Consider the following 56,927-nt stretch of genomic DNA (forward strand, 5'->3'; position numbering starts at 1 on the left):
AGGATGCGATTACGGTCAAGGTTATTTATTTTCAAGACCTTTAAATAAAAGCAGTTTTATGGCACTTCTAGCTGATAAAAAAGTAGCTTTGTTAAAATAAATAGACAAAAAATCACTGTTACGCAATAAATAATGCGTCTGCGCGGTCAAGTTAAGCAATCAGATATAAAGTAGTAACAGGATTTAAAAATGGCAAAAGCAACATTAGAGCAATGGCGAATGTTTAAAGCGGTTGTGGATCATGGCGGGTTTGCAGGCGCAAGCGCAGCTGTACATAAAAGTCAGTCAACCGTACACCATGCTGTGCAAAAACTTGAAGCCGCCTTGCAAATTAAGTTGCTTGAAGTAAAAGGCCGTAAAGCATTTTTAACCGATAGCGGTAAGCTGATTTTACGCAGAGCCGAGTTTTTAATTGAAGAAGCGACTAAAATAGAATCGGTAGCAAGTACGCTAAGCGAAGGCGTAGAAAGCACGTTAAAAATAGCTGTTGATGAGGTTTTTCCACACGCTATTTTATACCAAGCACTTGCTAAAACGAGTGAGCTTTACCCTCTTTTAAAAATTGATTTAGTAGAAAGCGTGCTAACAGGTGCAAACGAATTATTACATAACTCAGTGGTTGATTTAGCTATTTCGTCAATTCCTATCTATGGAATTAGCTGCAGTACGTTATGCGATATAGAGTTTATAGCGGTTGCGCATAAAGACCATGTATTACACCAACATACTGAACAACTCAACTTTCGTGATTTAAAGCTACACCGGCAAATAGTAGTTCGCGATTCAGCAACCCACACCAGTCACAACGAAGGCTGGCTAGGTGCTGATATGCGCTGGACAGTAAGCCACTTACGTAACTCTATTGATATGGTTAGTCAGAATTTAGGTTACGCTTGGCTGCCAAAAACACAAATTGCACACTTAATTGAAGATCAAACCCTCATTGCACTTAATTTAGACCAAGGTACAACCCGCACTCTTAATTTATATTTAATGTGCAACGACAACGACAGGCTTGGTCCTGCAGCACAAGAATTTAAAGAGCAAATTACTGCACTTACTAATTTAGCTAATTAATACCTATTCGTTTTTTACATCGAGGTGATCTGCTACATAGGCGCCTCGTTGCCCACGCTCTTTAGCCGGCCCTACAGTGCTATCTTTACCTGTTTGCTGCTCAGTAGCTGCATTAATTACAGCACCTAATGTGATTATATAAGCGCTAATATACAACCACATCAGCATAATCACTACACCACCTAGTGAGCCATACGTTTCGTTATAACTAGAAAAACGCGACACATAAAAAGAAAAACCTATAGATGCCAAAATCCACAGCACGGTAGCAATAGACGATCCCATCGTGATCCAACGCCATTTAGCAGGTTTACGATGTGGGGCATAACGATATAAAAGCACCAATGCAAAATTAAAGGTAAAAGCCAATAATGGCCAAGAAATGAGTTTAATTAATAAATCTATACTTTCTTTTAGCCCCACTAAATTAAGTACAATAGGTAGGATACCAATAATTAATAGCGCAAAAATTGCGACTACAATCGCTCCTACCGAAAATAGAAAACGGACTAGTTGAGCCTGAAAAAATGAGCGTTTTTCATACTCACGATAACTAATATTACATGCAGTAATAAGTGCTTGGCTGCCCTTTGAGCTACTCCAAATAGTAAGTATGAGCGTACCAATTGCACTTAAGCTCAAGCTTGCACTTGATGTTTTAGCTAGGCTAGAAACCTGAGATAAAATCAGTTCACTAGTGCTTGGTGGAAGCAAAGTAACTATTTTACTTAAGTGCTCACTAATATCTGTTGGGGATGAAAAGTACGCATACACTGATACCATCGCCGCAATGGCTGGAAAAATAGCAAGTAACGCATAAAATGCCACACCGGCTGCCACTATAGATAAGTTATCTTCACTCATTTGCTTAAAAATACGTTTCACAATATCCCACCAACCTATAAAAGGGATATGTGCAGGCTGCTCTGCTTGCTGTCCTCGTTTAGCTTCTTTCATTCTAAACCTCAATATTTGTATTACGTTACTACAGCAAAATATTTGCCAAGTTATAAGTGTTTGGTACCAAACTTGCTAATATTTATCTATAAATGACTCTAACACGGAAGATAAGCCATGCTCGGTACCCTAAAAAGCAGTGTAGCGCTAAATAATACAACACCAATAACTGAAGTGATCAAAGTTGATACACTTTCGTGGAATTTCTTTTATGAGCAAGGCGTGCAATTACTTCACGTAACAGCGCAAATATTACCCACTATTTTACTCGGCATAATGCTTTTAGTACTCAGTTACTTAATTTCAGGACCACTTTCTAGATTACTAATCAAACCCATTGACTATATGACTGACAGCAAGCTTGTTCACCTAGTTATAAGGCGCAGCATAAGCACCCTAATAATTTTATTTGGGGTATATTTATTTTTACGTTTAGCAGGGCTTACTCAGTTTGCTGTTGCTATTATGAGTGGGACTGGGTTGATAGGTTTAATACTCGGCTTTGCTTTTAGAGACATAGCAGAGAACTTTATTGCTAGTTTATTACTGAGCGTACAAAGACCTTTTAAAATTGACGATGTAATTGAAGTGGATGGCCGATTAGGTATTGTTAAAAAAGTAACAGCAAGAGCAACCACACTTGTTGATTACGATGGCAATCATATTCAAATACCTAATGCGACTGTATATAAAAATACCATTAAAAACCTGACTGCCAATCCAAAAATGCGCGGCAAAGTAGAAATTGGTATTGGCTATGATAACGATATACGCAGCGCACAAACCCTCGCCCTAGATATTGCCAATCAACAAAATGCGGTACTTAGCGACCCACCCGCGCAAGTTTTAATAAAAAACTTAGGCTCATCTACTATCAACTTCGTTTTGTATTTTTGGGTTAATAGCGAGCAGCACAGTCCATTAAAAGTAGCCTCCCAGCTTATGCGCGAATTAGTCAATGAGTTCACAAAACAAAACATCAGCATGCCTGATGACGCACGAGAGAGAATTATACTCACCGACCCTAATGAAAGTGCTTCTAGCTTAGAGGAAAAACAACCATCGCAAATACAAAGCGAAAAAAGTGAAACTGTTGAGCAAACTAAAACGCTTGATGATGTAAGTAGTGATACCGACGAAATACGTGAACAAGCAGAGCAATCTCGCGATCCAGAACAAGGGAAAAATATTATTTAATAATACTTAAATTGTATTAACTAAAACTTAGACACAAAAAAGCCCGCAGCGTTAACTGCGGGCTTTTTATTGAATGAGTGAGTCAGCCGTATAAGCCGGGTTTTGTCCTTTCCGAAGAAAGTGATAATCATTCGTCTAGGCCATAAATCGCTCTATGGCTCAAGCAACCTACCCGGTTCCAACGTGGGCCACGCCATAAGGAACCCTATTTGGTCTTGCTCCGAGTGGAGTTTACCTTGCAACCGACTATTACTAGCGGCCCGGTGCGCTCTTACCGCACCCTTTCACCCTTACCAATCCGAAAATTGGCGGTCTCCTCTCTGCTGCACTTGTCGTGGGCTCACGCCCCCCAGCCGTTAGCTGGCACTCTGCCCTATGGAGCCCGGACTTTCCTCCCCCTGATCATTTTCGTCACAGGCAGCGATCATCTTGGCTGACTCGGCGCGCAGTATACATGAGGCTAATACCAAGCGCAGTAAAATTTACTCTTTTTCTTCAATAATTGTTTTGTATAGAGCGTTTTTCTTCATACCAAAGTATTCTGCAACCACACCACAGGCCTTTTTCATTGGCATTTCACTTTCAAGCAGTGCCAGCATTTTGCGCGCTTCAGGCGGAACATCGTCTATTTGCTTTGGTTTGCCCGGAAGCATAAGCACTATTTCGCCGCGCTGCTTGGTAGGATCATCAGTTAAAAACTGTTTAAGCTCACTTACACTACCATTAAAAAATGTTTCAAAGGTTTTGGTTAGCTCTTTAGCAAACACAACTTGCTGCTCATCACCAAGGGCTAGTGCTAAATCATCAAGGCTTGCCATAATACGGTGCGTACTTTCGTACATTATGCTGGTAATGCCTGAGTTAACAGCTTCGGTAAAAAAGTCTTGGCGAGCTTTGCTTTTAGCTGGCGTAAAACCAATAAACTGAAAGCGGTCAGTTGGTAAGCCTGAACAACATACGGCTGTAATTGCAGCACATGCACCTGGAACAGGTGTAACATGAGCACCTTGTTCACGACACAGATTTACAACAGCGTAGCCTGGATCACTAATTAGTGGTGTACCAGCGTCAGATACTAAAGCAATATTTAAACCTTGATTAAGTTGATCAATAATTTGTTGTGCTTTTTGCTTTTCGTTGTGGTCGTGTAATGCAAACGTTTTTGCCTTAATTCCAAAGTGGCTAAGTAGCTTGCCGGTATGGCGAGTGTCTTCAGCAGCTATTAAGTCAACTTGCGATAATGTCGCAATGGCACGGTGACTTAAGTCGTCATAATTGCCAATTGGGGTGGCAACAATGTAAAGAGTGCCAATTTTCTGTGAATTCTCCTCATTTAACATTGAGGTCTCCTGCGTCAGTCAGTAATATAAGCAAATCGCGTTAACGTATTGGGAAATCATTGTGCGACTTAAACTAGTTAGTCTATTAATTATATTGTCAGGGTTATCGGCGTGTAGCACAACCGAAAAACCAACTAAAAACAGCGATAACGTAAGTAACCGCACTAATGCACTGCAAAATCAGGCAACCAGTGCGCAATCTATCTACCAATTGGCGCAAAACCGCCAAGGTGCCGATAAAATACAGTTATTGTATAGCGCCCGTGATGCCGCAATTAGTGAGCAAAACTGGCCTTTATTAGAGATAATTGGGAATGAGCTTGAATTAACCGCAAGTGTTGATCAAATCCAAAACCGTCTTTATATTGCATTTGCACAAAAACAACAGAATAAAAATGATCAAGCTTTGGTTATTTTACAGTCGCTAGACGGACAACTGACTCAACCTGAGCATTTTGCTTGGCATCAGTTTTTAACGGCCAGCATTTACGCATCGCAAAATTTTCCTAAAAAAGCTGCACCCTACTTTTTTAGAGCCTCTGAAACAGCAACAAAAAATAATATAGAAATCCCTCAACTTAATCAAAATTTGTGGGATAACTTAAAGCAACTCTCTTCTTACGCGCTTGAACGTTTTAACCGTGGTTCGGTTATTCAGCAAGGGTGGGCTAACCTAGCGTTATATCATCAAGTATATGCAAGTAGTGGCGTAGAGTTAGATCAAGCGATCAACAATTGGCGCAGACGCTATATTGGGCATCCGGCTTTTACTGTATTACCTGAACAAGATGAAATGCTTACTGAACTTGCTCCTATCAATATAGAGCGCTTAGTTGTGCTGTTTCCACAATCGGGCCCTAACGAACGTTTAGGTGATGCCCTTAAAGCTGGCGTATTAGCTGCACTTGATACGCAAAATATCAACGACACTATTTTTATTGATGAAAACCTAAGTACAGAAGAAATTGCAGCGCAACTTGAAGAAATAAAGCCTGACTTTGTAATTGGTCCTCTACTTAAAGCAAATATTGATAAACTTGCCAATGCACAAACTCTTATTGATACTCCGGTACTACATTTAAACACCTTTGATGGTGAGCGAATTTCGCTTCAGCATTATTACTTTGCACTAAACCCTGAGCACGAAGTACAACAAGCCTTAGAACACTTTTTAACTAAGGGTTATCAAAAACCTATGTTGCTTGCACCAAATAACGCAAATGGCCAACGCTTGGTTGATTACTTTAACTTACAGTGGCAACGCTATAGCGAAACCAAGCCGCAAATAGGTTTTTATAACGATAAAAAAGATATGCCTAATACAATTACCAGCTTGTTAGAAGTTGATAAATCAAAAGAGCGCATAAAAACGATTAAAGCACTATTTAAACAGGAAGTAGAAAACGAAACCCGTTCGCGTAGTGATATAGACGTTATTTATATTTTGGGTGATGCAATAGAAACACGCTTAATTAAACCCTACCTCGATGTAAACGTAAGTACATTTGCAGATCGTATTCCACTTTATGCCAGCTCTAAAAGTCATAGTAAACAAATTGACAGTACTGACAAAGGCGACTTAGACGGCCTATACTTCACTGAATTGCCGTGGATGCTCGATTCGCAAATTAAACAACATAACTTACGCCAGCAGTATGATTCGTTATGGCCAGAGCAAGTAGATATTAGCCAGCGCTTATTTGCAATGGCGTACGATGCTGTATCAATATTACATGACATCAGGCAGTTAAGCGTAATGCCAGGCAATCAATATAGTGGTTTAAGCGGTAAGTTATCTGTTAATACTAGCGGCCATATAGAACGCATGCTCGACTGGGCTCAATATACAAACCGTCGCATTAAGCCTGTGCAATTAGAAACACAACGCCCTGTACCTTTGTTTATGCAATCAGCGGGTGACATACAAACTATCAATTAAACTTAATTAAGGGGGCGGCATGTCGTGGTTTAAAGAGCTGTGGCACAATAGTCGCGAAAAAGGCCAGTATTATGAGCTTGAAGCGCAAAAATACTTAGTTACTCAAGGCCTAACACCCATTGAGCGTAATTATTACTGCCCCTTTGGTGAGCTTGATGTCATTATGAAAGAAGGCGGTACCCTTGTATTCGTTGAGGTTAAGTTTCGCAAAAATAATGCTCGTGGCGGTGCCAACTATGCGCTTAGTCCACAAAAACAAGCTCGATTAAAACGTAGTATTTATCATTACTTAGCAGCTAAAAATTTAACTAACCAAGCTCTAAGAATTGATTATGTAGCCATTACAGGAGAAGCATCTCCTAATATTAATTGGCTTAAAAATGTATTTTAAACGCAAATACAAAGATAAATTATTGGTAGGCTATGCAAGACACAATTAAAGAAATTTTTACAGAAAGCATTCAAGTTCAAATCGCTGCTGGTGAAGTGCTACCTAGTGCGCTTGAGTCAGCTGCATTTACTATTGCACAAAGTCTGATCAACGGAAATAAACTCATTTGCTGCGGTACTGCAAATTGCCACATGCTCGCTCAGCATATGGCGGGTGTGTTGGTTAATCATTATGAAACCGAACGTCCCTGCTTACCTGCAATTGCTCTATCGCAAGAAAACGTTAATCTGGGGCAAAGTACTCAAGTGGACGATCACGATACATTTGCTCGCCAAGTCCGCGCTTTTGCCCAACAAGGTGATTTATTGCTTGTACTGGCTATAAACGGTAACGAAAAACATGTTATTTCTGCCGTTGAAGCTGCACTAACTAAAGATATGAAGGTCATAGTTATGGTTGGTGATGATGGTGGCGAGTTGGTAGGCCTACTTGGCCCTAACGATGTTGAAATTAGATCGCCATCTAAACGCCCTAGCCGCATTATCGAATCCCATTTAGTTAACTTACATTGTTTAAGCGAACTTGTTGATTTAACGCTTTTCCCTCAGGATGAAAATTATGTTTAAACGCTCTCTTATTGTTTTAGGTACTGTTGTATTACTGCAAGGCTGCGCAGCCGCTGTTGTTGCAGGTACAGCCAGTGCAGTAACTGCAGCGAACGACCGCCGTACTATTGGCTCTCAAATTGACGATAACAACATTGAAATAAAAGCCAGTATTGCACTTAGCGAAGTAGAACGTCTTGAAAAGTTTGCCAATATAAGCGCTGTAAGCGTTAACGGTATTGTTTTACTTGTTGGCCAAGTATCTAACGAAGAAATGAGAAACGAAGCGCAGCGCACCATTGAGGGCGTTTCAGGTATTCGTAAAATACATAACCAAATTCGTATTGGCTCAAATACTGGCATTACTACACAAACTCACGACTCTTGGCTAACTTCTAAAGTAAAAGCCCAGCTACTAACAGCAAAAGACATTAGCAGTAATAACATTAAAGTAGTGACAGAAAATGCTGAAGTTTTTTTAATGGGCTTAGTATCTGACTCTGAGTCAACTCAAGCTGTAAATATTGCCCGCAATGTTTCTGGCGTAGAGCGTGTAATTAAAGTATTTGAATACTTGTAAACACAAAATACAGACATAAAAAAACCGCTTATTCAGCGGTTTTTTTTGGCATTTACTTATTATTTAATAACGCGTAAATGAGAGCCTTTTTTCTTCTCAGGCTTTTCTGGTGGTGTTTCATCAATAAACTCAGCTGATGAATCAACACTTTCAAGCTCTGGCACAAAATCGTCTTCGTCCTCTAAAAACTCATCTGCGGTAAAGACTGTTCCTTCGCCATTTTCACGCGCGTATATTGCAAGCACAGCACCTAGAGGTACATACACTTGCATTGGCTGACCACCAAAGCGCGCACTGAAGCTAAGTTGGGTTAAGTCTAACGAAAACTGTGTGACCGCTGATGGACTTATGTTTAAAACAATTTGTCCGTCTTGAACAAATTGTGTTGGCACTTGTACATTTTCAAATCCAGCGTCTACCACTAAATGCGGTGTACACTCGTTATCGACTATCCAATCAAAAAAAGCACGTAATAAATAAGGACGATTAGGCGTCATTATAAACGGATCTCACGCTCAGCTTCAGTTAAAGAGGCTTGGAATGACTCACGTTCAAATAAACGGATCATGTACTCTTTAAGCTCTTTAGAACCTGCACCATTAAGCTCAATACCAAACTCTGGTAAACGCCATAATAGTGGAGCTAAATAACAGTCTACTAAGCTAAACTCTTCACTCATAAAGTAAGGTGCTTCGCTAAAAATAGGTGCTACAGCAAGCAATGCTTCTGTTAGCTCTTTACGAGCTTGAGCAGCGTCTGACGTGTTGTTACTGATTTTGTCAGCTAGGCTGTACCAATCAGTATCAATACGATGCATCATTAAGCGGCTACGACCACGCATTACCGGGTAAACAGGCATTAGTGGAGGATGAGGAAAACGTTCATCAAGGTATTCCATGATGATGTTTGCCTGGTATAAACCAAGCTCACGGTCAATCAGTGTTGGCACTGTACCGTAAGGGTTAATTTCGTGAAGTGCTTCTGGCAAGTTATCTTTTTCAGCCAAATGAATATCTACACTTACACCTTTTTCCGCAAGTACAATACGTACTTGGTGGCTATACATACAGTTAGCACCAGAAAAAAGGGTCATTACAGGGCGCTTATTGGCAGCTACGGCCATGCCTATACCTCCATTAAATAACTAAAACAGCAAAAGGGGCTTAAGCCCCTATTGCAAAATTACCTTTAAAAATGTTCAACCTAATGAACATCTCTCCAGTATTCTTTCTTAAGCATAAATGCCAAGATAAACAGGATAATTAAAAATCCTATTACCTTAATACCTAGCGCTTCCGATTCAAGACGTGAAGGTTCACCCACGTACTCAAGGAAGTTTGTTAAATCACGAGCCGCTTGGTCGTATTCATCTATGCTTAATTCGCCCGTACCATCTGTTTCAGTAGCAATAACTTTAGTCACAGTGTGACCATGCTCTTGTACTTCTTTAGTGATAGGTGTTGGTAAACCTTGTAGTTCCTGAAGAACGTGAGGCATACCTACCGATGGGAAAACAATGTTGTTAACCCCAAACGGGCGAGATTCATCTTTATAAAACGATTTTAAGTACGTGTAAATATAATCTGGTGATTTTACACGAGCAATTAGAGTTAAATCCGGCGGAGCCGCACCAAACCATTTTGCTGCATCGTCTTTTGTAATCGCGTTAGTAATATGACTACCAACTTTAGAACCGTCAAAAATCAACTGCTCTAAACCAACCTCTGTTGGGATACCGATATCACGAAAAGTACGTTCATAACGTTGATACTGCATTTGGTGACAACCAAGACAGTAGTTCATGAACAACTTTGCACCGCGTTGTAAAGATGGTTGATCAGTAAGGTCGTTGTTCGCTTCCATTAAAGGAACCGATGGACCCGCTGCCATAACCATGTTCGGCAACAAGTTTACTGATAAAGCAAATAAACCAATAATAAGCTTCTTCATCATTTCGTTAACCTCTCTGGCAATGGCTTAGTTTTTTCGTTCTTACTGTATACAAACAACAGTACGAAGAACATAAAGTAAGTCACAGTACAGATTTGAGAAATAATCGTTTTCATATCAGTTTGTGGAGTTGCGCCCACCCAACCTAGAAGAACGAAAGTTACAACAAAACCTGCAATGTTCCATTTATGGAAACCACAACGGTAACGAACCGATTTAACTCTACCACGGTCTACCCAAGGTAGTAACGCAAGTACCACAATCGATGCACCCATCGCCGCAACACCGATTAACTTATCAGGGATTGCACGTAAGATTGCATAGAATGGCGTAAAGTACCAAACCGGGAAAATATGCTCAGGTGTTTTAAGTGGGTTAGCTGCCTCGAAGTTTGGACCTTCTAAAAAGAAGCCATTCATCGCTGGCATAAAGAACACAACCCAACAGAACAATATTAAGAAACCAACCACACCCACAATATCTTTAACTGTGTAGTAAGGGTGGAATGGTATCGCATCAACAATATCTTTCTTGTCAGTGTAATACTCATGAAATTTAAATTTAGGCTTATCTTCTTCAGCTACTGAGCCTTTCTTACGTTTAATCTCAATACCTTCAGGGTTATTTGAACCCACTTCATGTAGAGCAACAATGTGTAAGAAAACTAAGATTACGATAACCAATGGTAGTGCAATTACATGTAATGCAAAGAAGCGGTTAAGCGTTGCACCTGATATTACATAGTCACCACGGATCCAAAGTGTTAAGTCATCACCAATAACCGGAATAGCCCCGAATAAGGAGATGATTACCTGTGCACCCCAGAACGACATTTGCCCCCATGGTAATAAATACCCCATGAATGCTTCAGCCATTAGCGCTAAGAAAATAAACATACCAAATAACCACAGTAACTCACGTGGTTTTTGATAAGAACCGTAGATCATGCCACGGAACATATGCATGTATACAACGATGAAAAACGCTGATGCACCAGTTGAGTGCAAGTAACGTAATAACCAGCCATATTCTACATCACGCATGATGTATTCTACTGAAGCGAATGCGCCTTCAGAAGACGGAACAAAGTTCATCGTTAACCAAATACCTGTTAGGATTTGGTTTACTAGTACCAACATGGCTAATGAGCCAAAAAAGTACCAGAAGTTAAAGTTTTTAGGTGCTGGATACTGTGCAATATGCATGTTCCAAACACGTGTCATTGGGATACGGTCGTCTATCCAACCAATAATCTTACCAAACATTAGGCTGCCCCTTTTTCTTCGCCCACTAAAATAGTGGTCTCATCAAGAAAAGTATAAGGTGGTATCTCTAAGTTTAATGGAGCAGGTACCGATTGAAATACACGGCCAGCCATATCAAATTTAGAACCATGACATGGGCAATAGAAGCCATCATCGGTTCCTTCAACTTTCTCACTAAAGTTACCTTGGAAAAAGCCAGGTGAACACCCTAAATGCGTACAAATACCTACAGCCAGAAAGATTTCTGGACGTAATGAACGGTAATCATTTGTTGATGATTCTAATTGTTGTGGCTCTTGCGAATGCGGATCACGAAGTTGACCTTCGTGTTCTTTCATTTGCTCAAGCATTTTTGGGGTCCGTGATACAACCCATACAGGTTTACCACGCCACTCGACACGTATTAATTGTCCCGGTTCAAGTTTGCTGATATCTACTTCTACAGGCGCACCCGCAGATTTAGCTCGCTCACTTGGATTCCAAGACGCAATAAAAGGAACAGCAGCCCCAGCCGCACCAACACCACCTACAACAGAGGTAGCTATGGTTAAAAAGCGACGTCGGCCATTGTCTACAGGCGCATTGCTCATCCACTTATCTCCACTATGATTCTCAACACTTGCTATATTGAGAACATCAGTTACAGCAGGTTAATTATTCGAATTTTTAAAATAGAAGCGATCATAATTAAAACCCTTGATTAAAACAAGGTTATTCAAAGCCCTATGCTCGAATAAAACTAACTTGATCAAAATTTGATTAAGTAAGCTCGAGAATAAAGCCGAACGACTATAATAACGCTTCTGTAAAAACAATATACTGACCAAGATCAACACCACTAAGAGGAAACAGTAAAAACTGTACATAGTGCGGTTAAACTCACTCATTTTACTTCAATGCCAATTGTAGCAAAAAATTCCACCAATTAACTGATGGATTTAAACTAATTACGATAATTATTTAACTTTTTTGCAGCTATCTGAGTGTTTTTTAACTTTCGTTTGATTTATACGCAGTTATTAATCAATTTGATCATCATTAATTGCTGCAATCACCCAGTATCACCGTCGATATAAATAACTTTATATTAAGTTGCAAATGTAAACATTTTGATTTGAAAACAAAAAACCCAGCATAAGCTGGGTTTTTGAATTCTTGATAACGTATAGATTAACGTTTTGAGAACTGTGGACGCTTACGCGCTTTCTTAAGACCCACTTTCTTACGTTCAACTTTACGTGCATCACGTGTAACAAAACCTGCTTTACGAAGTTGTGAACGTAATGATTCGTCAAACTCCATAAGTGCACGAGTGATACCATGACGGATAGCACCAGCTTGACCAGTTGTACCACCACCAGAAACGGTGATGTAAAGGTCAAATTTTTCAGTCATATCAACTAGCTCAAGAGCTTGATGAACAACCATGCGTGCTGTTTCGCGACCAAAATACTCTTCTAGAGAGCGTTTGTTGATTACGATGTTACCAGTGCCTGGGCGTAAGAATACGCGAGCACTTGAACTTTTACGACGACCTGTACCGTAGTATTGATTTGCCATGATGGTGCTCCTTAAATGTCTAGAACCTGAGGCTGTTGTGCAGCATGGTTGTGCTCAGTACCTGTGTAAACTTTAAGTTTACGGTACATAGCGCGGCCTAAAGGACCACGTGGCAACATGCCCTTAACAGCCTTCTCGATGATCATTTCAGGCTTTGCAGCTTGAAGTTTATCAAAAGTAGTAGACTTAAGACCACCTGGAAAACCAGAGTGTGAATAGTACACTTTGTTTTTGAATTTGTTACCAGTTACAGTAACTTTTTCAGCGTTGATAACGATGATATAATCACCAGTATCTACGTGCGGTGTATATTCAACTTTATGCTTACCGCGTAGGCGATGAGCGATTTCAGTAGCGATGCGACCTAAAGTTTTACCTTCAGCGTCAACTACGTACCAGTCACGTTTTACTGTTTCTGGTTTAGCAACAAACGTTTTCATTTATAAAAATCCAATGTTTTTCAATTAAAACCACAAGTAGTTAATATTAACTACTGCTCTAAGTTTGCTATAACCCCTTCGAGTTTTAGACTTTTGCGCCGCTCACAAGTGGCTAGACTATATGAGGGCATAGAACGCAACGTGGCAGACGCGGGAGTATACCAGCACTTAAAACACATTGCTACTCGCCGGTTGTTTTTTCCACAAGAAATTTTAGAAATAAGAAGTACTATATATGCACCTCTTACTTTTAATGGCTAACCTATTACACTTTTACCTACTAATTTAAACCAAATGCTCTCTAGCTAAATACTCTAGAGACTGCATTTCTTGCAAACGGCTTATACAGCGCTTAAATTCAAAGTTTAAATTACCTTGGGTATAAAGTTCGGTAATAGGTTTTTCAGCCGATATAATTAAAGTTACATGGCGCTCGTAAAATTCATCCACTAAAGCAATAAAGCGTCTAGCGGCATCATCATTAGTTTGCCCAAGCTGTTTTACGTTAGAAATAATCACCGTATTATATAAGCGGCTAATCTCCATGTAATCAACCTGACTACGCGCTGTTTCGCATAATTCACTAAACTCAAACATCACCACGCATTTAGCTACTTTTCGCGTTTTGATTAAACGACCTTCTATCTCTATCGGCTCATCTAATTGTCCAGGCTCTGACGATAGCTTATCGAAGTATTCAAATAAGTTTTTATCCGCTTCTTTATCTAACGGACTATGAAAAATTTCGGCTTGCTCTAAGGTACGCAACCGATAATCAATACCTGAGTCTACATTAACTATTTCTGTATTGAGCTTAACCAGTTCTATAGCAGGGACAAAGCGGGCACGCTGCAAGCCATTTCTGTAAAGCTCATCAGGCACTATATTAGATGTAGCAACAAGTACTATACCCCGTGCAAATAGCGCTTCCATTAAGCCACCTAGCAACATAGCATCGGTAATGTCTTGAACAAAAAACTCATCAAAACAAATTATGTCTGTTTCTGCTTTGAAAGTGTCGGCTATTTTTTCTAATGGATTAGCCGTATTGTTTAGTTTTTTAAGCTCATTATGCACTCGGTGCATAAATCGATGAAAGTGCACGCGCATTTTACGTGTGCCCGGTAGTGATTCGTAAAAAGTGTCAACTAAATAAGTTTTACCACGCCCTACTCCACCCCAAAAGTACAAACCTTTTATAGGCGCAGGTTCATCTTTACTAAATAACTTAGCAAAAAAACCTTTTTGTTTTGGCTTTGCCTGAGTCAGGTCATCGTATAGACGTTGTAAATGGCGCACAGCATTTTCTTGTGCTGCGTCGTGTACAAAGTCATCTCGCTTTAAGTCTTGTTGGTATGTTTGCCAAGGAGTCATATCTATTTACAGTTAAAACACAGTTTAATTTGCAAAGCATATTAACACGCATCATAACTCGGGGTATATTACACTTAGTATGATTTATAATTGAATCGGCATTCGTTAGTTATTTTCCCAAAGGGGTAGTTTTTATGGGCACAGTTATGTGGGTAGGTTTAATTGTTATTGCTGCTGTTGTAGCATTTTTTATTGGCGCATTTGTTACTAAAAAACAATTCAAACAAGATGAATTAAAAGAGCAGGCAGAGCAAGCTGAAAATGCGTTAGAGCAGTATCGTCAAGATGTAGCTGATCATTTAGCGAATACTGGCAAGCTCGTAAATAAAATGAAAGAAAACTATGATCAACTGCTTAGTCATGTTGAGGAAACAAACCAACTTCTTCTAGAAGATAGAAATAAAGCACCAGCTGAACCTTATTTTTCTAAAGAAACAACAGAACAACTACAAGCGTCTTTAAAAGAGCGTCGTTCAGATCGTTCTTCAGCCGCAGCACAACCAGCTGATTATGTATCGGGTGAATCTGGTTTATTTGCTGGTCAAAATAAAGTTTCAGAACATTCTAAAGTATCTTGATGAACTTTTTTTAGACCCCATAGTCTTTAGATATAACAGCTTTGTTGTTTTATCTTAATAAACCAAAAAGGGCTGCTTTTAAAGTAGCCCTTTTTGTTTTTGCTTTATCTTAAGTGGAGTTACCCCTGACTATGAAAATGAAATTATCACTTATCAGCGCAGCTATTCTATCTACAAGCTTATTAATGAGCCCTGTAGCGTCTTATGCAAAAATGCCAATCGCAGTAAATGGTCAACAACTACCCACTCTTGCGCCCATGCTAGAGAAAATATCTCCTGGTGTTGTAAGTATCCAAGTTTCAGGCTCTAAAGAAGTACGCCGCCGTGCAGATCCTCTCGAATATTTTTTTGGACAGCAACAGCCTCGCAGTCAAAAACGCCAATTTAGTGGATTAGGCTCTGGGGTCATTATTGATGCTGATGAGGGCTATGTAGTGACTAATAACCACGTAATCCAAGACGCCGAAAAAATGGTAGTTACTCTCGAAGATGGCCGTGAATTTGAAGCAACTAAAATTGGTACTGACACAGAATCAGACATCGCTCTTTTACAAATAGACGCTGATGACTTAACCGAAATCAAACTCGCTAACTCAGATAATTTACGAGTGGGTGACTTTGCTGTCGCTATTGGTAACCCATTTGGTCTTAGCCACACAGTTACATCAGGTATTGTTAGTGCCCTTGGTCGAAGTGGTTTAAACATTGAGGGCTACGAAGATTTCATTCAAACCGACGCAGCTATTAACCAAGGTAATTCTGGCGGTGCCTTAGTTAACCTCAATGGTGAGTTGATTGGCATTAATACCGCTATTTTAGGTGCTTCTGGCGGCAACGTGGGCATTGGTTTTGCGATTCCATCTAATATGATGAAAAATCTAGTCGATCAAATTATTGAACATGGTGAAGTGCGTCGAGGCTCGTTAGGCATTTCTGGTCGTCCACTTGATGCTGGACTTGCAAAAGCACAGCAACTTGATGTCAAACAAGGTGCTTATGTAATGCAAGTAATGGACGACACTGCCGCAAGTAAGGCTGGAATTGAAGCTGGTGACGTTATTGTTAGCATAAACGGTGGCGACATTAGTGGCTTTCATGAACTACGCAGCAAAATTGCTACTCTAGGTGAAGGCCGTGAGATAAAACTAGGCATTTACCGCGATGGTAAAATTAAAACAGTGAAAGTAACTCTTGATGGTGCATCAGGTGTTACAGCGACCGGTGAAGAGCTGCATCCTGCATTCCAAGGCGCGACACTTGAAAATGTACAAAAGAATAGTAATAAAGGTGTTGAGGTTACTTCTGTAGATCCTCGCTCACCGTCTGCCCGTGTTGGCCTTGAAGAAGGTGATATTATTATGCAAGTGAATCGTCAACGAGTTGAAACGATTCGCGACATGAATAAAATCATCGACAGTACAAAAGGTAATATAGTACTTGGCGTGCAACGTGGTCGTGAGTCTATATTTATTTTAATTCAGTAATAAATAGCACTATTAATGTAATAAAAATAACAGTGGCACTTGCCGCTGTTATTTTTTTTATGTCATCATAAAGAGATTGCTCACTTACATAATAAGAAAATCGTGCTGAAACTAATAAAATTTATTCTTCCCCCTTTATTTGCAGGCCTAAGTATTGCTTTTTTAGTGGTTTTTTTCAGCCCTAATATGCGAGCTGCTTTACTCCCAAATGTTCCCCTACCAAGCGCAATGAGTTCGAGTCACCTGAGTTTTTCTGATGCAGTTAAACGAGCAGCTCCTTCTGTGGTTACTATTTTTTCAGAAAGTATTTCCAAAGAACCTCGTTATAAAAGAAAAAACACGGTACAAGAGCTAGGCTCTGGCGTCATCATGTCGCAAGACGGTTACATTCTTACCAACTACCATGTTGTTAATAATGCAGATCAAATTATGGTTATTCTAACCGATGGCAGACGCTTTTTTGATGTACAGCTAATTGGTTTTGATACTATTACTGATCTAGCCTTACTTAAAATCAATGCAGATCACCTTCCGGTAATACCTGTAAATGATAGCTATGTATCCAATGTAGGCGATGTTGTACTTGCCATAGGTAACCCGCTTAATTTAGGCCAAACAATCACGCAAGGCATTATTAGCGCAACGGGTAAGCAAAAAATTACAGACAGTCCGTACAATAACTTATTGCAAATGGATGCGGCTATTAATGTGGGCAACTCTGGCGGCGCATTAGTTAACTCCAATGGTGATTTAGTTGGCATTACTTCTGCGCAGTTTAAAACGCGTGAGAACTTGAATATTCAAGGAATATTCTTTGCGGTTCCTTACTCACTTGCTAAAAAAGTAATGGGTAAGCTCATCCGTCATGGTCGCGTTGTGCGCGGCTATTTGGGCTTTGAAGGTACAGCAGTAGATAGTACCGGCAAAGAAGTGAACGACAGCCTAACCCCAGTTACTGGCATGCGTATTACTAACTTAGACCCCTTGGGACCAGCATGGCAAGCGGGTATTGAAGAGCAAGATATTGTTATTAAAATTGCAGGGCTTTCGGTAGCAAATCCACAAAAAGTGCTGGAAGAAATAGGTAATACAGAACCAGGTAAAGAAATAGAATTTGAGCTTTACCGGAATGGTAAAATAGAAAAAATCATGGTGGTGGTAGCTGAGCTTGAAACAAAGCTTTAATAAAAAATAATACTAACCTGCATAAATCGTCAATAAAAAGGTCGGATAGCAATTTGCGTATCCGACCTTTTTAAAATAGCTTAGCTAGTTAAATATCTACTTAACTACTTCGACGTTTAATATTTGCACCCAACGCACTTAGCTTATCTTCAATGCGCTGATAGCCTCTATCAACGTGATAAATACGGTCAACAACCGTTTCACCCTGTGCCACTATACCCGTTAAGATTAAGCTAGCTGAAGCGCGTAGGTCGGTTGCCATCACCTGCGCGCCCGTTAAGCTCTCAGTCTCACCACAAATTGCGGTATGCCCTTCTAAACGAATATTAGCACCCATACGCTGTAACTCTGGTACATGCATAAAACGGTTTTCAAAAATCGTTTCTGTAATCGTTGCACTACCATTTGCTACTACATTCAATGCTGTAAACTGAGCTTGCATATCCGTAGGGAAACCTGGGTGTGGAGCTGTTTTAATATTCACGGCTCTCAGTTCTCGGCCACGCATATCAAGATAAATACTGTCGTTATGTACTTCTAAGTGTGCATTTGTTGCACGTAGCTTTTCAATCACAGGCTCAAGAGAATGAAAGTCAGTGTTTTTACAAAGTACTTCACCGCCTGCCATTGCTGCAGCGACTAAAAACGTACCTGTTTCTATTCTATCTGGTAAAATGCTGTGCTCGCATCCTGCTAAACGCTCAACGCCTTCAACTTCAATGCGGCTAGTGCCTGCACCCGTAATTTTAGCGCCCATAGCAATTAAGCAGTTAGCTAAATCAATTATTTCGGGCTCGCGTGCAGCGTTATCAAGTATGGTTTTACCATCAGCGAGGGCTGCTGCCATCAATAGATTTTCGGTAGCGCCTACGCTTACCATTTCCATAAAGATTTCAGCGCCTTTTAAGCGACCGTTTACCTTGGCATTAATATAACCATTTTCAACGTTTATTTGTGCGCCCATGCGCTCCAAACCTTGAATATGTATATCAACAGGGCGAGCACCAATAGCACACCCACCAGGTAAAGACACTTGAGCTTCACCAAAACGAGCAACTAAAGGGCCTAATGCAAGTACAGAGGCACGCATTTGCTTAACTAAGTCGTATGGCGCTAATGTTTTATTAACCGTTGCGCCGTCAATCACTAGCGTATCGCCGTGCCAATTAACATCAGCGCCTAGAGTTTTTAATAAGGCTTCAGTGGTCACTATATCGCGAAGGCGCGGTACATTAGTAAATGTACTTTTTCCATCAGCTAATAATGAAGCAAACAAAATAGGAAGTGCGGCATTTTTAGCGCCAGAAATAGTCACTTCACCAGCAAGTGAAGTACCACCTTGAATTACAAATTGATCCATTAAGAGGCCCTATTTATTGCGGTAAAATAAATTTTTGTTCACGCTTCCACTCTACAGGAGTAAATGCACGAATAGATACTGCGTGAATTGTGCCATCTGAAATTGTATTCATTAATGGGCCATAAACTAGCTGCTGCTTTTTAACTCGGCTTAAACCGTCAAAGCATTCACCTACTGCAACAACTTCATAATGACTACCATTGGCTTTTACATGTACTTCAGCTAATTGAAGTTCTTCGCGTAATAATGTTTCGACTTGGCTAGTTTCCATAACTCTCACTCAAATAGGGTTGTAACCTGACCCAGTTGCATTAAATTTTGCAATTGCTCAGGTAGGTTTTGCAATTCAAGGCGAATGCCTTGCTGCTTTAATTCTGCAAAAGAGTGAATTAACCAAGCTAAGCCCGCTGTGTCAACCCTAGATACACCACTTAGGTCGAAATAGATGATTTTATGCTTGGTTAATAGCTTGTTGTTCAGAAGCTGTTCATCGCCAATTGAATTTCGAGTAAGCTCACCGTTTACTCGAAAATGTTGTCCATCAACTTGGCTTATTGCCAATTTAGTCATTCGAGTTACTGCCTCTGAACTGAACTGGTAGCTGACTCTTTTGCTCTAAAAGGTTACTTACATTATCAATACCTTGCTGACGCAAAATACCTTGTAGCTCACTTTGTTTTGCATCTAGTAAACTAATACCTTCAGCAATCATATCGTACGCGCGCCATTCACCGTCACGGTCTTCGCGTACTTTAAAATCGATTCTGATATCAGGTTTACCATCTTCAATAATTTTAGTTTTAACGACAACGACATCTTTGCCTTTAAATGCTTGTTCTGCACCAAACTCAACTTTCTGGTTTGTATATTGAGTGAATACACCTGCATAAGTAGCAACTAAATACTCTCTAAACACACCAATAAAGCGTTGAATTTCTTTAATTGCTTTGGCTTTTTCAGCTTCGTCGGTAATTGCACGTACTTTAGATACTTCACTACCTAGTACGCGAAGTGCTGCATATTTGTAGTCGATATAAGGCATTAATTCTTCTTCAACGATTACGCGAAGATGCTCTTGATTCTTAACAATTAATGGCTGATCTTTTTTAATACGTGCAAATGTATTATCGGCAACTTGGCGTACCATTTTATTTGGATCGATTAATTTCACATCTGCTGCACTTACGCTTTGAGTTAGCGTCATTGTGCTAATTGCTACAATAGCTAAAAACTTTTTCAACATAATAATTACTCACTACCTTGGTTGAATAAAAACTGCCCGATTAATTCTTCAAGTACAATGGCAGACTTAGTATCAGTAATTGAATCGCCATCACCTAGTGCTTTACTTTCCACACCAAACAAATCGTCAATTGCTTCATCTTGCTTGTTTTCAGTCACTGTTTCGCCTAAACAACGTTGTTTAGCCGAATCTGGAGAAATGACAGGGTGAATACCTAAGTACTGCTCGCCTAAAATACCCGACGTTAAAATAGAGATTGAACTCGTGTCTGAAAAACGACATAAGTACTGTGCATCAATAGTCATATTAACGACTGGTAAAAATTCTTGTGGGTGAACATAAATTGATTCAACACGACCAATTACAACACCACCTACTTTTACCGGTGCACGCGCTTTTAACGAGCCAATGTTTTCAAACTTGGCATTAAGCGTATATGTTTCGCCAGAGCCACTAATACCTGAATTGGCAACTTTAAGTGCAAGCATCGCAAAAGCTAAAATGCCAAGTGCTACAAAAAAACCAACTAAAATTTCTAATTTCCGTGAATTCATTATCTATACCCTATTAGCTGGTAAACATTACCGCTGTCAAAATAAAGTCAAAACCTAAAACTGCTAATGACGAATGAACAACCGTTTCGGTGGTTGCTTTGCTGATCCCTTCTGAGGTCGGCACACAGTCATATCCTTTATAAAGCGCAATCCAGGTCACCACTATGGCAAATACAAAACTCTTAATAATACCGTTTAGTATGTCTTGCTGAAACGACACTTGTGATTGCATGATTGACCAAAAACTACCTGTATCAACCCCCAGCCAATCTACACCCACTAAATGAGCGCCTATGATTGCTACGGCTGAAAATATCAATGCAAGCAATGGCATGCTTATAAAACCCGCCCAAAAGCGCGGTGCAATAATTCGTTTTAGCGGATCGATTGCCATCATCTCAAGTGATGAAAGTTGCTCTGTTGCTTTCATTAAGCCAATTTCAGCAGTCAATGCGCTACCTGCGCGTCCTGCAAATAGTAATGCAGTAACAACTGGGCCCAGTTCTCGCAATAAACTCAGTGCCACTAACGGCCCTAAACTATCCTCAGCGCCATAACCAACTAATACGGTGTAACCTTGTAGAGCCAACACCATGCCGATAAACAAACCCGACACCATAATAATCAGCAACGATTGCGAACCGACCATATAAAGTTGGCGAACAAGTAACGGTGTGCCTTTTTTAAAATTAGGAACATGCGCAAGCGCACTAAACAGCATATAAGCCGAACGGCCAAGAGCCGCAAAACGTCCTAGCGTTTTATGCCCTAGCTTTTGAAATAAATCCAACATTATGCTTTTTCTCCAAGCAGTTCATCTGCATAAGCTTGAGCCGGAAAATGAAATGGTACTGGACCATCCGACAAGCCTTTTAAAAACTGTTGAACTAAAGGAGATTCATGATTGCGCATTTCATCAGGAGTACCACAACCAATTACACCTTGATCGGCGATAATTATAACGTGATCGGCAATACTCATTACCTCTGTCACATCGTGTGTCACAATTAAAGACGATAAACTCAATACTTCGTTAAGCGACTTAATTAGCTTAACCAATACGCCCATCGAAATAGGATCTTGTCCTGCAAATGGTTCATCGTACATGATTAGCTCTGGATCAAGTGCTATAGCGCGCGCAAGTGCAGCACGTCTTGCCATACCGCCCGATAACTCAGAGGGCATTAAATCTTTAGCGCCACGTAGCCCAACCGCTTGCAATTTCATTAATACAACTAATCGGATAAGGTCTTCACTTAGCTTTGTGTGCTCTCTTATAGGAAACGCAATATTGTCAAATACTGACATATCAGTAAACAGCGCACCACTTTGAAAAAGCATGCTCATTTTAGTACGTGCTTCGTATAACTCTTTACGAGACATTTTAGGAATGCTGCCACCTTCAAATAAAATATCACCTGAATCTGGTTTAAGCTGACCACCAATTAAACGCAACATAGTGGTTTTGCCAATTCCGCTTGGCCCCATGATCGCAGTAATTTTACCTTTAGGAACGCTAAAACTCATATTTTTATATATGATTCTATTGCCTCTCGAAAAGCTAACATCCTTGACTTCTACTATTGATTGCGACAAGTCGCTCTCCATAAAAATGTTCACTAGTGCACCTATTTTAAAGCTTTTTTGTCAAAGATGGAAAAAACAATTCGTAAGATTTTGTAATACACCCATGAAAAGGATTATAAGACTCGCTCAAAACAGCTTAACCCCGGCTTAAATTTTTAAATTAGCTGTTTAAAAGCAGCATTGTTACGTAGTTGACCTTACTCTTTTATTTATACTTTCATCTTGGCTTTTGTTACTATTCGCGCCATCCGTATTTTGTATAACTGGCTTAACACAATGGTTACCTCGTTTGTTATTTTAATTCTTGGTTTTGCAGCTCTTGTTTGGAGTGCAGACAGGTTTGTTTATGGCGCTGCGGCTCTTGCTAAAAACTTTGGTGTACCTACACTTATTGTTGGTTTAACCGTGGTAGCTATGGGCTCTTCAGCACCCGAAATGATGGTTTCAGCCTCTGCCGCTCTGGCTAATAAAACCGACACAGCGGTTGGTAATGCTGTTGGCTCTAATATTACAAACATTTTACTTGTGTTAGGTATCACAGCTCTATTTCGCCCTCTTTCAGTTTCATCAAGTACATTAAAACGCGAAATGCCATTGGTAATGCTCGTATCTTTAGTTACTTGGTGTGTGTTCTCTGATAACTACTTTTCATTTAATGAAGGTGTTGCGCTTTTGGTTGGCTTTATCGTATTCATCGGTGGGTTAATTATTGTATCTATGCGTGCGAAAAACCAAGATGATCCATTTGTGTCAGAAGCCTGCGACGACGTCCCTAACGATGTACCTACGAAAAAAGCGGTATTTTGGTTAGTTGTCGGCATGATACTCCTACCTGTTAGTTCTCATTTTTTAATAGGTTCGGCTGTCGATATTGCTAAATACTTCGGCTTAAGCGACTTAGTCATTGGCTTAACAATTATTGCCATCGGTACTAGTTTGCCTGAACTTGCCGCTTCGGTTGCAGGTGTACTTAAAAATGAAGATGATTTAGCACTAGGTAATATTGTTGGCTCAAACATATTTAATATTCTAGCGGTATTACCACTTGCCGGTATTATTAACCCTTCTGCCATTGACCCATCATTAGTAAGCCGAGACGTATTAATTATGATTGGTGCAACACTTGCTCTCATTATTATGTCATTGAACTTTAGAGGCACCCAACGTATCAATAGAGTAGAAGGCGGCTTATTGCTAATAGCGTTTTTGGGTTACCAAGGGTATATTTTTAGTCAAGTAGGGTAAATGATGGCAACGCTAAATTTTATTGAACAAGGCCTTCGCGTTTTAGATGTTGAGCGCCAAGCACTTAGTGATATTGCACAATATGTAGATGAAAATTTTCATAACGCGTGCCAATTAATGTACGACTGCGAAGGCCGTATTATTGTCATTGGTATGGGTAAATCAGGTCATATTGGCAATAAAATAGCGGCAACCCTTGCAAGTACTGGCAGTCCAGCATTTTTTGTTCACCCTGGTGAAGCAAGTCATGGTGATTTAGGTATGATCACTAAAAATGACGTAGTTATGCTTATTTCCAATTCAGGGGAGACCAGCGAAGTTTTAAATATCATTCCTGTTTTAAAACGACTTGGTGCCAAAATGATATCGATGACTGGCAATACGCAATCAACCATGGCGACCCTTGCTAATGTACATGTGTGTATTAAAGTAGAAAAAGAAGCCTGTTCATTGGGTCTAGCTCCTACATCAAGTACCACTGCAACGCTTGCGATGGGCGATGCCATGGCAGTTGCATTATTAGAAGCTCGCGGCTTTACAGCTGATGACTTCGCGCTATCTCACCCAGGTGGTAGTTTAGGCAAGCGCTTATTACTTACTTTAAAAGATGTTATGCACAGCGGCGCAAATACACCTATTATTAGCGTTTCACAAACAGTTAAAGACGCCCTTATTGAAATGTCTGCTAAAGGTTTAGGCATGACAGCCATTGTTGATGAAAATCAGCAACTCGTGGGATTATTTACCGATGGCGATTTGCGTCGTATTTTAGAACAAAGAATTGATATTCATACAACACAAATAGATGTTGTTATGACTAAGTCATGCACTACGGCTACACAAGATATTTTAGCCGCTGAAGCGCTTAATATTATGGAACACAAACGTATAAATGGCTTAATCGTCGTCAATGAGAAAAACCAACCTATTGGCGCATTAAACATGCAAGACCTATTAAAAGCAGGAGTGTTATAAATGCAATTTGAAGAACTCTATCAACCGCTGAGCGATGATGCAAAAGCACGCGCTAAAAAAGTAAAACTACTTATATGCGATATTGATGGTGTATTTTCTGATGGCCGTATTTACCTTGGTAATCAAGGTGAAGAGCTAAAAGCATTTAATACAAAAGATGGTTTTGGCATTAAAGCGCTTATAAACAGTGGCTTTGAAGTGGCTGTAATTACTGGTCGTCATTCACAAATAGTGCAACAACGTATGAGCAGCTTAACCGTACAGCATATTTATCAAGGCCAAGAAAATAAGCTCATTGCCTATCAAGAATTAAAAGACAAACTCAACCTTAGCGATGAACAAATTGCTTATATCGGTGATGATGGTCCTGACATGCCCGTTATGGAATTAGTCGGCTTTGCTGTTGCAGTAAATGATGCCCATCCACTTATTAAACGTTTATCACACTATGTAACGCAAATGCCTGGCGGCTTTGGTGCAGTAAGAGAGCTCACCGACTTACTTATGCTTGAAAATGGTAAAGCATTGACTACACAAGGCACTAGTTCATGAATGCAGCGCGCATAATATTAAGCGTTTTATTCATTAGCTGTATGGTTTGGCTTTGGTACCCTTATTTTACACAAACAAATATTGTGCCTCAGACTGAGCCTGAAGTTATTGCCAAGCCTGATTACATAGCCATTGAACTCAAACAAACAGCCTATGACGAACAAGGTAAAATTAGCCACAAAGTCACTGCGGCTAAAATGGAGCTATATCAACAATTAGGTTTTACGTTTTTTGAAAAACCTATTTTTACTTTATATAACGAAAAGCAAACGTGGCAAATAAATGCAGACGAAGCAACATTATACGAAGACAAACAATTAATTTTAGAAGGCAATGTGGTTGCCAAAAACTTAACCGATAACGCCATGATAGACAAAATCAATGCTGATAATATTCAGGTAGATATAAAGCTATTAACAATGCGTTCGGAGCAACCCGTTATCATCACTGGACCCAATTTAAAAATCACTGGTAAAGGCCTAGAAGCCGACTTAAAAACCGAAGTGATAAAACTAATTAACCATACGCGAACCATATATTATGACCAATAAAATATTAAAATCACTTATTATTCCTACACTTATACTAGCGTTTAATAGTAATGCTGCAGAGCAAAACACGCAACCGACTGCAAATCAAATTTCAATAAGCGCCGATAAGCAAGAAGGTCAATTAAAAGCTAATGTCGGGATTTTTGAGAAAAATGTTGAAATTATTCACGGTAATCGCCGTATCACAGCCGACCGCTTAGAAGTACATAAACGCGATGAACTTGGTGATAATAAACAATTATTAATTGCTACAGGTAGCCCTGCGCACTTTGAAGAAAAGCAATCAGATGGCACGACTATGAGCGCCAGTGCTGACGAAGTACGTTATGATGTATCTAAGCGTTTTTTAACGCTTGTTGGTAATGCACAAGTATCGCAAGCGGGACAAAAAATAAATGCTAAAAGCATTACCTACGATATAGAGCAGCAGCTAATCAGTGCCGAAAAAGATGAAAACTCAACTGACCGCGTTCACACAATTTTAGTGCCAATCGAGACTAAAAAAAGTAAAAAAAGCGACAAAGGTCAACCATGAGCACATTAAAAGCAGAGCTATTAGCAAAGAGCTATAAAGGCCGTGAAGTTGTAAAAAACGTCGGCCTTGAAGTCAAAGCTGGCAGTATTGTTGGCTTACTTGGCCCTAACGGCGCAGGTAAAACTACCACGTTTTATATGATAGTAGGACTTGTACCTAGCGACAAAGGTAAAATATCGATAGACGATAACGATATTACTCTTTTACCTATGCATAGTCGTGCTAGATTAGGCATTGGCTACTTACCGCAAGAGTCTTCAATATTCAGAAAGCTGACTGTTTATCAAAACTTAATGGCCATTTTAGAAACGCGCAAAGAGTTAAATAAACAAGCTAGAGAAGACACTCTCGATAAATTATTAGATGAATTTAGCATACAACACATTCGTGATAGCCAAGGTATGGCATTGTCAGGAGGCGAACGTCGTCGTGTTGAAATAGCACGTGCGCTGGCAGCAGATCCTAAATTTATATTACTGGATGAACCATTTGCAGGTGTTGACCCTATTTCGGTATTAGATATAAAGAAAATAATAGAACATCTTAAAAATCGTGGGATTGGTGTATTAATTACCGATCATAACGTAAGAGAAACCCTTGATGTTTGTGAAAAAGCCTACATTGTTTCTCATGGGGAGCTGATTGCATCAGGTACTCCAGAACACGTATTAAATGATAAAACAGTACGCGATGTTTACTTAGGCGAGCAATTTAGGCTGTAACATTTACGCCATGTCTTTAAGCATCTGCTAGTATTAATTATAACAACATAAAAGGATTGTTAGAGATACATGAGGCAATCACTACAGCTGCGCATGGGCCAGCAACTTACAATGACTCCACAGCTGCAACAAGCTATTCGTTTGTTGCAACTCAGTACATTGGATCTCCAGCAAGAAATACAAGAAGCTCTCGACAGCAACCCGCTATTAGAGGTTGAAGAAGCAGACTATTCAGAAGACGCTGCAGGTAAAAACGAGCAAAAAGCAGATACAGATGACATAACTGTTAGCGCATCTGCCGATGATGCTCCAAGCGAATACGAACAAGATAGTGGTGAAGCACTTGCAAAAGACACGCTAAGTGACGACATGGCTATGGATGTTAGTTGGGATGAGTACATGAGTGCCGCCCCAGCAGCATCATCGGGTCCGATGCCTGAAGACGAATCAATATACCAAGGCGCCTCTACTGAAACGCTCCATGAGTATTTAATGTGGCAGTTACAACTAACGCCATTTAGCCCTACAGACGAAGCTATTGCTATTGCGATTGTAGAAGCCGTCGATGATTCAGGTATTTTAACACTAAGCTGCGAAGAGATTTTAGAAAGCTTTAATCAAGAAAACGAAGATGATAACGAAGTCGAACTTGATGAAATTGAAGCTGTATTAAAACGCATCCAACTGTTTGATCCTGTTGGTATTGCTGCACGTAGTTTACAAGAGTGTTTGTGTATTCAGCTTAACCAGTTTGATAAAGAAACACCTTACATTAATGAAACAAAAATGATTTTAACCGAGCATATTGATTTATTAGCTGCTCGTGACTATCGTACATTAATGAAGAAAACTAAGCTCAAAGAAGAAGAGCTTAAAGAAGTAATGACATTAATACATACTCTTAGCCCTAAACCTGCAGATACTATTGTAAGAGAAGAATCTGAGTATGTTATTCCTGATGTGTCAGTTAAAAAAATTAAAGGCCGCTGGGTTGTTGAGTTAAACCCAGATAGCATGCCTAAAATTCGTGTTAATAGCCAATACGCGGCAATGTCTCGCACTGTAAAATCCAGTGGTGACAGCCAGTTTATTCGCTCGCATTTACAAGAAGCTAAATGGTTTATTAAAAGCTTAGAAAGTAGAAACGACACGCTATTAAAAGTAACAAATTGTATTGTTAAGCAACAACAAGGCTTTTTTGAACACGGTCCTGAAGCCATGAAACCAATGGTTTTAAATGATGTTGCTGAAATGGTAGAAATGCACGAATCAACAATTTCGCGCGTAACAACCCAAAAGTATATGCACACACCCCGTGGTATATTTGAGCTTAAATATTTTTTCTCAAGCCATGTAAGCACCGAAAACGGGGGGGAATGTTCATCTACAGCAATCCGTGCGCTTATCCGAAAATTAATCGCAGCAGAAAACTCAGCAAAACCATTGAGTGATAGCAAAATAGCGGATATATTGGCTGAGCAAGGAATTAAAGTAGCGAGACGTACAATCGCAAAATACCGCGAATCTCTGGCTATTCCACCGTCAAATCAGCGTAAAAGTTTGATTTAAGACGCAAAAAAAAGAGGGTAATGCTTATGCAACTAAACTTAACTGGTCGTCACGTAGAATTAACCGATTCACTAAGAGACTATATTAATACCAAATTTGCGAAGCTAGAAAGACACTCTGATCATATTAATAATGTTCATGTCATTCTCGATGTAGAAAAATTAAATCAAAAAGCAGAAGCCACCATACACGTAAGCGGTGCTGAGCTATTTGCCTCTACAGAACATCAAGATATGTATGCCGCCATTGACTCGTTGATCGACAAGCTCGATCGACAAGTAATTAAACACAAAGAGAAGCTTGCTCGACACTAATATGATGAAATTAAGCTCACTTATATGCCAGGACTGCAGCAAAGCTGCGGTCCTTTTTAATAGCAAAAAAAGAATTTTAGAGTTCATTAGCGAACTTGCTCACGACAAACTTCCGTATTTACCGCAACAAGATATTCTTAATGCTTTAATGAGCAGAGAAAAATTGGGTAGTACAGGTATAGGGCGTGGCATTGCCATTCCTCATGGAAGAATGAGCGGTGCAGAAGAGCCTTTGGCTTTAGTACTCGTTAGCGAAACTCCAATAAATTTTGATGCAATCGATAATCGCCCTGTTGATATTTTCGTCGCACTCATCGTACCAGATGGCGATAACCAGCAGCACTTAAAGACTCTAGCAACCATTGCTGATAAACTAAACAACAAAGATTTTTGTAAACAGTTACGCAGTGCAAAATCAGATACTGAGCTTTACCAAGTTATTGTCAATCAATCATAGTTTTATAAAGGGTGTTAAATGGAGTTAATTATCATAAGCGGCCGTTCTGGTTCTGGAAAGTCGGTTGCTTTACGCGTTGTAGAAGATTTAGGTTATTATTGCGTAGATAATATTCCAGTTAACTTGCTTCCTTCATTAGTTCGCAGTGTGTCTGATAGCTACGATAAAATTGCTGTTAGCATTGATGTGCGTAACATCCCTAAACAACAGGATGAATTTAACGATATTCTTGAATACTTGCCTGGCTTTGCAAAACCTACGTTATTTTATTTAGATAGCGACGATCAAACATTGATCAAACGTTTTTCTGAAACTCGTAGATTACACCCACTATCAATTGACTCGTTGCCTCTTGATTTAGCCATCAAAAAAGAAAAAGAATTACTTGATGTATTAATCACCCGCGCCGACTTTATGATAGACACGACTGATTTGAGTGTTCATCAACTCGCTGAATCTATTCGTGAAAAGATTTTAGGTAAAAAAGATAAACAACTGATTGTCACGTTTGAATCGTTTGGTTTTAAACACGGCATACCAAAAGAAGCAGATTATGTATTTGATGCACGCTTTTTACCAAATCCACATTGGGAACCTGAATTAAAACCTTTAAATGGGTTAGATCAACCTGTTAAAGATTATTTGGCCAATCACAGCATAGTGCAAAAATTCACATGGCAAATTCAAACATTTGTACAAACGTGGTTACCGCACTTAGAGCGAAATAACCGCAGTTATTTAACCATTGCCATTGGGTGTACAGGCGGACAACACCGCTCTGTATATTTAGCGCAAACTATCGGTGAAAGTTTTGCAATGACACATCCCAATGTAAAAATTCGCCATCGCGAACAAGAAAAATAATATAGCTGAATAATCACCTGTTCAGCTTAAGTAGAGTAAGTTATGCATTGTGAAGACACTTTTTTAATAAAAAACAAATTAGGATTGCACGCCAGAGCAGCCACCGTGCTTGCCCAATTAGCAGTGCAGTTTGATGCGACAATTACATTATTTCAAGATGACAAAGAAGCCGCAGGCGATAGCGTACTTGCACTAATGCTACTTGAAAGTAGCCAAGGCAAAGAAGTAAAAGTTGTATGTAAAGGCCCCGATTCTGAGCAAGCTTTACATGCTGTTGGAGAATTAATAGCACAACGTTTTAATGAACAAGAATAAACAGTTATAAAAATAATGCTCGCATTACTAATGCCCCAACTAAAACAGATATATAAAATAAATACGGTTAGTGACGCCAGTTAACTCACCTCTCCCCATAAAGTAATATAAAAATTTATAAAGGACGCCAATGCCTGAAGCTTTTGAACAAGATTACCCACTACAGCAACTAAAACAGGTGACTAAGTCACTCAATAGTGGTCAATTTGTTCAAGTTAGGCGCATGCTCGCAAAAACAGCTCCTTGTGATACCGCATTATTATTAGAATCATCACCACATAAAATTCGCCGACTCCTTTGGCAGTTGGTTGATCCTGATGTGCAAGGTGATGTTCTTGAAGAACTATCAGAAGATGTTCGTTTAGGCATTATTGCCCAAATGGAACCTAAGCACATTGCAGCCGCAACCGAAGATATGGGCCACGATGACTTAGGTGAAGTATTACGTAGTCTGCCGGACACCGTTTATAAAGACGTTGTTAGTGCGATGGACATTCAAGACCGTGAACGTGCAACACAAGCACTTTCGTATCAAGAGCGTTCTGCTGGCGCGCTAATGAACACCGATACAGTGACCATTCGCCCTGACGTTACGCTTGATGTTGTACTTAGGTATATTAGGCTACGTGGCGAGTTACCAGAAGGTACCGATGACTTGTACGTTGTTGATAAGCATAACTGCTTTATAGGCGCTTTATCGCTGAGTACATTATTAACTAACCCGCCAGAAAAGATTGTTCGCGATTTAATGGATGAAGATTGTGAATCCATTCCAATCTCAATGGATGAAAGTGAAGTCGCGCAATTATTTGAACGTCATAATTGGATATCGGCCCCCGTAGTTGATGATAACGATCAGCTCCTTGGTCGTGTCACTATCGATGACATCGTTGACGTAATCCGAGAAGATGCTGAGCATAGTTTATTGGGCTTAGCCGGCCTTGATGATGAAGAAGATACCTTTGCGCCAGTACTAAAAAGCTCTAAAAAACGCTCAGTTTGGTTAGGTGTCAACTTACTAACTGCACTTGCAGCTGCTTTTGTAGCTAGCTTTTTTGAAGGCACTTTAGATGTTTTACCTATTTTAGCTGTACTTAACGGTATTGTCCCTTCTATGGGCGGTGTTGCAGGTAGCCAATCATTAACGCTTGTTATTCGTGGTATTGCGGTAGGTCATATAAATCAAACAAACCAACGTTTCTTGATGATGAAAGAGCTTGCTATTGGCGCGTTAAACGGTGTTTTGTGGTCGTTGTTAATAGCAGGTGTTATTGCCCTATGGCAGTGGGACTTTATGCTTGGTGGCGTACTCGCCTTCGCTATGTTTATGAACTTAGTGGTGGCAGGTGTTGCTGGTGCGAGTATCCCTATTATTCTTAAAAGAATGAATATAGACCCAGCTCTTGCAGGGAGTGTGGTGCTAACCACGGTGACAGATATTGTGGGTATATTCGCCTTTTTAGGTACTGCTAGTTGGTTGCTGGTTTAAATTAGAAACCTTTGCAAATAACTAAAGTAAAAAACACTTAGGGTAAAGCTGCAACTATGACAACGGATACCAAAAATAAAAAAGACACACCTAAAAAAACGCCAAAACAAAAAGGCCTATCAATATTAAAAAGTGTGTTGATATATGGTTTCATATTTTTCGTAATTTATAACGCTGTCAATTGGTGGCGACAACCTGTTATGCCAGCAAATCCTCAATTACAATTAATAGATTATAAAGGGCAAAACATTGATTTGTCAGCAATGAGCCAAGATAAACCAACACTTGTCTATTTTTGGGGAACTTGGTGCCCTATTTGTAGTATTACCTCCCCTGCCATAAACGAACTCGCAAACGAGAATAACTACCCTGTGGTTAGCATCGCAATAAAATCAGGTTCGGATCAAAAACTACATGAGTATCTAAATGAGCAAGGCTACAGTTTTACCACTGTCAACGATCAACACGGTGAGATATTTGCCGATTGGCAGGGGCAAGTCACGCCTTCCTATATAATTTTAAAAGATAATAAAATGACGCAAGGGCTAACAGGCATTCAGCCGTTATGGTCACTTAAATTACGTTTGTGGTTATCATCAACGTTTTAAGAAAAAACTAACTGCAAGTATATAGGCACTAAATACGTGCTATCTCAAAAGAGGGTTCTAAAAGCTCGCTCTTTATTACCTACAATAATATAGCCAATAAAGAGCAAGGTTTACTTAATTTACGCATTAAAAGGGTTTAAAAACCCTTAGCGTAATTAAACTAATCTACTAGGGCGTGTTGATCTTTGTGGATTGAAATTTGTTCAATCTAGGGGCGATTAAATCGCGGCGCGAGGTTTGTAACCTAGTGGGCTAAGTAAAAACCGAGCAACAAAGAGTTAATCGTCCCTAGAAAGAACCCAAAGGGCAGCGCATGTTTGGTATTTATGCTGCGTTATCGCCTATTCATGGGGAATAACCACACTACATAGGCTCCGCCTTGCCTAAAAACCAAACATACTGCTGCAAATTCACCCACCAAAGATCAACACGCCCTAGTTATTAATAGATTGAATCACTAACGTGTACTTTGACGATTACCGCCTACTTTTGGTTTAGTGTTTGCCTTTTTAAATTGGCTAAAGCCGGTATGTCGCGTTAGTGCAGGACGTCCGCCTTTACTGCCACCTTTACCTGCTTTTTCATCACGCCCTTCTTCAGGCACTAAACAGTTAGGCCCTTTACCAATTAAATTAGCTTTACCCATTTTACGCAGTGCTTCACGTATCATCGGCCAACCTGCTGCATCATGGTAGCGTAAAATAGCTTTATGTAATCTACGTTGACGAGCACCTTTAGGTACTGGAACAACTTCTGTATTATTTTTTATATTACGTAAAGAGTTCATTTCTGTGTGGTAAATAGTCGTCGCATTAGCCATCGGTGATGGGTAAAAATTTTGTACCTGATCAAGCTTAAAGTCGTTTGATTTAAGCCATAAAGCCATGTTTACCATGTCTTCATCTTTTGTCCCTGGGTGAGCAGATATAAAGTAAGGAATTAAATACTGCTTTTTACCGGCTTCTTTAGAGTACTTATCAAATAATTCTTTAAATTGATCGTACGCCCCCATACCTGGTTTCATCATTTTTGATAATGGACCATCCTCTGTATGCTCTGGGGCTATTTTTAAGTAGCCACCTACATGATGCGTTACTAATTCTTTAACGTAACGGGGGTCGCGTACAGCTAAGTCGTAACGAACACCAGAAGCAATCAATACCTTTTTGATACCCTTAACTTCACGTGCTTTTTTGTATAAGTCTATTGTTGGCGTATGATCTGTATCCATATGCTTACAAATTTCAGGATACACACATGATAAACGTCTACAGGTACTTTCTGCCTTTTTGCTCGTACAACGCAGTTTATACATATTTGCCGTTGGGCCACCTAAATCAGAAATAACACCAGTAAAGCCGGGCACTTTATCTCTAATCTGTTCAATTTCTTCAATAATTGATTCTTGCGAACGACTTTGAATAATACGCCCTTCATGCTCCGTAATTGAGCAAAACGAACAACCACCAAAACAACCGCGCATAATATTAACTGACGTTTTGATCATGTCGTAAGCAGGAATTTTAGAGTCGCCGTAACTTGGGTGAGGAATACGCTGATACGGTAAACCAAACACAGCATCCATCTCATGTGTTTCTAATGGGTATGCTGGCGGGTTTACCCAAATAGAACGATCGCCGTGTCGCTGAAACAGTGCTCTTGCACAACCAGGATTTGTTTCTTGATGTAAAATACGCGAAGCGTGGGCGTATAAAGGTTTGTTAACACTTACTTGCTCATAAGCAGGTAACTTAACGTAAGTTTTTTCCCACGGTTTAGGTCGCGCAGGCTGAACCATAATTGGTTTTGCAGCTTCTGCCTTTAAGTCTATACCCGCTTGTTTAAATTCAGATTTACTGCAGCCAACATCATCAGCGCCGTATGGATTTGGAATAGGGTCGATTTTACCAATTTTATCTATAGCGGTGGAGTCACTTCCACGCCAACCTGGTAAAGGTTCTTTTCTGATAACAGCCGTGCCGCGAATATCTTGAATAGTATCCATTGTTTCGCCTGCGGCAATACGGTGTGCAACTTCAACTAACGGACGCTCTGCGTTACCGTAAATTAAAATATCAGCTTTTGCATCAAACAAAATACTACGACGTACTTTTTCTTGCCAGTAATCATAATGAGCTATACGACGAAGACTCGCTTCAATACCGCCAATAACAATTGGGATACCTTTGTATGCTTCACGGCATTTTTGCGAGTAAATCATTACGGCGCGATCTGGACGTTTACCACCTACGTTATCTGGCGTGTAAGCATCATCGTGGCGCATACGCTTTTCAGCTGTATAGCGATTGATCATCGAATCCATGTTGCCAGCTGTTACACCAAAAAATAAATTCGGTCTGCCTAGTTCCATAAATGCATCTTTAGAGTCCCATGCTGGCTGGGCAATAATACCCACTCTAAAGCCTTGCGCTTCAAGTACACGGCCAATTACCGCCATACCAAAACTAGGATGATCGACGTACGCGTCGCCACTAATTATTATTATGTCACAGCTATCCCAGCCAAGTGCATCCATTTCTTCACGTGTAGTTGGTAAAAATGGCGCGGTGCCATAACATTCAGCCCAGTATTTAGGGTATGAAAATAAGGCGCGCTTAGCTTTGAGTGTGCTCATAATTGTGGCCGTAGAATAACAAAAGGCGCGAATTATACCCTACTAAATTGTTTATATATACAAAGTAGTCAAAGCATATCGCGCCTTAAATTCTAAATCGTTCATTAGCTTAAATAATAAGTTAATCTTTTTAGCGTTTATTTATAAATTCTATTAATTCATTTTCAGGCATGGGTTTAGCATACATAAAACCTTGTACTTCATCGCATCCTAAATCTTTTAAGAACTGGGCTTGCTCTTGTGTTTCGACCCCTTCAGCAATTGTTTTTAAGCCCAATTTAGCACCAAGAGATATAACTAAGGCAGCAATAGCGCCAGTGTCGTCATTTGGTAAATCTTTAATAAATGCACGATCTATTTTCAACCGATCCAAAGGTAAACTTTGAATGTAACTCAGCGACGAAAAACCAGTACCAAAGTCATCAATAGCAACTTCCATTCCGAGTTCTTTTAGCTCGCTTAGCGTACTAATAACCGTTTCCAGCTCATCCATTACTACGCTCTCGGTGATTTCTAATTCTATGTTTTTTGGCTTAACACCATATTTTAACAATGTATTTTTAACAGTTTGCGCATAACCTTTTACTTTAAACTGTGGGACAGACACATTAACTGCAATACAAATTTCTGTGCCCATATTTTCTAGGCGCTTTTGCTGTTGGCAAGCTTGTTCTAATACCCACTGCCCTATATCAACAATTAAACCCGCATCCTCTGCAAGTGGCACAAACACAGCCGGCGATATATACACGCCATCACTTGCCGGCCAGCGTAATAATGCCTCACATCCAATTAGCGATAAGTCATCTAGTGCAAGTTGAGGTTGGTACCATACCTCTAATTTATTTCGAGCAAAGTCATGACGTAACTGCCTAATAATCCCTATCCGCCAAGCCATCTTATCTTGCATATCAATATTGTAATAAACGCCTTCTTTATGCTTTGCTTTTTTAGCTTGGTCAAGTGCAATATAAGCAACTTTCAGTGTATCAATACCGCTACTTTGAAAGTCTTGTTGTTGGCATAAGCCCACTCTAAAATCGATAGGGAGTAAATGTTCTTCTGCGTAAAATGAAATACCTAATTGCTCATTCAACTTTTTCAAGTCAAATTCGTCTTGGCGAATAATAAAACCAAAAACATCAGCGCCAATACGTGATAGTAATTTAGCTGTTGGGTAATTTTCTCTTAACCTTTGCACAATGCCAATTAATACTTTATTGCCGACCTCTTGCCCTAAGCCGTTATTAATATCTGCAAAATTAACTACATCAAGTAATACAAATACATGATCGTTCACGTGTGGCTTTTGATAACTCACCACACGCTCAATAAAGTTAGTACGATTTGAAATACCAGTAAGCACATCTTTATAAGCAGCATCTCTTAACTTTACAAATAACCTTATGTTATCAAGTGCTACACTTACATTAGTTAAGAAAATTTCAGCAAATTGTAGCTGTGCTTGTAAGGGAATGTGGTCGCACTCTATATATAAAGCCGCTTTTCGATGCTTACTTTTTAATATAAATGTTGAACTTGAGTCTATGTGTTGGTGCTTTGACAAACCAAAACACGACTCAACTTGTTCAAATACTTTGCTATCAACATTAATTAATTTTTTACCAAAATAGCTTTCGTAATGCCCGCAACCACCTAAGACCTGAATAAAATCATCGCCATCTAACTTACTGCAAACAAGCCCTCTAGGTGAACATTTTAAAATAATACTCATGTGCTTGATGATTTCTTTGCATAATTGCTTAACATCAGTAAGTCCTAAAATAGACTTTGATGCTGAAACAATCGTGTTCATTGCATCACTTTGATATTCAAGCTGACATACCTGCTCGTATGAGCGAATAGCGGTTATAAGCGAAGTTACTAACTTAGAACGAGTCAGCTCTGTTTTCGTTTTATAGTCATTTATGTCGTATTCTCGTATTACTTTTTCTTCTGGTGTAATACCTGCTTGCCCTGTTCTTAAAATAATTCTTACATGTTGATTATTTAATTCGTCACGCACCCTTTTTACAACCTGCAAACCGGCATCGTCAGTTTCCATAACAACGTCTAAAAAAATAACCGAAATATTTTTATTTTTAGCTAGCATTTCTATTGCTTCTGCACCCGAATAAGCATCGTGAAATCGCAAGCCAGCCCCTAAAAACTCAACGCCAGACAAAGCTAATTTTGTTACAGAATGAATCTCAGGTTCGTCATCAACAATTAAAATATCCCAAAACTTAGTCTGCTCAACAACAGCATCGTCTTCAAAATCTTGTTCAAAAAATAAAAAATCGTTTTGATCTGACGACATTCGCTCTCCTAAGTAGCAATCAATAAATTATTTTTGGTTTATAATCTAATTCATACTATAGTCGATTAATAAAAAGTTGTTGTATTTCAACTTGAAAAACTAATAAAAGGTGTGCTTATTAAACCATTAAAAATATTAATCAAATGCGTACTGTTATTACTATTAGTATTGGCACTGGTAGGGCTAATACTGCCTCAAAGTTATAGTGTAAATAAAACAATCGAAATTAATGCCAATCTTAAAGTAATAAAGCCGCTTATCACCGACTTTAGCCAATGGCAAAAATGGTCTCCATGGGAAAAAGTAGACCCCAGCATACGTTTTACTTTGGGCGAACCCAGTTCTGGCCTAGGGGCTCATCAGTCTTGGAAAGGAAAATGGGGGTATGGTGAAATGATCATAACTTCGGTAAGCCAAAATAAAGTCAGCTTCAACATACTTTTAAATGCTGAACATATTATTAGAGGTACATTTAACCTTAGCGAGCAAAACGGTATAGTTACGTTAATATGTAATATTAAAGGTCAAACAACTGCTCCTTTAATATCTGGTTACACTGCAATTTTAAGCGAGTACGTACTCAGTAATACAGTTTCACTGGGGTTAAATAACCTTCAAACTGTTGCACAGCTTAGTGATCCACAAAGGATAATGCACAGTCATGACAGTCAAAACAGCACAGGCGAGAATTAATCTTGCCAACATCATCGAATCCTTACTTGGTTACCCTATAACAAAAGTAGGTAGTAACGGTGTACTACCTACTAACGAGCAAAGTTACGATATTAAGGGCCAAATTAAGCCGCTTTATCATATTAACAGTGAAAACTCTGTTTTAGCTCGCGCTCAAAAACGCCAAGATTTATTACTTATTAAACAACAACAAAATATAGAATCAATTTTAGCAATGGCTATGGGGTTTTGCCCTGATGTAGCAAGTAGTAAACAGCCCGATGTTGATTGGGTAGAGCATTTTATAGCTCTGTGTGAAGATACTTCTAATGAATCAATGCAAATTTTATGGGCAAAAATTTTAACAGGAGAAACACTCAATCCTGGTACGTTTTCAATTAAAAGCCTACAAACTTTAAAGCATATGACACAGCGAGAAGCAGACTCTTTGCAAAAATGTGTGTCGCTCTCAGGCTATAACGAAAAAGACGACAGCCACTTTATATTACTCGGCTTTTACAAAAAACCGTCCTTGTTTGATTTGCTACGAAAAGGCAATAAAGTATCTCTAAATTTAGGAAAAACGGGTATTAGCTTTCCTGATATTTTAACGCTCATGGATCTTAATTTACTGTATAGAAAAGAAATTGAATCTGCAGTGCTTAAAGCGGGGCAAGAACTTACCCTTTCATTTTTATCGCAAAAAGTAACGTTAAAAGCAAAGAGTAGTGATTTGGTATTAAGCTATTACAAATTTACTCAAACAGGTGATGAGCTATCTAAACTCATTAATTTCCCTGTCAATAAGGTCTATAAGCAGTTGATTAATAATGCGCTAGAGGGAGAGTTTGATTTAGCGTGGCACGCAATAAAATAATATGCCACGCTTTGTTTAATTAGAAAATACTAATTAAAAATGAACCTGAATACCCGCAAATGGGCCAGATGCATCAATATCAGTAGTAATATCATCTACATCATCAAGTTCTAATACCATAGAGCGGTAACCTGCTTTAACAGCAACATCTACTGCTAGGTTATCAATAAGTTCCCACGCTACGCCTACTTGATAATCTTGTACTTTACTGTCGTCAATAGCCAAAAAGCTACCTTCAAAAAATACACTTAAACCAGTAAATGGTAAGCCAGCTTCGGCACGGCCGTATGCAAGAGGAACAAAACCAGAGAAGTCTTTGGTTTCGGTAAAGTTAGTACCACCATTTTGGGTAGTGCCACTTACAACAATATCACCGTCAAACTGTTTAGCATTTAAACCTAGGTCTATTGAAATTAAGTCATTATCAAAAATTTCATAATAAAAAATATAATCAATATGCGTTAAATCACTTACCGTATTTACAGTAGAACCAACAACATAATCAGAACCATTGAAGCTAAATGTATCTGTAAGCAGCGCAGAACCATTTAACTCAAGCTCTGTATACTTTAATTTGATATTTGGTACTAACGGCACTGGGTGCTCAAGCGCCGCGTAATAACTTACAAAAGTCTCATCTTCAAAATTAAAATCTTGAGATGCATTATTTTTGTAAGAAAATTGGCCATCGTTATCTGACTTCCATCCATCAACACCTACGTATAAACCTAGTAAAGTGTCAGCTTGCGCTGCCGGTGCTAAACATGCCATTGAAAGGGCTGCTGCTAAACAATACTTTTTCATTTTTTATCCTTGAGCTAGTAGTTCGCTAAGTTCGATTAAAGCCGCATTGGCTCTAGAAATATAATTTGCCATAACTAAAGAGTGGTTAGCAACATAGCCAAAACCATTCCCGTTTAAAATAAGTGGGCTCCACACTGTTTCTTGGGTTGCCTCAAGCTCACGTATAATTTGTTGAACGCTTACACGCGCATTTTTCTTTTCAAGTACATCAGCAAAGTCGTACTCTATCGCTTGTAAAAAATGTAGTAATGCCCAAGTAGCACCGCGCGACTCGTAAAATACATCGTCAATTTCTAACCACGGTGTTCTTACTTGCTGCTGCAGTGGAGCAAGAGTTGCTTGTTTATTAGATGAATTACCCGCTAAATCGGTGTTCACTTTTTCTTGGCCTACACTGGCACTTAAACGCTGACTTAAGCTACCTAAACGTTTTTCAGCTTCTTTAAGCCAACTACGTAAGTTATCTGCTCGTGCATAAAATTGGCTATCGCGCTCATGCTCGTTAGCAATTTGTCCACGATATACCATTAAATAATCAATACCTTTTTGATACTCACCTTCAGCACTTGGCCATGCCCATGCTTCAGAGCTTATATTAAACTGTGGCTGCGCCTTTTTAAGTGCTTCATGTTCCGTTGATTGTGATTGCGAACGGCTAAAATCTTTTCGCATAGAAAGCGATAAATCACGTACCATTTCTAGTGCGCCATATTCCCACGCTGGCATATCATCCATAATAATACTTGGTGGTATTACATCATTTGATAAGTAGCCACCGGGTTTATCTAGTAAGGTATTTGCTACTGTAATTAATGTAGAAGTAGTTACATAACCCGTAACTATTTTTTCATTACGAAGCTGCGCTTGCTCTTTGGCGTTTGCAACAACATCAAAACGTGAAGGCTCAGTGCTCCAATAAACAGCAATTGCGTAAAATATGATAAGCAGTAAAACAACTATTCCTGCTATTTTTCCTTTGTGTTGCGACATGTGTACTCCTAGTGATGAGCGTGTTGAGTAGATGGTTTTGACTGCGTAGCTTGCGCTTCAAGCGACACGACTTGAGCATTAGTGAACAAGCGATTACCGTCACTAAAATATAGCGTGAGTTTGCGTTCTTGCCCTACTTTTAATGGCTCTTGTGGTTCAAATACCATTAAATGATAACCGCCAGGTTGAAAACTGACACTTTCGTGCGCTTTAATTTCAACTGATTCAACTTGTTGCATTTTCATCATGCCGTCTACATGTGAATGCTCGTGTATTTCAACACGCCCTAAGCCATCAATAGTTGCCTTAGTTAAAGTTGCTGCGGCTCCACTGTGATTTATTAGCGTTAAATAACCTACAGTTGAAGTACTGCCAGGTAAAAACTCTCTAATTTGCGCGTTAGTTACTTCGAGCACAGCCACATCAGAACCATGATCGTGCCCTGAGTGCGCCGCCAACGATGACGAAAAAAAACTAAATATTAATGCAGAAGCCATCGAAAAACATAGTTTCGTCATCATTCTTATCCTTATGAGAACTTTAAATTACAGGCTAAATTTAACATAGTTAACCTATAATAGTCAGTCAAATTAAGGATTAAGAGGCTACTTTTTTGTTATCGGCAACAAGCCAGCACAACACTGCAACAAATAGTAACGGCCATGCAATCATTATAGATCCGAATAAAAGCGCTAAAACAGTCCCTGCTAATGCCACTACACCCGCACCAACTAATCCCATAGTAATTAAAGCCACTACAGCAACTACAGCAACAATTGCGGCCAAAGCACCTACAAGCTCGAGCCCAGCCCAGCTAATATCAGCAATCCATAACGGCAACTGCCAAGAATCAATCTGCACAAACGTAATTAAATCAGTAAACAGTAATAAATAGATAATTACACATACTGCCAAAGCTTTCATAGTAACTCTCCTTATACCAACCGGTTTATATATGAGGTCTCTTTAACGATAAGAAAATTGCGCTATAACTAGGCAAAAATTTTTATATCTAGTTGTTCTAAATAAAAATTTTTAACAACGTTATAGAGTGATTTAATTCCTTAAATTGTTCAAATATTTATGCCTGTTGGTATTAATACTCTTTATTTTCAAGGCAGCAATGCGCTATAAAATAACCAAGTGCAATTGCAAACGGAAAACTCAAAAACAACAAAATAGTAACTACGCGTGTTGCCCATACAGGAAAGCCCAATCTATGGGCTAAACCACTACAAACACCCGATATTTTTTTATTTAGAGTATCTTTATACCAACCTCGTTGACGATTAAAGCTGTTCATAGCAATCTCCTAAGCAGTTTGTTTTAAATTAGTATTTAAGTTCGCTTTTAAGCGAGCCAGTTCAGCATCAATTTTTTCATTTTTAACTAACGACTCAATTTGGGCACTCGTAGAGCTTGCTGTATCAGTCAGCTCATAAGCCTCTACTTGAGCTTCAATACCTTCAACACGCTGCTCTATTTGTTCAAAACGAGACAACGCATGAGCTACTTTATCGCTTTGTAGTTGCGTACTGATTCGCCCTCTAGCAATAGCAACATTATGACGTTGCATTAACTGAGCTTGCTTAGTTTTAGCCATAGCCATTTTTTGCTGCAGACGCTCACAATCAACCTTAATTTTTGCAATAGACTCTTGCAGTGTTTCTAGTTGAGCTTGCTTATTTTCAATGCTTTCGTTAACGCGCTGCTTTTCAAGTAAGGCAGACTTAGCAAGGTCATCACTGCCCTTCTCAACCGCACGTTCTGCTTTAATTTGCCAAGCTGCTAATTCTGTTTTTTTAGTATCAATTTGGCGATTAATTATTTTCTCTTCACACAATAAAGCGGCTGCTGTACTACGGCACTCATTCAACGCATCTTGCATCTCGGTAAGCATCAAGTTTAAAAGTTTTTCTGGGTCTTCTGCTTTATCAAGCATAGCGACAATGTTTGATTGAATTACGTCATTTACGCGGTTAAATATTCCCATGGTATTCTCCTGTTGATTTTTAATTAATTTCAACAAGAAGATTCCAAGAGTTGTGCCAAGTTCATCAAAAAAAAATTAAACATTTAAAATCATAGTGATAAACAAAAAGCACTCTAGTTTTTAGTGACTTCAAGCTGAACAGCATAGAGTGTAATTGGCCAATAAATTATGCTTTTGACTAATATTTAGGATCAAAAAAGCCACTCGAAAGTGGCTTAAATTTAGAACTTTTAAAGCTTAGCTTTATTCTGGTACAAAGCTTAATGCTTTATCCATTACCGATAAATCAGCTTGCTTACCATGACCACTTTCAGAAAGGTGGCGTCTAAAACCTCGTGCACCAGGCTGCCCCTGAAAAATACCGAGCATGTGACGTGCAATATGCCAAAAATTAGCACCCAAACGCATTTCTTCTTCAATGTAGCTGTACATTGAGCGCACTACGTCGTGGCGTGATTGTGTGTTTGCAGCATCACCATAAATTTTCTCATCAACGTCATTGAGCATAAATGGGTTACTGTAAGCTTCACGCCCAATCATTACACCATCAATATGTTGTAGATGTTCTAGGCTCTGCTCAATTGTTTTAACACCGCCATTTAGGCTTAAGTCTAGCTGCGGATAATCTTTTTTAAGTTGATAAACACGTGGGTAATCAAGCGGTGGGACTTCACGATTTTCTTTCGGGCTTAAACCATTAAGCCATGCTTTACGAGCATGAATAATAAAATCATCACATCCTACTTTATGAGACGCTTCAATAAGCGCACATAAAAACTCATACGAATCTTGCTCATCAATACCAATACGCGTTTTAACAGTTACAGGAATACTTACTTCGCTTTTCATTGCTGCAACACACTCAGCAACTAATTGAGGCTCAGCCATTAAGCATGCGCCAAATCGACCATTTTGAACTCTGTCTGACGGGCAACCTACATTTAAATTTATTTCGTCATAACCACGCTCACCTGCGAGCTTTGCACATTGCGCAAGCGCTTTAGGATCAGAGCCACCAAGTTGCAGTGCAACTGGGCCTTCGTGTTTATTAAAATGTAAGTAGTCGCCTCGACCAAATAAAATAGCCCCTGTGGTTATCATTTCAGTATAAAGCACAGTATGTTTAGTCATTTTGCGATGAAAAGTACGACAATGGCGATCAGTCCAATCAAGCATTGGTGCCACAGAAAAGCGTCTATCCAAAGTACATTTATTCAAAGCAAACCTCAGGGTATTAAAGTTATTAAGCACAGCTTAAAAGGCGCTGCATTTTACACAAAAGCCTAGCGAGCATCAATGTAAAGAAAACACCTAAAAACCAAAATAATAATCTACACCAATTAAAATAAACCATATGACTCTGCTAAAGCCCATTTATCTGTATAGGTTAAACTTTCAACAGCTATGTTTATTTTTAGGTAAGGCAAAGTCTACGTGATGTGGCTATCCCTATAAATAGGCGATAACGCAGTATAAATACCAAACAGATGTTGCCCTTTGGATTCGCCCTTGGGGCGATTTACCTTTGTAGCCTACATAGGTTCAGATTAGGGACATTAACAGAACGCAAAAACTTTGCCCCGCTTTTTAGCGAGCACACTAGGTTACAAACCTCACGCCGCGATTAATTCCCCTAGATAAAACAAATCTTAAAACTGAAGATTTAACAGGCTCAATATATTAACGCGACTATTATTGATTAATTTGTCTGTGCAGCAATAATGAAACTAATACAACTGCAGCAAGACAAGCACATAACCATATTTCATAAAGCGATTATCTACCTTAGGCATGTATGTTTTTTGACGAGCAATAATTCGATTCCATTAACGTCGCAAAGCCAAAAACATAATTTAAACTTTAAATTTATTTAAATTCACTCTTAAATTTGCGATGTATCGGGCAATACTTTCATTCGCTTCTGATGTGTTTTTTGCACCTGTAGACGTTTCTATTGCAATGTTAGTAATATTAATCAGGTTTTGATTTATTTCACTTACAACAGCAGATTGCTCTTCTGCCGCGGTAGCAATCTGTAAGTTTAAGTCTGTAATTTCATTAACAGCAATGGCTGAGTTGGCAAATATTTCTGACGTTTGAGTACTTTTTTGCAGGCACTCGTCAGCACTATTAATGCCTTTATTCATACTAATAACCGCATTTTTAGCTTCGCTTTGTAAGCGAGTAACCAGTCCTTGTATATCAATGGTTGAAACCTGCGTTCGTTGAGCAAGCGCTCTCACTTCATCCGCAACTACTGCAAAGCCTCTACCAGTATCACCAGCGCGTGCAGCTTCTATAGCCGCATTTAAAGCAAGTAAGTTAGTCTGTTCGGCAATGCTTTGTATTGTGTCTAAAACACTACCAATGCTGTTCGTTTCAGTAACAAGGCACTCTATTACAGTGCTTGCTTCATCTATTTCTTGAGCTAAACGCTGAATAACAACTTTTGCCTGTGAAGCTTCTAATTTCCCCTTTGATACACGCTCTTTAACTGCTTCAGTTACGTCCGATGCATTTTGGGTATTACTAGCAACCTCTTGGGTAGTACAATTCATTTCCTCTACAGCGGTTGAAACCATTTCTGTCTCAGCTCTTTGCATTTCAACATTAACGACTGTTTCTTGCATTACAGTTACAGCAAACTTTGATGATTCATCTAATTGAGAGAGGTGTATATTAGCCTCGTTTATTGTTTCTCTTAGCATTAGTAAAAATTTATTAAATGCTCTCGCTGTATCTCCAGTTTCATCACCAGCGCTCTCGTCAAGTTTTAAAGTTAAATCACCATCGCCATCAGCTATTTCAATCAATCTATTTTTTAGCTTATTCACTGGTAAAGCAATTGCTCGACTGATCAAATATGATAAAGCAACGCCAACAATGACGGAGAATATAAATATATAAAGAATAAAATGAATACCTTGTTTCTCATCATTTTCAGCTTGGAGCGCTGAATTTAAGGTAAATTGTTGGATCTGGGACAGTAAAGCTATAAGCTTTTTATCGAACTTATCTTCCGCAACCTCTATTAATTTTACTTTATTACTCACACTAGAAACGGTCTGCGTTTTAGTCATCTCAATAACATCACTAATACTCACAGCAATACTTTGATACTCTTTATTTAAAAGCTTTAAATCGCTCGCGAGAGACTTAAAACTCAATTTCGCTTTTTCACTATGCAATTTATCAATTGAGTCAGTGACAAATTTTTCTGACTTATCAAATTCACTCTTAATTTTCTGTGTTAATGAAGTGAGTTTTTGCTCAATTTCTGCATTGTCACCCTCTGGATTTAAACTTACCTGTAATAAAGCTCGCTGAAATAATATTGTCTGTTCTAATTTATGCTCAGACATTTTAGAAAGCATATTGCTAAGCGGTATATCTCGCTCAGCTATATCAACTAGCTCTATACCAATTTTATTCATTTGTATTAAAGATATAACTCCGATCACAAACATTAGTAGTATTTGTGATACCCCTAGAAAGTATATTTTACTTGTAATAGACAATTTATTTAACATTTCAGACCTCTTAATAATTTAGGTTTAACCTAACTCTACAGTTACAAGTCAACACATTAAAAAGGTCTGGTAATAGCTAAACCCACAACAATTGCTTCTTCATTATCAATAAAATCAACAGCTATAGTGGGTGCAATTCCAAAATCTCCTATATGAAAATCATAAGCAGAACTAATGCGGTATAAATTTTCATTATGAGGGTGAGCTCCACCAATTCTCTCCTCACCATAGCCCACACCTAAACGTATACTTTTGGTTGGATGATAATAAAGCGAAGCCAAAGCTACAGCAGTACCATCGCCATGATGAGCATCGTTTGTACGCTCAAATATCACCCCAGCGCCCCAAGCTTGAGTAAACTTATATTCATATTCAACACCAAACGTAAACTCAGTCTCACTATCAAAATGTGTAGTACCAATAAAAAAACCGGGAATATGCTTTACCTCATCACTGGCTTGGGCAATTGGAGCTAAAAAAGTTAATAAACATACCGTGAGCTTTACAGTTTTATTTTTCATAATTTTCTCTTTTAAATAAGGAAACAAAAAAACTCCCACACTACATCACCGTCAGTATTCCTTATAACAAAGCTAAAATGTAATAACTAAATAAACTGTTAAAAAAAATTTATTTCATATGTGGGGCAATATCACTAGTAAATATAGGAAGGGTTGCTGACTTAGTAAAATTTTTATGAAATCATTCAAGACTATAAATGACGCAGTTTTATTTATATGAAACATGCTTATTTTTGCTGGGTGGGGTAACTCTTATCACTAATCACGATAGCAACATAGATTGAGGGCTATATTAATACCTATTCTCTGTACAGCACTCTAATAGAAAGAAGTAAGGGAACACTTAAAAAACGTTGAGAGGAAGCTACGAAGATATTAAGTCGTCATTAGATCATAATGATCGCCAAAAACCCAGAACAGCAATATAGCGTAACGCCTTGCCCCTCTAAGTAGGGACTACTTTTAATTAAATACCTGCAAGCCAAAATAATGGGCTATGCCATTTAAAATATTGGTAACCGCAACCGAGCTTAAAATAAGCCCCATAATTCTACTTATTATACTTGCGCCACTGTCACCAATTAATTTATGTACATGCGTTGCAAGCAGTAACAAAACCAGTACAACCGCTAATACAGCAAGCATCATTGAAGACGTTAGTAACTGCTCAACCCAGGTATATTCTTCATTACGAGTCATTAATACGGCGCCTAACATAGCGCCAGGGCTCGCGATAGACGGAATCGCAAGCGGAAAAATAGCGGTTTCAGTGCTGTCGCGTACACTTTTAATTTCGGCTTCAGGTTTACTTTCACCAAATATCATTGAAAGCGCAAAAATAAGTAATATGATACCGCCGGCTATTTGAAAAGCCGAAAGTGGAATTTCAATTGCGTTAAGTAATTGCTCACCTGCGAGTACAAAAAATAAGAGCACTAATGCAGATACGCCTACCGCTTTAAATATAACTTTACGTTTAAATTTCTCATCATCACCACGTGTGACTGCAATAAATACAGGTACAGTGCCAATGGGGTCAATAACCGCAAAAAAGAAAATAAATATAGCCAATAGTTCGTGCATTACTGGGTTTCCTAGGTAAAAAGCGCTTAATAAAAACGCTGCAACTACAACACAGTATGTTAGTATATCACGGTAGCATAAGGATAAGAGTAATGATGAATATAGAATCACTCGTAAGTAAAGCAAAACAAGTTTGTGACAACCGTGGTGCGCGTTTTACGCCTATCCGCGAGAAAGTATTTCGTCTATTAGCCAGTGCACAAGGTGGTGTTGGTGCATACGATTTGCTTGAGCAATTAAAAGTAACTGAAACAGGTGCTAAACCTGCAACTATTTATCGTGCATTAGACTTTTTAGCTGAACTAGGTTTTATTCATAAAATTGAAAGCACAAATGCATTTATGCTGTGCCATCATTTTGATCATATTCACCCGGTACAATTATTAATTTGCGATACATGTGGCTTTGTTAAAGAATTACACTCGAGTGTAATTTCGCATGAGCTTAATAATCTAGCTGCCGAAGGTGGCTTTGTCGTATCAGGGCAAACAATAGAAGCACATGGTAAATGTGAATCTTGCAGAGCATCATAATCCTTCAAAGTTATCCTTAGTGACTATACTCAAACTATATAGTCATTTCACAGAACAAATTTAAGAGTAGCCACTATGAATGTAGAATTCATCAATCCTTTTTTATCTTCTTTAATTAATGTTTTAAGCACTATGGCTCAAACTCAATTGAAGCCGGGCAAACCTCGCATTAAAACTGATGAGATAGCCTGTGGTGATGTATCAGGTTTGATTGGTATGGTTGGCCCGCAAACGCGAGGATCATTTTCAATTACATTTGATGAAGGATTAGCATTAACCATCATGGAGCGTATGCTTGGCGAACGCCCTGATACCATAGATGAAGAAGTTACCGATATGGTTGGCGAAATAACCAACATGGTAACTGGTGGTGCTAAAAATTTACTTGGCGAGAAAGGCTTCGACTTTGATATGGCAACGCCTATTGTGGTATCGGGTAAAGGTCATACAATTACTCATAAAAGCCAAGGTAAAAAAATCATCATGCCATTTAGTTGTGATGCTGGTAATGCAAACATTGAAGTTAGCTTCGATAAACTATGAGTTGGCAGCAAAAGCAAATTACATTAAAACCTCGCCAGCGAGGTTTTCATATAATTGATGACGAAATATTATCTCAACTTCCTGAACTGGCGAGTTACAAAATAGGCTTGTTACATTTATTTATTCAGCATACCTCAGCGAGCCTTACAATAAACGAAAATGCAGATCCCACTGTTCGTATGGACATGGAAAGCCATTTCAATAAATTCGTTCCTGAGCGTCAACCTTATTATCGCCACGATTATGAAGGTGACGACGACATGCCTGCACACATAAAAACCAGTACGTTAGGCTGCGAGCTAAGTATTCCTATTTCAAATGGTTATTTAGCGTTAGGTACATGGCAAGGCATTTATTTAGGTGAACATCGTGATTCTGGTGGCTCTAGACGAGTTATAGCAACTATTCAAGGGGAGCTATTTTAACAAAAGCTTCAGGTTTCAAAGTATTAACTCTTCTGTACCTCACTCATATCTCATAACTTCAAAGTACGACACCTTTCTTGTAGGCGCTGATCTCGCGCGAAGCGATAGCTTCTAACAACCAAAACTTCAATGCTGAATATTGCACATAGAATAAAGTAGATAAGGGAGATTTTAAATTATAATTTTATTTATGATTTTTAATACAGAAAATTTTGAAAGGATATAAAAAGATTGGAGCGGTACACGAGGCTCGAACTCGTGACCTCGACCTTGGCAAGGTCGCGCTCTACCAACTGAGCTAGTACCGCATTTTTATTTCTGTAGTTATTTACGCTTAAGCGCGACAGGTCGCGTTCAACATTCTAGCAACTGAGCTAGTACCGCATTATATTTTCATTCAACACTACAATTTCTTTTGGTTAGAAATTGGAGCGGTACACGAGGCTCGAACTCGTGACCTCGACCTTGGCAAGGTCGCGCTCTACCAACTGAGCTAGTACCGCATTTTTACTTTTTCAGTTATTTAACGCTTAAGCGCGACTGGTCGCGTTCAACATACTAGCAACTGAGCTAGCTTTTATTCACTTCAATTTCTTTTGGTTAGAAATTGGAGCGGTACACGAGGCTCGAACTCGTGACCTCGACCTTGGCAAGGTCGCGCTCTACCAACTGAGCTAGTACCGCATTTTTTATTTCTTCAGTTATTTTACGCTTAAGCGCGACAGGTCGCGTTCAACATTCTAGCAACTGAGCTAGTACCGCATTTTAATTGTGGATATAAAACGACCACAATAAAAACAACTCAAACACACTAACCCCGCGTGGGTTATCGTCTTGAGCGGGGCAGGATTTTACAATAATACAGTCTGTTTGCAAGTGTTTTTTACAAATTAAAGAAATTTTCTCTATAGACTTTTAATTCCATAATCGAATCTTTAATGTCATCCAAAGCAAGGTGTGAGCCTTTTTTGTTCACTTTTGCAAGCACTTCTGGTTTCCAGCGACGTGCTAATTCTTTAATAGTACTCACATCAAGATTTCTGTAATGAAAGAAGTCTTCAAGCTCGCGCATATATTTATTCATAAAGCGGCGGTCTTGACCAATTGAATTACCACACATTGGCGAAGTGCCTGCTGGTACCCACTGCTTTAAAAACGCTAAAGTTTGCTCTACAGCATAGGCTTCATCAAAGGTACTTGCTTTGCAGCGAGCTGTTAAACCCGACTTACCATGTTGAGTAGTACACCACTCGTCCATGCCATTTAGTAATTCATCACTTTGATGAATAGCTATAGTTGGCCCTTCGGCTAATATATTCAGGTCTGCGTCAGTGACAACCGTCGCAATTTCGAGTATTTTATCGGTCTCTGGTTCGAGCCCTGTCATTTCAAGATCGAGCCAAATTAAATTTGATTTATTAATAGTCATAATTACCTAAGCGGTGCTTTCCTTTAGATCCAACGCATTTCGATATATCATATTAGCATCAACCGTCGAGCTAAAGCTTTTTTTAGGAAAAGCGACATTTAACTAAGGTTATAGGCCTCCAGTGGCAAAACAAAAAAAATTAAGTAAAGGCCAATCGCGTCAGATCAAGGCCAATCACCAAAAGCGCATTAATAGTGCAGACTCAAGACCAGCTAAAAAAGGCGCGCAAGAGTGGCAAACCGATAACTTAGGTCAGGTCGAGAGCGCAATTGTAATCAGTCGTTTTGGCCAACACGCCGATGTCGAAACTGAGAACGGCGCTGTACTTCGCTGTAATATACGCCGTACCGTGTCTAATTTAGTGTGTGGTGATGAAGTATTGTTTCGCCGTGCCAAAGTAAGTGAAGGTGATTTAGCCGGTGTAATTGAAGCCACGCAAGAGCGTCGCTCGCAACTTACCCGCCCTGACTTTTACGACGGTGTTAAAGTTATTGCAGCAAACATTGACCAAATACTCATGGTATCGGCGGTATTACCCGAATTTACACCCAGTATTATCGACCGTTATTTAATAGCCTGTGAAGATATGGGCATTGAGCCAATTTTAGTGCTCAATAAAACCGATTTAATTGACGAAGCAGGCCTTAACGAAATACAAAAAGTTCTCGATATCTATCGTAAACTTGATTACCAAGTACTTCTTGTTAGTAATATATCAGGCGATGGTATTGATAAATTAAAAGAAGTACTTGTTGATAAAAATAATATTTTTGTTGGCCAAAGTGGTGTGGGTAAATCAACCCTCGTTAATACTGTATTGCCTAACGCTGAAATATTAACTAAAGAAGTATCTGAAAACAGCGGCTTAGGCCAGCACACAACAACAGTTTCGCGACTTCACCATTTACCAAGTGGCGGTAACCTAATCGACTCGCCAGGTATTCGTGAGTTTGGTTTATGGCATTTAGATGTTGAGCGTGTAACGTGGTGCTTTAAAGAGTTTAGAGAATTTATAGGCGGATGCCGCTTTAGAGACTGTAAACATTTAAACGATCCGGGTTGCATCGTTAAAGAAGCAGTAGCCGATGGAAGAATTTCTCAATTGCGCTTTGACAGCTACCACCGAATTTTAGAAACAATGGCCGATGGCCGTGCAGGCGCCCGTGCGCCTCGCGTATAATTTAGGAAAAATACTGTGAGTTTAGACAAATTTAAAATCGCAATGCAGTACGCAATGCCAAAACATTTTATTTCACGCGTAGTCGGAAAATTAGCTGCTGCAAAAGCGGGTGCTTTAACAACGACTTTAATTAAACTATTTATTAAGCAATATAAAGTAGATATGAGCGAAGCCCAATACCCAGATCCGGCTCATTATAAAAGCTTTAATGAATTTTTTACTCGCCCTTTAAAAGACGGCATGCGCCCAATGGTAGAAGATAGCAATATCATCATTCATCCAGTGGATGGCGCAATCAGCCAGCTAGGCGATATTGTTGACGGACAGCTAATACAAGCTAAAGGCCACGATTACAGCTTACAAGCGCTACTAGGCGGCTCACAAGATGATACAACACCATTTTTAAGCGGTAAGTTTGCCACTATTTATTTAGCGCCTAAAGATTACCACCGTATTCATATGCCAATTGATGGCACACTAAGCAAAATGATTTATGTGCCAGGTGATTTATTTTCAGTAAACCCACTTACAGCGCAAAACGTGCCTAACTTGTTTGCACGTAACGAACGTGTGGTAGCAATTTTTGAAACTGAGATTGGTCAGCTTGCTATGGTACTTGTTGGCGCAACAATTGTAGCCAGTATAGAAACTATTTGGGCAGGTACTGTCACGCCACCAGCAGGTAGCGATGTATTTAGTTGGAAATACCCAACCACTGGCGATAACGCTATCACGCTTAAAAAGGGTGAAGAAATGGGTCGCTTTAAATTAGGCTCTACTGTGGTACTTGCATGGGGTGCTGATAAAGCTGAAATATTGGAAGATCAACTACCTGAAGTGGTTACTCGCTTAGGTACTGCGTTTGCAAAAATTAACGACTAAAATCAATCGTTAATTTGAAATTAAAAAACCGCGTTTATTTAAACGCGGTTTTTTATTTTTGTAGGCGTAAAGCCTGCTTACGCGAAAAGGGCCGCTTTTAATATTTATAACTGATACTTTACTTACTTATTGGCTTCTCTAAAGCGAAGCGCCCTCTTAACCTCTTTGTGAATAAATCACTTAAGATCTTATTGCACAAAAAGAAGTAAAAGAGGAGTAAATGAGAAGATATCTGGCATAGAAATTACGAGCTTTTCTCGTCACGCCAGCAAGCTGTGCGTATACAAGCTGTGCGTATACAAGCTGTGCGTATACAAGCTGTGCGTATACAAGCTGTGCGTATACAAGCTTGGTGTAAGAGTTTTGATGTACTGTAGGCGTGAAGCTTGCTCACGCGAAAAGCGCAGCTTTTAATTTTTTAACGCCACATGTAATAACAGGCGCAAGCCCCTCAAAAACCTATTTACCACACTCTTTACACTCTGAATCTTTAATCACTTTAAAGTGCTGTTGTTTTAAAGTGAGCGCATCGAAGGTTATAAACACACATCCCTCTGCATAGCCCAGTAATAAGTTGAGCGTAAGTTGCGCCTGCATAGAGCCTATTACACCCAGTAGCGGGCTAATTACTCCTGCGTTACTGCAATTTATAACCGGTGTAGCTTCGCTTTGTGGAAAAACACAGCCATAACATGGGCTATCACTTTGCCTAAAATCAAAGCCCATTAACTGCCCTTTGGTTGCCAATGCGGCACCAGAAATTAACGGTGTTTTATTAGCAATACAATAACGATTAACGCAATAGCGAGTGCTAAAGTTATCAGAGCAATCAAGTACGATGTCAGCACCTTTTAGCATGTTAACTGCATTATTCTCATCTAACTTTTGGCAATGCGTTACTATGTCTATTTGATTATTAAGACTCGCTAATACTTTACCCGCTGCAGCGACCTTGTTTTGCCCTAAGTGGTTTATTTTATAAAGCACTTGGCGCTGTAAATTTGAAAGCTCAACTTCGTCATCGTCAATTAAAATAAGCGTTCCAATGCCCGCCGCAGCTAAATACAAAAGTGCTGGGCTACCTAAACCACCAGCCCCCACTACTGCAACCGTTGAGGATTTAAGTGCTAACTGCCCTTCAAGCCCAACTTCTTCAAGCAACAAATGGCGGCTATAACGCAGGGTTTCTTTTTCGCTTAGCTCATTCACGTTTACCAGCCTTGTTAGTATTGCCCTTGTTAATATTAATGTGCACTGCTTATGGCCACTTGCAGAGCACTTATAGCCTCTACGTAATTATCAGCCTCGGTAATCGCACGCACTACGGCAACACTGCCTACGCCGGTTTTCGCTACCTGCTCAGCACGGCTTAAGTCAATACCGCCTATTGCCACTGTTGGATAGCTTTGCATAAGCGGTACAAATTTAATCAGCTTTTCAAGACCTTGTATTTGCCCTGTCATGTCTTTTGTTGTGGTTGGGTAAATAGCACCAAATGCCATATAACTAGGGCGATAATTATGCGCACGCAGCATTTCATAAAAGCCATGAGTAGAAAGCCCAAGCCTTAGCCCAGCGTCTTTAATAGCGGCTAAATTAGCAATCTCTAAATCCTCTTGCCCTAAATGCACACCATACGCACCATGCTTAATAGCTAGCTGCCAGTAATCGTTTATAAATACCTGTGCGTTGTATTGCTTGCCCAGCTCAACAGCTTGCTTAATGAGCGCATCAAGCTCGTCTTGCGTTTTATTTTTAACGCGTAACTGCGCTGTTTTAATGCCTTGTTGTAAGCACTTTTCTAACCAATCGGTGCTATCAACAACCGCATATAAGCCCATCGATTTACTTTCACAAGGCGCAAAATCTGCCGCCATATTAAAATCAAGCGGCACATCAAAATCTAGTTCATCACCCAGCCAACTACCAGGCTCAATAACTTGTGGGTAGTCAGCTAAATTAGTAGGGAACGAGGTCTGAGCAACCGGCCCAATCCCCTCACCGTAGCGTACCGACTGTTTTAGCCCTTGGTTTATATACGCTTTAGCTAAAATAAAGGCATCTTTTAATGGGTAGTCTTTAGCTAAACACGCTGCAATTACCGAAGCCATGCTACACCCGGTTCCGTGGTTATGCGGTGTTTGTATTTTTTGATTGCCTAACCAGTATTCTTCACCATTTTGCGTATTACTATCAATACAATAATCAATGCAGTAGCCACTTGGGTAATCCCAATGCCCGCCTTTAATAACAACGGCTTTAGCGCCCCAGCTTAATAACTTATTAGCCGCTTCTTTTATTGCAGCCGGGCCAATTAAATACACACCGGTTAATAACTGTGTTTCGTGTGTGTTTGGAGTTATTACATCCACCAGCGGCAGTAAACATTCTTTTATTGCGCTTACCGTGTCTTCTTCTGTTAGTAAGTCACCGCTTGAGGCAATAGCGACAGGGTCATATACAATAACGGGAGGCACAGGCCATTTAGCTTTATAATGACTTATATGCTCGCTGATTAACTGAATTTGCTGCACGTTGGCTAACATGCCAATTTTTATCACTTTGGCTTTCATGTCTTTTTCGAGTGCAAGTAACTGAGATTCAATAATATCGGTAGACACTGCATTAATAGCTTCTACACCTAAACTGTTTTGCGCAGTAAGCGCCGTAATAGCCGTACACCCATGTACACCAAAACTTTGCATTGCTTTTATGTCTGCTTGAATGCCTGCACCGCCGCCAGAATCAGAGCCGGCAATTGTCCATACTACGTTATTCATATTTGTCTCCTCACAGCGATTACATTGAACTAACGAGCTATTTAATTAGATAGAATGCTCATATTTTTAATAAAACTGCTATTTTTCTTGATGCCAAAATGGCATGCCCATTGTTGGGGTTGATGGAGCTGCAACGTCTTTTTCAGGCATCGCTTTTGCTTTATATGCAAAGCGCCCTGCTTCAACTGCGGCTTTAAATGCGCGGCTCATAGTGATTGGGCAGCCAGCACCTGCAATGGCTGAATTTAATAATACCGCATCATACCCCATTTCGAGTGCTTGGCAGGCATGTGATGGCAAACCTAAACCAGCATCGACTATCAATGTGGTATCAGGTAGGCGTTCTCGAATAGTTTTTAAATTATAGCTATTTAACAATCCCTTACCGGTGCCTATTGGTGCTCCCCATGGCATAAGCACCTCACAACCTAGCTCATTTAAACGCTGGCAAAGTACTAAGTCATCGGTGCAATAAGGCAATACTTTAAAGCCATCATCAATCAATATTTTTGTCGCTTCAAGTAGCGCAAAAGGGTCAGGCTGTAAATTGTAATCATCGCCAATCAGCTCTAGCTTTATCCAATCGGTGGCAAATACCTCTCGGCACATTTTTGCAAGCGTTATAGCTTCTTTAACACTGTGACACCCTGCGGTATTAGGGAGTATTTTTAAACCTGTATTTTTTATTAACTGCCAAAAGTCATCACCGGCTGCAGCACTTTGCTGGCGCCTAAGCGACACAGTTACTATTTCAGCCCCAGAGGCAACTATCGATTGGGTCATAATGTCGGGCGACGGATAAAGCGCAGAGCCTATTAATAAGCGACTCTTTATTTGCTCTCCATAAATAGTTAAACAGTCTTTAGTT

Annotated in this window: 63 protein-coding genes, 3 tRNA genes and 1 other RNA gene (2 of these 67 cut by a window edge); 30 read left to right on the forward strand and 37 right to left on the reverse strand. The window is 39.4% G+C overall.

What is annotated here, in order from left to right; all coding sequences use genetic code 11:
- Window positions 1–100, forward strand: the end of a protein-coding gene (locus tag CXF64_RS09500; protein WP_010554287.1) for a bifunctional diguanylate cyclase/phosphodiesterase. Its footprint begins 3,005 nt before the window's first position; the window shows 100 of its 3,105 coding nt (coding positions 3,006–3,105); its start codon lies beyond the left edge, outside the window; the stop codon is at window positions 98–100.
- An 89-nt stretch (window positions 101–189) separates the two neighbouring features.
- Complete coding sequence (locus tag CXF64_RS09505) at window positions 190–1,077, forward strand: LysR family transcriptional regulator (RefSeq protein ID WP_010554286.1); 888 nt, start codon at window positions 190–192, stop codon at window positions 1,075–1,077.
- Window positions 1,078–1,080: 3 nt separating this feature from the next.
- On the opposite strand, the gene CXF64_RS09510 is transcribed toward CXF64_RS09505, so the two are convergent.
- Window positions 1,081–2,034, reverse strand: coding sequence for a YihY/virulence factor BrkB family protein (locus CXF64_RS09510; protein ID WP_007582878.1), 954 nt, complete (start codon window positions 2,032–2,034; stop codon window positions 1,081–1,083).
- Between the two features lie 117 nt (window positions 2,035–2,151).
- Between CXF64_RS09510 and CXF64_RS09515 the strand changes: the two genes are divergently transcribed.
- A complete protein-coding gene (locus CXF64_RS09515) occupies window positions 2,152–3,231 on the forward strand; it encodes a mechanosensitive ion channel family protein (RefSeq protein ID WP_101216893.1) in 1,080 nt (359 codons plus the stop codon).
- A gap of 75 nt (window positions 3,232–3,306) precedes the next feature.
- Here CXF64_RS09515 and rnpB read toward each other — a convergent pair.
- Window positions 3,307–3,671: RNase P RNA component class A (gene rnpB, locus CXF64_RS09520), an RNA gene on the reverse strand.
- Between the two features lie 42 nt (window positions 3,672–3,713).
- Window positions 3,714–4,571 (reverse strand): 16S rRNA (cytidine(1402)-2'-O)-methyltransferase, encoded by an 858-nt coding sequence (gene rsmI / locus CXF64_RS09525; RefSeq protein ID WP_010554279.1) that lies wholly within the window; start codon window positions 4,569–4,571, stop codon window positions 3,714–3,716.
- A 61-nt stretch (window positions 4,572–4,632) separates the two neighbouring features.
- Between rsmI and CXF64_RS09530 the strand changes: the two genes are divergently transcribed.
- From CXF64_RS09530 to dolP, 4 genes are read left to right on the forward strand one after another with little or no spacing between them, the layout of a single operon-like run.
- Window positions 4,633–6,510 carry a penicillin-binding protein activator gene (locus CXF64_RS09530; RefSeq protein ID WP_101163626.1) on the forward strand — a complete coding sequence of 626 codons (1,878 nt, stop codon included), beginning with the start codon at window positions 4,633–4,635 and terminating at the stop codon, window positions 6,508–6,510.
- 19 nt (window positions 6,511–6,529) lie between these two features.
- The gene (locus CXF64_RS09535) at window positions 6,530–6,901 is read left to right on the forward strand and encodes a YraN family protein (RefSeq protein ID WP_101163627.1); all 372 of its coding nucleotides are present in this window, start codon (window positions 6,530–6,532) and stop codon (window positions 6,899–6,901) included.
- Window positions 6,902–6,933: 32 nt separating this feature from the next.
- Window positions 6,934–7,527 (forward strand): SIS domain-containing protein, encoded by a 594-nt coding sequence (locus CXF64_RS09540; RefSeq protein WP_002957968.1) that lies wholly within the window; start codon window positions 6,934–6,936, stop codon window positions 7,525–7,527.
- On the forward strand, window positions 7,520–8,086 hold the full coding sequence (dolP, locus tag CXF64_RS09545; RefSeq protein WP_007582867.1) for a division/outer membrane stress-associated lipid-binding lipoprotein: 567 nt from the start codon (window positions 7,520–7,522) through the stop codon (window positions 8,084–8,086). The genes CXF64_RS09540 and dolP overlap by 8 nt, the downstream gene beginning before the upstream one ends.
- Before the next feature lie 59 nt (window positions 8,087–8,145).
- On the opposite strand, the gene CXF64_RS09550 is transcribed toward dolP, so the two are convergent.
- From CXF64_RS09550 to zapE, 8 genes are all read right to left on the reverse strand, one after another.
- Entirely contained in the window at window positions 8,146–8,583 is a 438-nt protein-coding gene (locus CXF64_RS09550) for a ClpXP protease specificity-enhancing factor (RefSeq protein ID WP_101216894.1), read from the reverse strand.
- Window positions 8,583–9,209: a stringent starvation protein SspA gene (sspA, locus tag CXF64_RS09555; RefSeq protein WP_002957965.1), complete on the reverse strand. Its 627-nt coding sequence runs from the start codon at window positions 9,207–9,209 to the stop codon at window positions 8,583–8,585. The genes CXF64_RS09550 and sspA overlap by 1 nt, the downstream gene beginning before the upstream one ends.
- Window positions 9,210–9,289: 80 nt before the next feature.
- The gene (locus tag CXF64_RS09560) at window positions 9,290–10,039 is read right to left on the reverse strand and encodes a cytochrome c1 (protein ID WP_007580337.1); all 750 of its coding nucleotides are present in this window, start codon (window positions 10,037–10,039) and stop codon (window positions 9,290–9,292) included.
- Window positions 10,036–11,301 carry a cytochrome b gene (locus CXF64_RS09565; protein WP_007580335.1) on the reverse strand — a complete coding sequence of 422 codons (1,266 nt, stop codon included), beginning with the start codon at window positions 11,299–11,301 and terminating at the stop codon, window positions 10,036–10,038. The genes CXF64_RS09560 and CXF64_RS09565 overlap by 4 nt, the downstream gene beginning before the upstream one ends.
- Window positions 11,301–11,891 carry a ubiquinol-cytochrome c reductase iron-sulfur subunit gene (gene petA, locus CXF64_RS09570; RefSeq protein WP_007580333.1) on the reverse strand — a complete coding sequence of 197 codons (591 nt, stop codon included), beginning with the start codon at window positions 11,889–11,891 and terminating at the stop codon, window positions 11,301–11,303. The genes CXF64_RS09565 and petA overlap by 1 nt, the downstream gene beginning before the upstream one ends.
- Before the next feature lie 580 nt (window positions 11,892–12,471).
- A complete protein-coding gene (rpsI, locus tag CXF64_RS09575; protein ID WP_024590200.1) occupies window positions 12,472–12,864 on the reverse strand; it encodes a 30S ribosomal protein S9 in 393 nt (130 codons plus the stop codon).
- An 8-nt stretch (window positions 12,865–12,872) separates the two neighbouring features.
- Complete coding sequence (rplM, locus tag CXF64_RS09580) at window positions 12,873–13,301, reverse strand: 50S ribosomal protein L13 (RefSeq protein WP_007378318.1); 429 nt, start codon at window positions 13,299–13,301, stop codon at window positions 12,873–12,875.
- Window positions 13,302–13,586: 285 nt separating this feature from the next.
- Window positions 13,587–14,675 carry a cell division protein ZapE gene (gene zapE / locus CXF64_RS09585; protein WP_010554277.1) on the reverse strand — a complete coding sequence of 363 codons (1,089 nt, stop codon included), beginning with the start codon at window positions 14,673–14,675 and terminating at the stop codon, window positions 13,587–13,589.
- Window positions 14,676–14,809: 134 nt separating this feature from the next.
- Here zapE and CXF64_RS09590 point away from each other — a divergent pair, with 134 nt between their 5' ends.
- The 3 genes from CXF64_RS09590 (at window position 14,810) to CXF64_RS09600 (ending at window position 17,922) form a co-directional block, all read left to right on the forward strand.
- The gene (locus CXF64_RS09590) at window positions 14,810–15,253 is read left to right on the forward strand and encodes a YhcB family protein (protein ID WP_007580324.1); all 444 of its coding nucleotides are present in this window, start codon (window positions 14,810–14,812) and stop codon (window positions 15,251–15,253) included.
- Window positions 15,254–15,384: 131 nt separating this feature from the next.
- The gene (locus tag CXF64_RS09595) at window positions 15,385–16,737 is read left to right on the forward strand and encodes a Do family serine endopeptidase (protein ID WP_010554276.1); all 1,353 of its coding nucleotides are present in this window, start codon (window positions 15,385–15,387) and stop codon (window positions 16,735–16,737) included.
- A gap of 102 nt (window positions 16,738–16,839) precedes the next feature.
- Window positions 16,840–17,922 (forward strand): trypsin-like peptidase domain-containing protein, encoded by a 1,083-nt coding sequence (locus CXF64_RS09600; protein WP_024590199.1) that lies wholly within the window; start codon window positions 16,840–16,842, stop codon window positions 17,920–17,922.
- 100 nt (window positions 17,923–18,022) lie between these two features.
- Here the strand turns inward: CXF64_RS09600 and murA are convergent, their stop codons facing one another.
- Genes murA through CXF64_RS09635 form a run of 7 tightly spaced genes read right to left on the reverse strand, consistent with a single transcriptional unit; the run spans window position 18,023 to window position 22,687 of the window.
- Window positions 18,023–19,282: a UDP-N-acetylglucosamine 1-carboxyvinyltransferase gene (murA, locus tag CXF64_RS09605; protein ID WP_007580318.1), complete on the reverse strand. Its 1,260-nt coding sequence runs from the start codon at window positions 19,280–19,282 to the stop codon at window positions 18,023–18,025.
- Between the two features lie 13 nt (window positions 19,283–19,295).
- A complete protein-coding gene (locus CXF64_RS09610) occupies window positions 19,296–19,553 on the reverse strand; it encodes a BolA family protein (protein ID WP_002957953.1) in 258 nt (85 codons plus the stop codon).
- A 5-nt stretch (window positions 19,554–19,558) separates the two neighbouring features.
- A complete protein-coding gene (locus tag CXF64_RS09615) occupies window positions 19,559–19,852 on the reverse strand; it encodes an STAS domain-containing protein (protein ID WP_010554274.1) in 294 nt (97 codons plus the stop codon).
- A complete protein-coding gene (locus tag CXF64_RS09620) occupies window positions 19,845–20,525 on the reverse strand; it encodes an MlaC/ttg2D family ABC transporter substrate-binding protein (protein WP_024593998.1) in 681 nt (226 codons plus the stop codon). The genes CXF64_RS09615 and CXF64_RS09620 overlap by 8 nt, the downstream gene beginning before the upstream one ends.
- Before the next feature lie 5 nt (window positions 20,526–20,530).
- On the reverse strand, window positions 20,531–21,079 hold the full coding sequence (mlaD, locus tag CXF64_RS09625) for an outer membrane lipid asymmetry maintenance protein MlaD (RefSeq protein WP_002957950.1): 549 nt from the start codon (window positions 21,077–21,079) through the stop codon (window positions 20,531–20,533).
- Window positions 21,080–21,092: 13 nt separating this feature from the next.
- Window positions 21,093–21,872 carry a lipid asymmetry maintenance ABC transporter permease subunit MlaE gene (gene mlaE, locus CXF64_RS09630; protein ID WP_002957949.1) on the reverse strand — a complete coding sequence of 260 codons (780 nt, stop codon included), beginning with the start codon at window positions 21,870–21,872 and terminating at the stop codon, window positions 21,093–21,095.
- Window positions 21,872–22,687, reverse strand: coding sequence for an ATP-binding cassette domain-containing protein (locus tag CXF64_RS09635; RefSeq protein ID WP_101216913.1), 816 nt, complete (start codon window positions 22,685–22,687; stop codon window positions 21,872–21,874). Before CXF64_RS09635 ends, mlaE begins: the two co-directional genes overlap by 1 nt.
- Window positions 22,688–22,942: 255 nt before the next feature.
- Between CXF64_RS09635 and CXF64_RS09640 the strand changes: the two genes are divergently transcribed.
- From CXF64_RS09640 to CXF64_RS09700, 13 genes are all read left to right on the forward strand, one after another.
- Window positions 22,943–23,911: a calcium/sodium antiporter gene (locus CXF64_RS09640; RefSeq protein WP_101216895.1), complete on the forward strand. Its 969-nt coding sequence runs from the start codon at window positions 22,943–22,945 to the stop codon at window positions 23,909–23,911.
- Between the two features lie 3 nt (window positions 23,912–23,914).
- Window positions 23,915–24,886, forward strand: coding sequence for a KpsF/GutQ family sugar-phosphate isomerase (locus tag CXF64_RS09645; RefSeq protein WP_024607452.1), 972 nt, complete (start codon window positions 23,915–23,917; stop codon window positions 24,884–24,886).
- Window positions 24,887–25,438: a 3-deoxy-manno-octulosonate-8-phosphatase KdsC gene (gene kdsC / locus CXF64_RS09650; RefSeq protein WP_007580311.1), complete on the forward strand. Its 552-nt coding sequence runs from the start codon at window positions 24,887–24,889 to the stop codon at window positions 25,436–25,438.
- Window positions 25,435–25,989, forward strand: a complete 555-nt coding sequence (gene lptC / locus CXF64_RS09655) for an LPS export ABC transporter periplasmic protein LptC (protein ID WP_007580308.1) — start codon at window positions 25,435–25,437, stop codon at window positions 25,987–25,989. The genes kdsC and lptC overlap by 4 nt, the downstream gene beginning before the upstream one ends.
- Window positions 25,979–26,524: a lipopolysaccharide transport periplasmic protein LptA gene (gene lptA, locus CXF64_RS09660; protein ID WP_101216896.1), complete on the forward strand. Its 546-nt coding sequence runs from the start codon at window positions 25,979–25,981 to the stop codon at window positions 26,522–26,524. The genes lptC and lptA overlap by 11 nt, the downstream gene beginning before the upstream one ends.
- Window positions 26,521–27,246 (forward strand): LPS export ABC transporter ATP-binding protein, encoded by a 726-nt coding sequence (gene lptB, locus CXF64_RS09665; RefSeq protein ID WP_007580304.1) that lies wholly within the window; start codon window positions 26,521–26,523, stop codon window positions 27,244–27,246. The genes lptA and lptB overlap by 4 nt, the downstream gene beginning before the upstream one ends.
- Window positions 27,247–27,315: 69 nt before the next feature.
- Entirely contained in the window at window positions 27,316–28,815 is a 1,500-nt protein-coding gene (locus tag CXF64_RS09670; RefSeq protein WP_007580303.1) for an RNA polymerase factor sigma-54, read from the forward strand.
- 26 nt (window positions 28,816–28,841) lie between these two features.
- Window positions 28,842–29,129: a ribosome hibernation promoting factor gene (hpf, locus tag CXF64_RS09675; protein ID WP_007580301.1), complete on the forward strand. Its 288-nt coding sequence runs from the start codon at window positions 28,842–28,844 to the stop codon at window positions 29,127–29,129.
- Between the two features lie 4 nt (window positions 29,130–29,133).
- A complete protein-coding gene (ptsN, locus tag CXF64_RS09680) occupies window positions 29,134–29,586 on the forward strand; it encodes a PTS IIA-like nitrogen regulatory protein PtsN (protein WP_024590190.1) in 453 nt (150 codons plus the stop codon).
- An 18-nt stretch (window positions 29,587–29,604) separates the two neighbouring features.
- Window positions 29,605–30,450, forward strand: a complete 846-nt coding sequence (gene rapZ / locus CXF64_RS09685) for an RNase adapter RapZ (protein ID WP_101216897.1) — start codon at window positions 29,605–29,607, stop codon at window positions 30,448–30,450.
- A gap of 42 nt (window positions 30,451–30,492) precedes the next feature.
- Complete coding sequence (locus CXF64_RS09690) at window positions 30,493–30,765, forward strand: HPr family phosphocarrier protein (protein ID WP_002957937.1); 273 nt, start codon at window positions 30,493–30,495, stop codon at window positions 30,763–30,765.
- A gap of 130 nt (window positions 30,766–30,895) precedes the next feature.
- A complete protein-coding gene (gene mgtE, locus CXF64_RS09695) occupies window positions 30,896–32,254 on the forward strand; it encodes a magnesium transporter (RefSeq protein ID WP_101216898.1) in 1,359 nt (452 codons plus the stop codon).
- 56 nt (window positions 32,255–32,310) lie between these two features.
- The gene (locus CXF64_RS09700) at window positions 32,311–32,862 is read left to right on the forward strand and encodes a protein disulfide oxidoreductase (RefSeq protein ID WP_101216899.1); all 552 of its coding nucleotides are present in this window, start codon (window positions 32,311–32,313) and stop codon (window positions 32,860–32,862) included.
- Between the two features lie 457 nt (window positions 32,863–33,319).
- Here the strand turns inward: CXF64_RS09700 and CXF64_RS09705 are convergent, their stop codons facing one another.
- Both CXF64_RS09705 and CXF64_RS09710 read right to left on the reverse strand, forming a co-directional pair.
- Entirely contained in the window at window positions 33,320–35,497 is a 2,178-nt protein-coding gene (locus tag CXF64_RS09705) for a YgiQ family radical SAM protein (RefSeq protein WP_007580292.1), read from the reverse strand.
- Window positions 35,498–35,627: 130 nt separating this feature from the next.
- On the reverse strand, window positions 35,628–37,817 hold the full coding sequence (locus CXF64_RS09710) for a bifunctional diguanylate cyclase/phosphodiesterase (protein ID WP_101216900.1): 2,190 nt from the start codon (window positions 37,815–37,817) through the stop codon (window positions 35,628–35,630).
- A gap of 111 nt (window positions 37,818–37,928) precedes the next feature.
- On the opposite strand from CXF64_RS09710, the gene CXF64_RS09715 reads away from it, so the two are divergent.
- Both CXF64_RS09715 and CXF64_RS09720 read left to right on the forward strand, forming a co-directional pair.
- Window positions 37,929–38,510, forward strand: a complete 582-nt coding sequence (locus CXF64_RS09715; RefSeq protein WP_007580289.1) for an SRPBCC family protein — start codon at window positions 37,929–37,931, stop codon at window positions 38,508–38,510.
- The gene (locus CXF64_RS09720; RefSeq protein ID WP_024594005.1) at window positions 38,479–39,366 is read left to right on the forward strand and encodes a TIGR03899 family protein; all 888 of its coding nucleotides are present in this window, start codon (window positions 38,479–38,481) and stop codon (window positions 39,364–39,366) included. Before CXF64_RS09715 ends, CXF64_RS09720 begins: the two co-directional genes overlap by 32 nt.
- Before the next feature lie 33 nt (window positions 39,367–39,399).
- Here the strand turns inward: CXF64_RS09720 and CXF64_RS09725 are convergent, their stop codons facing one another.
- The 10 genes from CXF64_RS09725 to CXF64_RS09770 form a co-directional block, all read right to left on the reverse strand.
- A complete protein-coding gene (locus CXF64_RS09725) occupies window positions 39,400–40,170 on the reverse strand; it encodes a TIGR04219 family outer membrane beta-barrel protein (protein ID WP_007580285.1) in 771 nt (256 codons plus the stop codon).
- A gap of 3 nt (window positions 40,171–40,173) precedes the next feature.
- A complete protein-coding gene (locus CXF64_RS09730) occupies window positions 40,174–41,160 on the reverse strand; it encodes a DUF2333 family protein (RefSeq protein ID WP_007580283.1) in 987 nt (328 codons plus the stop codon).
- 8 nt (window positions 41,161–41,168) lie between these two features.
- The gene (locus tag CXF64_RS09735; RefSeq protein WP_024590184.1) at window positions 41,169–41,678 is read right to left on the reverse strand and encodes a copper chaperone PCu(A)C; all 510 of its coding nucleotides are present in this window, start codon (window positions 41,676–41,678) and stop codon (window positions 41,169–41,171) included.
- 79 nt (window positions 41,679–41,757) lie between these two features.
- Window positions 41,758–42,084, reverse strand: coding sequence for a hypothetical protein (locus tag CXF64_RS09740; protein WP_010554260.1), 327 nt, complete (start codon window positions 42,082–42,084; stop codon window positions 41,758–41,760).
- Between the two features lie 172 nt (window positions 42,085–42,256).
- A complete protein-coding gene (locus tag CXF64_RS09745) occupies window positions 42,257–42,463 on the reverse strand; it encodes a PspC domain-containing protein (protein ID WP_101216901.1) in 207 nt (68 codons plus the stop codon).
- A 9-nt stretch (window positions 42,464–42,472) separates the two neighbouring features.
- Window positions 42,473–43,153 (reverse strand): PspA/IM30 family protein, encoded by a 681-nt coding sequence (locus tag CXF64_RS09750; protein WP_101163632.1) that lies wholly within the window; start codon window positions 43,151–43,153, stop codon window positions 42,473–42,475.
- 243 nt (window positions 43,154–43,396) lie between these two features.
- Window positions 43,397–44,329: a tRNA dihydrouridine(20/20a) synthase DusA gene (dusA, locus tag CXF64_RS09755; protein WP_024589770.1), complete on the reverse strand. Its 933-nt coding sequence runs from the start codon at window positions 44,327–44,329 to the stop codon at window positions 43,397–43,399.
- 677 nt (window positions 44,330–45,006) lie between these two features.
- Complete coding sequence (locus CXF64_RS09760; protein ID WP_232783796.1) at window positions 45,007–46,683, reverse strand: methyl-accepting chemotaxis protein; 1,677 nt, start codon at window positions 46,681–46,683, stop codon at window positions 45,007–45,009.
- A 56-nt stretch (window positions 46,684–46,739) separates the two neighbouring features.
- Window positions 46,740–47,204, reverse strand: coding sequence for a hypothetical protein (locus tag CXF64_RS09765; RefSeq protein ID WP_101216902.1), 465 nt, complete (start codon window positions 47,202–47,204; stop codon window positions 46,740–46,742).
- Window positions 47,205–47,666: 462 nt separating this feature from the next.
- Window positions 47,667–48,287, reverse strand: a complete 621-nt coding sequence (locus CXF64_RS09770; RefSeq protein ID WP_101216903.1) for a MarC family protein — start codon at window positions 48,285–48,287, stop codon at window positions 47,667–47,669.
- Between the two features lie 95 nt (window positions 48,288–48,382).
- Between CXF64_RS09770 and CXF64_RS09775 the strand changes: the two genes are divergently transcribed.
- From CXF64_RS09775 to CXF64_RS09785, 3 genes are all read left to right on the forward strand, one after another.
- Window positions 48,383–48,820: a transcriptional repressor gene (locus tag CXF64_RS09775; RefSeq protein WP_007580267.1), complete on the forward strand. Its 438-nt coding sequence runs from the start codon at window positions 48,383–48,385 to the stop codon at window positions 48,818–48,820.
- Window positions 48,821–48,895: 75 nt separating this feature from the next.
- Window positions 48,896–49,363, forward strand: coding sequence for a chemotaxis protein CheX (locus CXF64_RS09780; RefSeq protein ID WP_007580265.1), 468 nt, complete (start codon window positions 48,896–48,898; stop codon window positions 49,361–49,363).
- Window positions 49,360–49,788, forward strand: coding sequence for a secondary thiamine-phosphate synthase enzyme YjbQ (locus CXF64_RS09785; RefSeq protein ID WP_010554254.1), 429 nt, complete (start codon window positions 49,360–49,362; stop codon window positions 49,786–49,788). The genes CXF64_RS09780 and CXF64_RS09785 overlap by 4 nt, the downstream gene beginning before the upstream one ends.
- Before the next feature lie 232 nt (window positions 49,789–50,020).
- Here CXF64_RS09785 and CXF64_RS09790 read toward each other — a convergent pair.
- The 4 genes from CXF64_RS09790 to orn all read right to left on the reverse strand — a co-directional run bounded on the left by CXF64_RS09790 (window position 50,021) and on the right by orn (window position 51,217).
- Window positions 50,021–50,096, reverse strand: a tRNA-Gly gene (locus CXF64_RS09790).
- Between the two features lie 119 nt (window positions 50,097–50,215).
- A tRNA-Gly gene (locus CXF64_RS09795) sits at window positions 50,216–50,291 on the reverse strand.
- Between the two features lie 105 nt (window positions 50,292–50,396).
- Window positions 50,397–50,472: transfer RNA gene (locus tag CXF64_RS09800), tRNA-Gly, on the reverse strand.
- A gap of 199 nt (window positions 50,473–50,671) precedes the next feature.
- Entirely contained in the window at window positions 50,672–51,217 is a 546-nt protein-coding gene (gene orn / locus CXF64_RS09805; RefSeq protein ID WP_007585019.1) for an oligoribonuclease, read from the reverse strand.
- Between the two features lie 121 nt (window positions 51,218–51,338).
- Between orn and rsgA the strand changes: the two genes are divergently transcribed.
- Both rsgA and asd read left to right on the forward strand, forming a co-directional pair.
- On the forward strand, window positions 51,339–52,397 hold the full coding sequence (rsgA, locus tag CXF64_RS09810; protein ID WP_101216904.1) for a small ribosomal subunit biogenesis GTPase RsgA: 1,059 nt from the start codon (window positions 51,339–51,341) through the stop codon (window positions 52,395–52,397).
- A gap of 15 nt (window positions 52,398–52,412) precedes the next feature.
- Complete coding sequence (gene asd / locus CXF64_RS09815; RefSeq protein ID WP_198551134.1) at window positions 52,413–53,279, forward strand: archaetidylserine decarboxylase; 867 nt, start codon at window positions 52,413–52,415, stop codon at window positions 53,277–53,279.
- 459 nt (window positions 53,280–53,738) lie between these two features.
- On the opposite strand, the gene CXF64_RS09820 is transcribed toward asd, so the two are convergent.
- From CXF64_RS09820 to CXF64_RS09830, 3 genes are all read right to left on the reverse strand, one after another.
- Window positions 53,739–54,488: a HesA/MoeB/ThiF family protein gene (locus CXF64_RS09820; RefSeq protein ID WP_101216905.1), complete on the reverse strand. Its 750-nt coding sequence runs from the start codon at window positions 54,486–54,488 to the stop codon at window positions 53,739–53,741.
- 35 nt (window positions 54,489–54,523) lie between these two features.
- Window positions 54,524–56,059: a thiamine phosphate synthase gene (gene thiE, locus CXF64_RS09825; protein WP_101216906.1), complete on the reverse strand. Its 1,536-nt coding sequence runs from the start codon at window positions 56,057–56,059 to the stop codon at window positions 54,524–54,526.
- A gap of 78 nt (window positions 56,060–56,137) precedes the next feature.
- Window positions 56,138–56,927 carry the 3' portion of a thiazole synthase gene (locus tag CXF64_RS09830; RefSeq protein ID WP_024613054.1) on the reverse strand. It continues 5 nt past the right edge of the window, so only the last 790 of its 795 coding nucleotides appear in the window; its start codon lies beyond the right edge, outside the window; its stop codon occupies window positions 56,138–56,140.

The sequence above is a fragment of the Pseudoalteromonas sp. GutCa3 genome (genome assembly GCF_002836155.1).
Classification (GTDB): Bacteria; Pseudomonadota; Gammaproteobacteria; order Enterobacterales; family Alteromonadaceae; genus Pseudoalteromonas; species Pseudoalteromonas arctica.

Excerpts from the sequence above, each read along its gene's own strand:
- CXF64_RS09785 (WP_010554254.1), top strand. The coding sequence starts at position 49,360 with ATGAGTTGGCAGCAAAAGCAAATTACATTAAAACCTCGCCAGCGAGGT.
- CXF64_RS09770 (WP_101216903.1), bottom strand. The coding sequence starts at position 48,287 with ATGCACGAACTATTGGCTATATTTATTTTCTTTTTTGCGGTTATTGAC.
- CXF64_RS09690 (WP_002957937.1), top strand. The coding sequence starts at position 30,493 with ATGCATTGTGAAGACACTTTTTTAATAAAAAACAAATTAGGATTGCAC.
- rplM (WP_007378318.1), bottom strand. The coding sequence starts at position 13,301 with ATGAAAACGTTTGTTGCTAAACCAGAAACAGTAAAACGTGACTGGTAC.
- CXF64_RS09735 (WP_024590184.1), bottom strand. The coding sequence starts at position 41,678 with ATGACGAAACTATGTTTTTCGATGGCTTCTGCATTAATATTTAGTTTT.
- petA (WP_007580333.1), bottom strand. The coding sequence starts at position 11,891 with ATGAGCAATGCGCCTGTAGACAATGGCCGACGTCGCTTTTTAACCATA.
- CXF64_RS09700 (WP_101216899.1), top strand. The coding sequence starts at position 32,311 with ATGACAACGGATACCAAAAATAAAAAAGACACACCTAAAAAAACGCCA.
- CXF64_RS09590 (WP_007580324.1), top strand. The coding sequence starts at position 14,810 with ATGGGCACAGTTATGTGGGTAGGTTTAATTGTTATTGCTGCTGTTGTA.
- CXF64_RS09740 (WP_010554260.1), bottom strand. The coding sequence starts at position 42,084 with ATGAAAGCTTTGGCAGTATGTGTAATTATCTATTTATTACTGTTTACT.
- CXF64_RS09710 (WP_101216900.1), bottom strand. The coding sequence starts at position 37,817 with ATGTCGTCAGATCAAAACGATTTTTTATTTTTTGAACAAGATTTTGAA.
- CXF64_RS09510 (WP_007582878.1), bottom strand. The coding sequence starts at position 2,034 with ATGAAAGAAGCTAAACGAGGACAGCAAGCAGAGCAGCCTGCACATATC.
- thiE (WP_101216906.1), bottom strand. The coding sequence starts at position 56,059 with ATGAATAACGTAGTATGGACAATTGCCGGCTCTGATTCTGGCGGCGGT.
- orn (WP_007585019.1), bottom strand. The coding sequence starts at position 51,217 with ATGACTATTAATAAATCAAATTTAATTTGGCTCGATCTTGAAATGACA.
- murA (WP_007580318.1), bottom strand. The coding sequence starts at position 19,282 with ATGGATCAATTTGTAATTCAAGGTGGTACTTCACTTGCTGGTGAAGTG.
- dolP (WP_007582867.1), top strand. The coding sequence starts at position 7,520 with ATGTTTAAACGCTCTCTTATTGTTTTAGGTACTGTTGTATTACTGCAA.
- CXF64_RS09610 (WP_002957953.1), bottom strand. The coding sequence starts at position 19,553 with ATGGAAACTAGCCAAGTCGAAACATTATTACGCGAAGAACTTCAATTA.
- mlaE (WP_002957949.1), bottom strand. The coding sequence starts at position 21,872 with ATGTTGGATTTATTTCAAAAGCTAGGGCATAAAACGCTAGGACGTTTT.
- CXF64_RS09645 (WP_024607452.1), top strand. The coding sequence starts at position 23,915 with ATGGCAACGCTAAATTTTATTGAACAAGGCCTTCGCGTTTTAGATGTT.
- CXF64_RS09550 (WP_101216894.1), bottom strand. The coding sequence starts at position 8,583 with ATGACGCCTAATCGTCCTTATTTATTACGTGCTTTTTTTGATTGGATA.
- CXF64_RS09745 (WP_101216901.1), bottom strand. The coding sequence starts at position 42,463 with ATGAACAGCTTTAATCGTCAACGAGGTTGGTATAAAGATACTCTAAAT.
- CXF64_RS09535 (WP_101163627.1), top strand. The coding sequence starts at position 6,530 with ATGTCGTGGTTTAAAGAGCTGTGGCACAATAGTCGCGAAAAAGGCCAG.
- lptA (WP_101216896.1), top strand. The coding sequence starts at position 25,979 with ATGACCAATAAAATATTAAAATCACTTATTATTCCTACACTTATACTA.
- zapE (WP_010554277.1), bottom strand. The coding sequence starts at position 14,675 with ATGACTCCTTGGCAAACATACCAACAAGACTTAAAGCGAGATGACTTT.
- CXF64_RS09705 (WP_007580292.1), bottom strand. The coding sequence starts at position 35,497 with ATGAGCACACTCAAAGCTAAGCGCGCCTTATTTTCATACCCTAAATAC.
- ptsN (WP_024590190.1), top strand. The coding sequence starts at position 29,134 with ATGAAATTAAGCTCACTTATATGCCAGGACTGCAGCAAAGCTGCGGTC.
- CXF64_RS09595 (WP_010554276.1), top strand. The coding sequence starts at position 15,385 with ATGAAAATGAAATTATCACTTATCAGCGCAGCTATTCTATCTACAAGC.
- CXF64_RS09765 (WP_101216902.1), bottom strand. The coding sequence starts at position 47,204 with ATGAAAAATAAAACTGTAAAGCTCACGGTATGTTTATTAACTTTTTTA.
- lptC (WP_007580308.1), top strand. The coding sequence starts at position 25,435 with ATGAATGCAGCGCGCATAATATTAAGCGTTTTATTCATTAGCTGTATG.
- sspA (WP_002957965.1), bottom strand. The coding sequence starts at position 9,209 with ATGGCCGTAGCTGCCAATAAGCGCCCTGTAATGACCCTTTTTTCTGGT.
- CXF64_RS09670 (WP_007580303.1), top strand. The coding sequence starts at position 27,316 with ATGAGGCAATCACTACAGCTGCGCATGGGCCAGCAACTTACAATGACT.
- CXF64_RS09720 (WP_024594005.1), top strand. The coding sequence starts at position 38,479 with ATGACAGTCAAAACAGCACAGGCGAGAATTAATCTTGCCAACATCATC.
- CXF64_RS09620 (WP_024593998.1), bottom strand. The coding sequence starts at position 20,525 with ATGTTGAAAAAGTTTTTAGCTATTGTAGCAATTAGCACAATGACGCTA.
- CXF64_RS09540 (WP_002957968.1), top strand. The coding sequence starts at position 6,934 with ATGCAAGACACAATTAAAGAAATTTTTACAGAAAGCATTCAAGTTCAA.
- CXF64_RS09515 (WP_101216893.1), top strand. The coding sequence starts at position 2,152 with ATGCTCGGTACCCTAAAAAGCAGTGTAGCGCTAAATAATACAACACCA.
- CXF64_RS09775 (WP_007580267.1), top strand. The coding sequence starts at position 48,383 with ATGAATATAGAATCACTCGTAAGTAAAGCAAAACAAGTTTGTGACAAC.
- CXF64_RS09560 (WP_007580337.1), bottom strand. The coding sequence starts at position 10,039 with ATGATGAAGAAGCTTATTATTGGTTTATTTGCTTTATCAGTAAACTTG.
- rapZ (WP_101216897.1), top strand. The coding sequence starts at position 29,605 with ATGGAGTTAATTATCATAAGCGGCCGTTCTGGTTCTGGAAAGTCGGTT.
- lptB (WP_007580304.1), top strand. The coding sequence starts at position 26,521 with ATGAGCACATTAAAAGCAGAGCTATTAGCAAAGAGCTATAAAGGCCGT.
- CXF64_RS09615 (WP_010554274.1), bottom strand. The coding sequence starts at position 19,852 with ATGACTAAATTGGCAATAAGCCAAGTTGATGGACAACATTTTCGAGTA.
- CXF64_RS09750 (WP_101163632.1), bottom strand. The coding sequence starts at position 43,153 with ATGGGAATATTTAACCGCGTAAATGACGTAATTCAATCAAACATTGTC.
- CXF64_RS09565 (WP_007580335.1), bottom strand. The coding sequence starts at position 11,301 with ATGTTTGGTAAGATTATTGGTTGGATAGACGACCGTATCCCAATGACA.
- hpf (WP_007580301.1), top strand. The coding sequence starts at position 28,842 with ATGCAACTAAACTTAACTGGTCGTCACGTAGAATTAACCGATTCACTA.
- CXF64_RS09640 (WP_101216895.1), top strand. The coding sequence starts at position 22,943 with ATGGTTACCTCGTTTGTTATTTTAATTCTTGGTTTTGCAGCTCTTGTT.
- CXF64_RS09780 (WP_007580265.1), top strand. The coding sequence starts at position 48,896 with ATGAATGTAGAATTCATCAATCCTTTTTTATCTTCTTTAATTAATGTT.
- CXF64_RS09635 (WP_101216913.1), bottom strand. The coding sequence starts at position 22,687 with ATGGAGAGCGACTTGTCGCAATCAATAGTAGAAGTCAAGGATGTTAGC.
- mgtE (WP_101216898.1), top strand. The coding sequence starts at position 30,896 with ATGCCTGAAGCTTTTGAACAAGATTACCCACTACAGCAACTAAAACAG.
- mlaD (WP_002957950.1), bottom strand. The coding sequence starts at position 21,079 with ATGAATTCACGGAAATTAGAAATTTTAGTTGGTTTTTTTGTAGCACTT.
- CXF64_RS09760 (WP_232783796.1), bottom strand. The coding sequence starts at position 46,683 with ATGTTAAATAAATTGTCTATTACAAGTAAAATATACTTTCTAGGGGTA.
- rsmI (WP_010554279.1), bottom strand. The coding sequence starts at position 4,571 with ATGTTAAATGAGGAGAATTCACAGAAAATTGGCACTCTTTACATTGTT.
- CXF64_RS09505 (WP_010554286.1), top strand. The coding sequence starts at position 190 with ATGGCAAAAGCAACATTAGAGCAATGGCGAATGTTTAAAGCGGTTGTG.
- dusA (WP_024589770.1), bottom strand. The coding sequence starts at position 44,329 with ATGCTTGATTGGACTGATCGCCATTGTCGTACTTTTCATCGCAAAATG.
- CXF64_RS09725 (WP_007580285.1), bottom strand. The coding sequence starts at position 40,170 with ATGAAAAAGTATTGTTTAGCAGCAGCCCTTTCAATGGCATGTTTAGCA.
- kdsC (WP_007580311.1), top strand. The coding sequence starts at position 24,887 with ATGCAATTTGAAGAACTCTATCAACCGCTGAGCGATGATGCAAAAGCA.
- CXF64_RS09730 (WP_007580283.1), bottom strand. The coding sequence starts at position 41,160 with ATGTCGCAACACAAAGGAAAAATAGCAGGAATAGTTGTTTTACTGCTT.